Consider the following 42,872-nt stretch of genomic DNA (forward strand, 5'->3'; position numbering starts at 1 on the left):
CAACCACCGACGCCGCCACTCCGCACTCGGCTACCTCAGCCCCGCCAACTACGAACAAACCCTGCAACCGACTACGCTGCACCAGATCGCGGCATAACCCGGTGTCCACATCCCGGGGGGAACCTCAGCTCCGGCTCAGGACGACGTCCTGGGCCGGAGCAGCAGTGGCCAGCTCGCCACGGTGACGCTGACCGCGGCGGAACAGGCTCGGCTCGCCGCCGCCGCCGAACAGCTTCGGCAGCACGCCAGCGGCTACGCCGACATCCAGGCCACCCGGCCACAGATCCTGGGGTACGCGCTGACCGACTCACCGGTCGGCCAGCTCGCCTGGATCCTGAACAAGGTCCGGGACTGGACCGACCAGGCCCATGCCGTGCCGGACGAGGCGATCGACCGCGACATGCTGCTGACCGACGTGTCGCTCTACTGGCTGACCGGCACCGCAGCCAGCTCGGCCCAGCTCTACTACGAGGCACGCGCCCAGCCGCCCCGGCCGGCGGCCTCCTCCGGGGTTGCCGACCGGGATCGCGGTCTTCCCGCCCGACCCGGTGCTCCGCCGCCTCGCCGAACGGGAACACCGCCTCGTGCACTGGGCGGAGTACGACCGCGGGGGCCACTTCGCCGCGCTGGAGGTCCCCGACGTTCTCGTCACCGACATCCGGACCTTCTTCCGCCCACTGCGCCGGCCTGGGCGGCCGGGCAGTGGCGCCCGCTACTGACCGCTGTCCTCAACCATGCTCCACGTTCTAGCGCGGGCGCGTCGTGGCGGGCTGGCGGGTCGAGTGCGGGAAACCGCCCGAGGGGTTCCCCGCACCCGACCCGGGCAAGCGGTCAGACTCTGGCCTCCTGCTCGACCCTGGCCGGTGCGGCCGGGATCGGCTTCGGTGTCCGGCGTCCGGGCATCCACCAGTTGGCCTTGCCGCACAGTTCCATCACCGCGGGGACGAGGACCATCCGGACGATGGTGGCGTCGATGAGTACCGCGACGGCCATGCCGAGGCCTCCCTGCTTGACCGCGATGTCGGGGCCGAGCAGGGAGGTGGTGAAGACGGCGATCATGATGGCGGCCGCCGCGGTGATGACCTTGGCGGTCCGTGCCAGCCCCTGGGCGACGGCGGTGCGGGTGTCGCCGGTCCGCGCGTACTCCTCACGGACCCGTGAGGTGAGGAAGACCTGGTAGTCCATGGACAGGCCGAACAGCACCGGGAACATCATCATCGGCACCCAGGTCGTGACCGGCATGGCGGCGGGGAACCCGAGGGCCGGGCCGAGCCATCCCCACTGGACGACCGCGACGATCACGCCGTAGGCGGCGCCGATCGACAACAGGTTCATCACGGCGGCCTGCAGGGCGATCGTGACCGACCGGACCAGCGCGATCAGCAGCACCATGGAGATCGCGATGACGACAGCGATCATCAGGGGCAGGCGCGAGCTCGACTCCTCGGCGAGGTCGATGGTGCTGGCGTTCGGTCCGCCGACGTGGACCCGGTAGCCGCCGGGTGCGGTGGGCAGCACGTCGTCGCGCAGGTCGTGCACCAGGTTCGCGGTCGCCTCCTCCTGGTACCCGGTCGTCGGGAAGGCGGTGAAGGTGACGGCCTGCCCGTCGCTGCTCACTCGAGGTGGCGTGGCGTAGGCGATGCCCTCGGCCCTGCTGACCGCCTCGACCACGGGACGCAGATCGGCGTCTGCGGAGTCGACCCGGGTGGCGAAGATCAGGGGGGCGCCGTAGCCGGGACCGAAGCCCTCGGAGAGGATCTCGTACGAGATGTAGCTGCTCCGGTCGCGGGGCTGGACGCTGGCGTCGGGCTGGCTCAGCCGCATCGACAGCGTGGGAGCGGCCAGCAGCAGCAGGCTCGCGCCGGCGAGGAGCGCGGCGACCAGCGGCCTGCGCTGCACCACGCCGGCCCAACGCTCGGCGAGCGTACGGCGCTCCGGGGACGTGGCGCCGACGGGCTGACCCCGGCGGGACGCGCGACGAGGCAGGCGCAGCGAGTTGATCCGGTGTCCGGTGAAGCCCAGGAAGGCGGGCAGCAGCGTCACCGCGGCGATCATCGTCACCAGCACGATCACCGACGTGGCGACGGCCACGCCGGTCATCAGCCGCTGCCCCATGACGACCAGGCCCAGCAACGCGACCACGACGGTCGTGCCGGCGAACAGCACCGCGCGACCGGCGGTGGAGATCGCCTTGACCGTGGCGCCCTCCGGGCTCTCGCCGTCCTGCAGGCCGTCCTTGTAGCGGGTCACGATGAACAGCGCGTAGTCGATGCCGACGCCGAGGCCGATCATCGCGCCGAAGGCCAGGGTGAAGTCCGGCGCGGGGACCAGGTGCCCGATCAGCTTCGTCAACGCGAGGCCGCTCACGATCGCCAGGAGGGCGGTCACGATCGGCAGACCCATGGCCACCAGTGATCCGAAGGCGATGAACAGGATCACCGCTGCCGCCAGGATGCCCACGCTCTCGGCCGGACCCTGCGGGGGTGTCTCGGCCTTTTCCGCCATGTACCCGCCCAGCCCGAGCGTGACGCTGTCGTCGGAGGCCGCCTTGACCAGGTCCACCAAGGGCTTGACCTCGGTCTTGGTCACGTCCTTGTCGCTCAGCGGGATGGTCGTACGGGCGATCCGACGATCCGCCGTCACCAGGTTCTCGCCCTGGTAGGGGGAGGTCACCGGCCCGGTGACGGGTGAGGCGTCCAGCTCGGCGATGACCTTCTCGATCTTCTGTCGGGCGGCCGGGTCGTCGATTCCCTTCCCTGCCTTGATCGCGAGGGTCAACCGGTCCCCCTGCTGCTCGGGGAAGTGCTTCTCGAGCAGCGCCTGCGCCTTGGCGGATTCGGAGTTCCCACCGCTGAAGTCGTTGTCGGGGGCGGCGCCGTACCCGAAGCCGACCGCCGCCATGGCGATCACGCCGACGATCCAGGTCAACAGGACCAGGCGACGGCGCCGGTAGCAGAACCGGGCCAGTCCCGCCAGAGCTCCATCCGTACGGGGAGCCTCGGATGTCATCATCTTCTCCTCGAATGGCCGAGCATTGCGCTCGATCGTGCGGCCGGTGTCTTCCCTACCGTTCGCCGCGAACCGTCCAGGTCGTTTTCATCGGCGCCGAAAATGCGCGTCAGCAGCGGCGCCTTGTCAGGTGGTGCGTTCTTCAGGGGAACGAGAACCGCCGCCTCGGTGAGGTCTTCCAGCACGCTGGTGATGACGGCCAGGTCGGCGGGGGAGAGGGACGGGGCGCGACGGGCCAGCCGATGCAACTCGGCGTCGATGATGGCCCGGCTGCGCCGGTGCACCAGGGCAAGGACGGTAAACGTGGGATCGTCCGCGCACCCGGCGGACTGGTGCACCGAGCGGGCCGGATCAGTGGCCATGGCCCGGGCCTCCGCCGTGCGAACCGGCGAACGGCGTGGTGACGCCGTCGTAGCGGAGTCGCAGCATCATGCCCTGATGCGCGTGGGGAAGGTTGTGGCAGTGGTTCATCCAGATTCCGGGATTCGTGGCCCGGAACGCGACCTCCCACGTCTCGCCTGGCCGGACGTCGAAGGTGTCCACCCACAGCGGACTGCCGGTGGACGGCGTCCCGTCCCTGGACAGGATCAGCACGGGATGACCGTGCAGATGCCAGGGATGCGTTTCCAGGCTTCGGTTGACGACGGTGAACCGGACGATGTCGCCTTCGGTGACGAGCTGGTCCGGGACGGCGGGGTGGCCCCGGCCGTTGACGGTCTGCGCGTACGCCGGCCGGCCGTCGACCATGGCCACGCCTCGGTCGAGAACCATGGTGAAGTGCCGGTCGGCGTCGCGGATGTCGAAGGGCGGGGCCGCCGGAGCGCCGTACCGCAACAGGTCGAGCTCCGGCAGGTCGGACGTGTCCTCGATCCGCGCCGCACCCGCGGCGTCGCCGTCCGGGTGCAGGCGCAGTCCACCGTCACGATCGTCGTCGACGACGAGTGCCACCGACGTGTCCGGCATGACGAACACCAGGTCGTACCGCCCGCCGGCGGGCAGGTGCAGCCCCACGTCGCTGACCTCGCCGGGCTGGTGGAGGTCCCGACCGTCGACGGCCGCCACCCGGAACGGGGCACCGGCGAGGACGATCCGGCGCGGCTCCGAGTCCGTGTTGATCAACCGCAACCGCACGGGCGTACCGGGTGCCGCGGGGTGGTCGGTCCTGCCGTCCCGGCCGGCGATCGTGACGGTGCCGTCGAGGGTGTGCACGGGCAGGGTCAGGTCCACCTGCTCCGCCGCCGGCTCCTCGCCGGCCCGCCGTCCGTCGCGCGGCGTCACGACGAGCGCGCCGTACAGCCCCTTGCGGACGCCGACATGGGATGCGTAGTGGGTGTGGTACCAGTAGGTGCCCACCTGTTCGGCGCGGAACCGGTAGACGAAGTCCGCACCGGGTGCCACGGCCAGCTGGGTCACCCCCGGCACGCCGTCCTCGCCGCACGGCACGTCGTAGCCGTGCCAGTGCACGGTCACGCCGTCAGAGATGTCGGCGTTGCGCAGCCGCACCTCGATCAGGTCACCCTGGGTCGCGGTGATCGCCGGACCCGGGACCTCGCCGTTGTAGGTCCACGCGTCGACCTCCCGTCCGGACGGCAGCCGTACGGTCGCCTTCTTCGCGGTGAGCACGTGCCGCCGCACGGCACCACCCGGTGCCGGCGAGCCGGCACCCCGCAGGTCGGCCACCGACACGGCCGCACCGGACGAGCGTCCGCGACCCCCTCCCAGGGTCACCGGTTCGGCGGGGAGGAACGACAGCCCGGCGCCGGCGCCGGTGGCGGTCACCACGACCGCGCCACCCGTCCAGCCGATGAACCGGCGGCGCGAGATCGGCGCCTGCGTGACGCCGGCGTCAGCGGTGCTCCCGGCGGGAGCCGTGACCGCTCGCGCGGTCAGCAGTGCGCCGGCGCCCACGAGCGAGATCGTGATCAAGGCAGTGCTCCAGGTGAGCGGGTACCCGGCCAGGAGGGTCACGACGAGGCCGGCCAGCGCCGCGTATGCCGCGGTGAGCAGCGCGACCACCCCGCTCGCCGACCGGCCGTCGGCCCGCCCGCGTCCCGCCGCGAACAGGTGCCGGCCGGCGAGCAGCACGGCGGCGGTCCCGGCGACCCCCAGCATCGGCAGCCCGAGCAGCACCTTCTCCTGGACGAACCACCAGCCCCGGCCGGCCAGTACCGCCACGGTGCCCACCCGGACCAGCGTCACGATCACCCCCGCGATCAGGGCGGCGAGCGCCAACCGGGTACGCCGGACCGCCAGGGTGACGCCGGCCGCGAACCACGTGGCGACGCTGAGCAGCGCGACGAGGTGATCCAGGATGATCCACAGACCCGTGGTCATGGCACCTGTCGCGCCGGTGCGGCTGGCCCGGACAGCAGCTGCCTGGCCTGACGGACGATCCTCCCGGTCACGGCCAGGATGGCGAGACCGTTGACCGCGTGCAGACCGAAGACCAGCTCGCCGGCGGTCGCGCTGCCGCCGCTGCCGTCGAACGCGGCGGCGATCGCCCGGATCACGAACTGGACGACCGCGAGCCCGGCGACCAGGCCGCTCATCCCGACGAGCCGTCCGGGCATCCGGGCAACCGCGGCGACGACGGTCACCAGGACCGCGATCAGGACAACTCCGCCGCCCAGCGCCCGGTGCGGCTGGAAGGCCTCGTCGGTGGGCGCCGTGTCGAAGGCGCCACTGGCCGCCAGGAAGAACTGTGCGACGACGGCCAGCATCAGCAGGGCCGCCAGGCCAGCGAACGCTCTACGCATGGCGCGCTCCTCGAGGTGGGTGAAGGTGATCGTTCATGGCGGCGATCATCACGCCGGGCAGGCTGCCGTGGCCTCGGACAGCGGATGGCGGCAGCTACGCAATCCGGCGTAGCCGGGTTCGAAGCTCGCTACGCCCGTCGGCGTAGCGGGTCGCGCGTCTCAGCCGAGCGCTGTCCGTGGGCGAGGTCCGTAGGATCACGGCATGCAACGCCGTGCCGTGTCGTTTCCCCCGCGTCTGGTGGCGCAGGACGTGGCGCTCGCGCTCTTCGTCACCGTGATGCAGGTGCAGGGCACGGTCGCCAAGGTCGCTATGGAGGGGGCACCCCGCCCGCTCACCGACTTCGGTCACCTCGGATATGTGCTGCTGACGGTGAGTGGCCTGGCCGTGGCCCTCCGCCGCCGGTGGCCGGTTCCGGTGTTCGTCACCACCGCAGTCGCCAGCCTGGCCTACTACAGCGTCGACTTCCCGGACGGGCCGGGCTGGCTCGGGCTCTTCGTCGCCCTGTACACCCTCACCGCGTGCGGTGACGGGCGCCGGTCAGTGATGATCGCCGGCGCGGGTATCGCGGTGCTCGCCACCTGGTGGCTGGTCGCCGCGGCCGACATCGAGCCGCGCGCCGCCATCGGCTGGGTGTTCTTCCGGATCGGTGCGTCGGTCATGAGCGCCGCCCTCGGTGAGTCCGTGCGGTCCCGGCGGGTCATCGCCGCCGAGGCTCAGCAGCGTGCTGAGCTGGCTGAACGAACGCGCGAGGAGGAAGCGCGGGCGCGGGTCGACGCCGAACGGCTCCGGATCGCCCGCGAGGTCCACGACACCGTCGCGCACGCCATCGCGATCATCAACGTCCAGTCCGGTGTCAGCGCGCACGTGCTCGACAAGAGGCCGGATGTGGCCCGCGAGGCGCTGCACACCATCGAGCAGACCAGTTCCCGGGCGCTGCGGGAGATGCGGGCGATCCTCGGGGTGCTCCGGGACGACAACGACGGACGCCTGCCATACCCCGGGCTCGAGCAGATCGACGAACTCACCGCCAAGGCACGCGACGCCGGACTCGACATCAAACTCGAGCAGAGTTCGGCCGCCGCACCGCTGCCGAGCGCGGTGGGAAGTGCCGCCTACCGGATCCTGCAGGAATCGATCACCAACGTGATCCGCCACGTCGGCCCGACCCGGGTGACGGTAGCGCTGAACCCCGGGGTCGACGCCCTGGAGATCCGGGTGACCGATGAGGGCCGCCGTGCCGCCCATGGCCCCGCGATGCCGCACCTACCGGCTCAGCATCCGACCACCACCGGCAGTTCGGACAAGCCCGGCCGCGGGATCCTCGGTATGCGGGAGCGCTGTCAGCTGCTGGGTGGGGAACTCGACGCCAAGCCGACCCCGGGCGGCGGGTTCGAGGTCACCGCCCGGCTGCCCCTCGCGCCGACCGGGGCGCGTCTGTGAACGCCGCCGGGTCACCGTCGACCGACGCTCCCATCAAGGTGCTGCTGGCCGACGACGAGGGCCTCGTGCGGTCCGGGTTCAAGGTCCTGCTCGATCTCGAGGACGACATCATGGTGGTGGGAGAGGCCACCAACGGCACCGAAGCCGTCGAGCGGGCGCGCGCCACCCGTCCGGACGTCGTCCTCATGGACATCCGCATGCCGAAGCTGGACGGCATCCAGGCCACCACCCAGATCACCGCGACGCACGGGTTGGAGCAGGTCCGGGTCCTCATCCTCACCACCTACGACACCGACGAGTACGTCTTCGAGGCACTGCAGGCCGGTGCCAGCGGCTTCTTGCTCAAGGACGCCGGACCGGCCGAACTCCTGCACGCCATCCGGGTGGTCGCCGCCGGAGAAGCGTTGCTCGCGCCGCGGATCACCCGACGTCTCATCGGCCAGTTCACCGCGCGACGTACCGCCGCCCGGGCCGCGGAGGACCGGCTCGCGGTGCTGACCCAGCGCGAGCGCGAGGTGCTGGCCCTGGTGGGGCAGGGGCTGAGCAACAACGAGATCGGCGCCGAGTTGTTCCTCAGCCCGGCCACCGCGCGCACCCACGTCAGCCACGCGATGGCCAAACTGGGTGCGCGCGACCGCGCGCAACTGGTCGTCATCGCCTACCAAACCGGACTGGTCACCCCGGAGAAGGCATGACCGCGTAGCGACCAGGTTCCGGCCCGCCGCGGTGGCCGTCGTTTCTGTACAAGACAGCGGCGATGCCCGCTCCCTATCCTGGGCGCCGGCGTTCCGACGATGAGGAGAAAGACGCATGCGTGAGCTGGTCTACACCGGGTTCATGTCACTCGATGGCGTGGTGGACTCGCCCGGCGGCGGGCCGGGAGAGGAGCACCGCAGCGGTGGCTGGGTGTTCAAGGACGTCGAGGTCCTGCCCGAGGCGTTCGCCCTCAAGGGAGAGGAACTGGCCGAGACCAGCGCGCTGCTGTTCGGCCGCCGCAGCTACGAGGTGTTCGCGCCGGTGTGGCGTGACTCGGAGGACCACGCCGCCTACAAGGACCTGCCCAAGTACGTCGTGTCCAGCACGCTGCCCGAGAGCGCACTCGTCGAGGGCTGGGGCCCGACGACGATCCTGCGCTCCACCGACGACGTTCTCGACCTCAAGAAGAGCGAGGGCGGCGCGATCTTCATCCACGGCAGCGCCGAGCTGGCCCGGCGCCTGTCGGACGCACGCCTGATCGACCGTTATCACCTGCTCGTCTTCCCCGCGCTGCTCGGCGCCGGGAAGAGCCTGTTCAGCAGCGCGGACAACGAGAAGCAGGTGCTGCGCCTGCGGGACTCCGCCGCCTACCCGAACGGCGTGCTGAAGCTGATCTACGAGGTCGCCGGCTGAGCCAGGTCCAGGGCGATGGCGCCGCCGGCACCTTCCCGCAGTTGCCGCGCCGTGCGTCCCACGTACCGTTGCAACGCTCGGGCCAGGTGCGGCTCGTCGTAGTACGCGAGCCGGCCGACGACGTCGGCGGCCGCGAGGCCGCCGGCCAGCAGCATGGCGGCCTCGCGGGCGCGTTCGATCTGTCGTACGGCGCCCTGGGTCAGCCCGGTCGCGGCCCGGAACCGGCGTTCGACGGTGCGTGCCGACACCGGGGGACGCCCGCCGACGCGTAGCTCGGTGACGAGCGGATCGCGGACCACGGCTCCGGCGCGGACGAGGCGGCCGACCAGCGCCTCGACATCGTCGGGGCCGGGGGTCTCCCAGCGCGTTCCGTCCAACCGGAACGTCCGGCGCCCGGCGTCGGGCAGTTCGGCGCCCGCGTCGACCAGGGCCGGCGTCGGCACCGACCGCAACGACGTGCCCAGCGAGAACTCGATGCCGACGAACGTCGCGCCCGGCGGCACGGGCGCGACGCTGGCGCCGGTCTCGGGGCCGGAGACAGCCGCGTACGCCCGGCCCTCCTGTTTCCAGAACACCAGGCCCCAGTTCGCCGTCGCGACGGACGTCATCTGCGTCACCTGCTCGCTCGTGCAGGTCCACACGGTGTCGATCCAGGGCGAGTCGGACGCGCGCGTCGTGAACCGCAGTCCCACCCGAGCAGAGTAACGGCAGCGGCCGTCGCCGTCAGCGGAGGCCCGCTCGGGACCGCGGCCGCGATCGGTCGACGAAGGATGACTCGGGGTCGCGCAGGGTTCGGAACATCAGCCAACTCAGTAGCGGCATGAGGATGAGCGGCGTCAATCCGATCCGCAGCGAGGTGGCGTCGGCCAGGCGGCCCAGGATGGGGCTGGCGAGTCCTCCGACGCTGACGGTGAGGCCCAGGGTGATCCCGCTTGCGGTGCCGACCTTCGTCGGCAGGTAGTCCTGCGCGAGGGTCACCTGCAGGGAGAAGGGGATGTAGAGGCCGACCGAGGTCAACGCCACGAAGAAGTAGATAGCGGGTCCGGGCACCAGCACCACCCCGGCGATCGCGACGACGGTGACCGCGTAGGACCGGCGGGACACCGCCACCCGGCCCCATCGGGTCGCTGCGGAACCACCCAGGACGGAGCCGACGACGCCACCGAGGTAGAGCACGAACAATGCCGCTGTGCCGGCCGCCGCACCGCCGTTCACGCGCTGCTGGGCGTAGAGGGACACGAACGTGCTGAGGCCGACGAAGGCGATCGACCGGAACACCACGGCCACGGTCAGCCGCGTGAACGAGGCGCTGTCGTCGTGCCCGACCGCCGCCGGTTCACCGCTGTCGGTGCCCCGGCGCTGGGCAAGAGCGCGGAGCACGGGCAACGCCATCGCGCTGCCGGCGAGGGCCGGCACGATCATCAGCGGCGTCCAGCTCACACCACCGACAGCCGTGACCGCGGCGACCATGAGCGGGGCCAGTGCGAAGCCGATGTTGCCGCCGGTGGCGAAGTAGGCCATGGAGCGGTGGCTGCCTGCGCTGACCGCACGAGCGATGCGCGCGGACTCGGGATGGTAGGCGGCCACGCCGATGCCGGAGAGCGCCACGAACAGCAGGGTGAGGCTGTAGTTGCCGCTCACTCCGCTCAGCGCGATGCCGACCCCGCCCAGCAGGGTGCTGACCGGCAGCAACCACGGCAGCGCCCAACGGTCGGTGAGCGCGCCGAATGCCGGCTGCGCGACCGAGGACAGCAGGGACGCGGCGAGCACGATCCCAGATGCCGCCGCGTAGGTGTAGGCGCGCTCGGCGACGAACAGCGGCACCAGAGCCGCGACGCTGCCCTGGTAGATGTCGACGCAGGCATGGCCGACCGAGAGCAGAGCGACCAGCGTTCTCCTTCGCACCCCTCGATGGTTCCCGCCGGCGCCCTGTCTGGCTTCCGATAAACTGCCATCTAATGACGGAAATACGCCACGATCCGGTTGCCCCCACCCGCACCCAGCGGCTCGCGGCCGGAGGCGAGATCGACGCCCACCGGCACGATGACCACCAGATCGTCTACGCCGGACGCGGGGTGCTGGCCGTGACGACCAGCGAGGGGTCGTGGATCGCGCCGGCCACCCGCGCGATCTGGGTGCCAGCGGGCACGGTGCACGCCCACCGCGCCTACGGCGACCTCGACCTGCACCTGGTCGGATTGCCTGCTGAGGACAATCCGCTCGGTGTGGACACCCCGACGGTGCTGTCCGTCAGCCCCCTGCTGCGCGAACTGATCGTCGCCTACACCCTCGGCGCGGACGACGACAGCCCCGAGCGAGCCCGTCTGCGCGCCGTGCTGCTCGACCAGGTATGGGCTGCCCCCCAGCAGCGGCTACACGTTCCGGCACCCACCACGCCGCTGCTGCAGACCCTGTGCGCCATGTTGCGGACCGACCCGGGCGACGACCGCACGCTCGCTGAGCTCGGTCGCGCGGTCGGCGCCAGCGACCGCACCCTGTCCCGGCTGTTCCGCAGCGACCTCGGGATGACCTTCCCGCAATGGCGCACCCAGCTGCGCCTGCACCACGCTCTCGTCCTTCTGGCCGGCGGAACACCAGTGACTGCCGTGGCGCATCGGTGTGGCTGGTCGTCGGCCAGCACGTTCATCGACGTGTTCCGACGCACCTTCGGGCACACCCCCGGCTCCCACCCCGCCGGCTGACGTGCCCCAGCTCGACCAAGGTGCCCGCGTACTGGTGATGGTCAGTCGGTCCCCACCTGTTCATCGATCGGTCGACCACTCTGGACGGTGACGGGCCGTTCGAGGATGGTGCGCAGGACAACGGTGGAGTTCGTGTGTGAGATGGCGGGGATGGCCCGGCTGCGGTCCAGTGCGTCGGCGAGTTCGCCGGTGGTACCGACTCGTCCTGGCCGACCCGAACGGCCCGAACATCGAGGGCTACCTTGCCCAGGAGTACCGCGATGACGTCTGCCCTGGCCCCGCAGGACTACCTGGCCCGGTTCGTCGACGCCTGGGCCGGTCGCGGCGTCGACGGCTCGCGGCGCGGCGAGCGCGGCATCGACCTCTGGCGGTTTCGAGACGGCAAGATTCTGCCTCAAGGACGCCTACCGCAAGACTCGCCACTGGCGACCCGCCGACCGCCGGAGCTGCACCGGGTCGGGTTACCAGAGCGTCACGGCGATCGCCGGTCCGAACGCGACGCTGAGCAGGTAGGCGAGGTTGAACAGACCCAGGGCTTCGGCCCGGTGGGAGGCGGGCACGACGCCGGTGGCGTGCAGGGCGAGGACACCCTGACCGGTCGCGGCCGCCAGGGAGGCGAGCGCCATCGCCAGGAGCAGCAGCGGTACGGCGGTGGTGACCGCCGCCAGCAGCGGTGCGGCGGCACCCGCGACGAGCAGCGCCGCGGCCACCACCCGGCGCGGCGCCCGCCCGGACGCCGCGACCAGAAACGCCGAGCAGAACCCGCCGAACAGATACGGCGCCAGCAGCACGACTCCGCTGCGGGTGCCGTCCCATCCCGCGTGCTCCCGCAGCAACTCCGGCGCGGCGTAGAGCAGGGCGAAGTTCACCACGCCCAACCCGAAGGCCAGCGCGGACGCCGCGAGGAACCGGCCGTTACCTGCTACCGCGGCGGGCAGGAAGCCGTCCGGGCGGACCCTCATCCGGGCCACGAGCAGCAACAGCAGCGCGAGGGCGGCCGGACCGGCCACCAGCGGCCGGTGCGGAACGACAACGGCCGCGGTGACCAGCATGGCCACCACGACCATGCCGAGGGGATCGAACGACGCCGGCGCCGCGTCCGGCGGTGTGGCGCCGCGGCGAGCCGCGGGTACGGCGAGCGCCGCCAGCAGCGGCAACGCCAGCGCCGCCTGCCACGAGATCATGTCGGCAACCAGTGCTCCGGTCAGCGGACCGGTGGCGCCGACGACCGCCAGCGAGGCGGCGGCCACCCCCATCCGGCGAGGCGAGTCGGCCAGTTTCATCGCCGTCACGGTGAGGCCGGCAGACCCCAGTGCCTGCACCGCCGCACCGGCCACCAATGCCGGCAAGCTCGGGATCAGCACGAGGAGCAGCGTTCCCGCGGCCAACAGCGCGGTCGCGACGGTCAGGATCGCCCGTACCCCGCGGCGGGCCAGCAGCGCCGCCAACAGCGGAGTCCCCAACGCGATTCCCCACCCGAAGGCGGTCACGCCGGCGGCCGCCGCCTGTTCGCCGGTACCGAGCACCTCCGCGAGGTCGTCGAGGACCAGGGCCGGCGCTGCGATCCCGTACGACAGTGGACCGGCCAGCAGAGCGAGCCAGGGCGTGGCCACCCGGTCCGGTCCGGGCTGGCTGCGGTGGTGAGCGACCGCGCTGCGGTGTAGGTGATCCATCTCGATCCTCCAGTGTCGGGCTGGATCCACCATGCCGAGGTTTCTTACCGCTGGCTGACGGGTCGCTGACGTGCCCCCGGCGGCACGCTTGTCGGCCAGCCCGTCCGGACGGGCACGGCTGGTCCAGATGGCAGGCAGCTCTGGGGACGGTCGGCGAAGCTGTCCGGGGCGGTACCGCTGACTTGGCTAGGGTGAAGCGGTGCGGTTCGGGGTGCTGGGCGAAATCGCCGTGTGGACATCGGGCGGCGACCCCGTCGCCGTGCCTGGCCTGAAGGTTCGTGCCCTGCTGGCTGACCTGCTGGTCCATGAAGGGCACCCGGTGACCGCCGACCGGCTGATCGAGGATCTCTGGGGTGCTGAGCCGCCGGGTAACGCGCTCGGGGCACTACAGGCCAAGGTGTCGCAGTTGCGCCGCGCGTTGGAGACGGGCGAGGCGGGCGGCCGCGCGCTGGTCGAGTCCGGTGACGCCGGCTACCGGCTGCGGACGTCGTCGGAATCGGTCGACGCCGGTCGCTTCACCGCCCTGCTGGCGCGTTCCCGGGCGCAGCGGGAGCCGGCGCGGCGGGCGGCGACGCTGACCGAAGCCCTGTCCCTGTGGCGCGGTTCCCCGTACGCCGACTTCAGCGACGAGCGGTTCGTCCGCCAGGCCGCCCAACGGCTCGACGACCAGTACCTGGCCGCGCTGGAGGAGCTGGCCGAGGCCCGGCTCGAACTCGGTGAGCACCACCTGCTCGCCGGTGAGCTGGCCGACCTGGTCACCCGCCACCCGTGGCGCGAGCGACTACGGGCCGCACACCTGCGCGCCCTGTACGGCTCGGGACGCCAGCGTGACGCCCTGGCCGCCTACGAGCAGTTCCGTCGGCAACTGCGCGACGAACTCGGCGTCGATCCGGGCCAGGAGCTGGCCGAGCTGCATCGGGCGATCCTGCGCCAGGATCCGGCGCTACAGCCGCCGGCGCCGCCGTCAAGCCGGGTCCGCACCAACCTGCCGGCACCGCTGTCACCCGGCCCGCACGGCGGACTGATCGGGCGCGACGAGGCCGTCGAGGCGGTACGGAAGCGGCTAGCGAACGAGCGGCTGGTGACCCTGACCGGCCTGGGCGGGGTGGGTAAGACCAGCCTGGCGATCGAGGCCGCTCGTCTGCTGACCGACACGTTCGCCGCCGGGGTGTGGCTCGTCGAGCTGGCCGGCCAGCCACCCTGCGCCGACCTGGCGACCTGCACCGAGGTCGTCGACCTGGTGGCGGCCACTCTGGAGATCCGGGACGACGGTCCGCCCGGCCTGCCCGCTGATCGCCCTCGCGAGCCGATCGACCGGCTGGTCGCCGCGCTGCGGGACCGGCAGATGCTGGTGCTGCTCGACAACTGCGAACATGTGGTGGCGCCGATCGCTCAGCTGGCCGAGAAACTCCTCGGTGCCGCGGCCGACCTGCGCATCCTGGCGACGAGCCGCGAACCGCTCGGGATCCCCGGCGAGGTGGTCTTTCCGGTGCCGCCGCTGGCCCTGCCGGAACCCGGGGCCCCCGCCGAGGAGGTCGCCGAGGCCCCGGCGGTCCGGCTCTTCGTAGCCCGCGCCCAGGCCATCGAGCCCGGATTCACCGTCGATCACGGCAACACGCACACCATCGCCACCATCTGCCGGCGTCTCGACGGGGTACCGCTGGCGCTGGAACTGGCCGCGTCCCGGCTGCCGGTGCTGGACCCGACCGAGCTGGCCGCGCGGCTCGACGACCGCTTCCGACTGCTGTCATCCGGCCGGCGCACCGCGCCCCCACGTCAGCAGGGCCTGCGCGCCATGATCGACTGGAGCTGGGAGCTGCTGTCGGCTCCCGAGCGTGCGGTGCTGCGCCGGCTGGCGGTCTTCGCCGACGGCGCCACCCTGGCGAGCGCCGAGCAGGTGTGCCCGGGCGGCGAGGTGGCCTCGGGCGAGGTCCTCGACGTGCTGGCACGCCTGATCGACCGGTCGCTGGTCATGGTGCGGCACGCAGAGAGCCCGCGACGCTACCGACTGCCGGAGACAGTAGCCGCCTACGGTCTCGAACAGCTCGACAACGCCGGTGAACTGCCCGCGACCCGTCACCGTTACGCCAGCTGTTTCGCCCGTCTCGCCGAGCAGGCCGCCGGGCGCTTACGTGGTCACGATCAGAGTCAGGCGCTGCGCGAACTCGACGCCGAGAACGCGAACCTGCGCGCGGCACTCGACATCGCCGCCACCGATGGTCACGCCCGCGTTGGCTTGACGCTCGCCACCTCGTTGTCCTGGTACCGGCTGCTCAGGGGACGGTTCGGAGAGATGAGCCGGTCACTACGAACGGCGTTGGACATCGTCCCGACGAGCGAGGACGACGTCGCACCGGAGGCCCTGCGGCGGCATGCGGACATGTGGCTGACCGCGCTCGCCACCCGGGACGGGGATCCGACCGCTCCCCGGCAGCGGGTCCTGGCGCGGTACCAGGACGCCGACGGGCCGGACAAGGCGTTCGCGCAGTGGTTGTTCGCCTCCATGATGCTCGGCTCCGGCGATGCCGCCGAGGCCGCCGACCTGGTCAACGCGGCGCTGATGGCGTTCCGCGCCAACGGGGACCGGTGGGGCATCGCCGCCGCGTGCGCCACCAGAGCGGACCTCGCGCTCGTACTGCGCAGCGATCTGCCCGGCGCGCAGCGAGACTGCGAGGTCAGCCGGTCACTGTTCGGGCAACTGGGCGACCGATGGGGTCAGGTCCACCCGACAAGCCTGTTGGGAAGCCTGGCGGAGATCCGCGGCGACTACGATCGCGCCGAGGCGTACCACCGCGAGGCGCTGCGCATCGCCGAACACCTGCGGCTGTGGACGTCGGTGTCCCGGCAGCTGGCGAGCATCGGTCGGCTCGCCCTCCTGCGGGGCGACCATGACGAGGCAGTTGCCTGTCATGAGCGCGCGCTACAGGTGGCGCAGGAGCAGTCGAGCCCCTCCGCCGCCGCTTTCGCCGTCACCGGACTGGCGATGATCGCGCGCCGGCGGGGTGACCTCGACGCCGCCGAGACCCAGCAGCGGGATCTGCTGGACTGGAACCGCCGCGCCGGATACCTGCCGGGCTGCGCGCTCGCGCTGGCCGAGCTGGGGTTCATCGCCGAGCACCGTGGTGACCCCGTCCTCGCCGAGCGCCGCCATCGTGAGTCGTTCGACGCGGCACGAGCCACCGGAGATCACCGGGCAGTCGCCTTGGCCTTCGAGGGCCTGGCCGGTGCCGCCAGCCTCGGCGGCGATCATCGCCACGCCGCGCGGCTGCTCGGCGCGGCCCGGGCACTGCGGGAGGCAGCCGGAGCGCCGCTGCCCGCCGGCGAGCAGCAGGACGTGCAGCGCATCACCGCCCGCATCCGGGCGGCGGTCGGCAGCGAGGAACTCGCTGCCGAGATGAGCCGTGGCGCGCAGATCGACCTCGACGAACCGGCGCTCGGCGACGCCGGTAAGGGGCTGGTCAGCGAACGGTAAGCCGGCTCGGCAGGGTTGATCGCGAACCGAGCCGACCCAAGGAGGCAACCATGCAGGCGGACGCCAGGATCGCTGTCATCTACTACTCCGCCACCGGCACCGTGCACCGACTCGCGCAGGCATTCGTCGACGGCGCCGCCGACGCCGGCGCGGAGGTCCGGCTGCGCCGGGTGGCGGAGCTGGCGCCGGACCAGGTCGTCGATGCCAAGCCGCAGTGGCGAGCCCACCTCGACGCCACCGCCGACATCCCGCTGGCCACCCTGGACGACCTGCGGTGGGCCAACGGGTACGCCTTCGGCACGCCGACCCGTTTCGGCAACGTCTGCGCACAGTTGCGCCAGTTCCTCGACACCACGAGCGCCGCGTGGCAGGCGGAGGAACTGGCCGACAAGCCGGCGACCGGCTTCACCGCCACCTACGAAGAGCACGGCGGCCAGGAGGCGACCCTGCTCAGCCTCTACCAGACCTTCCACCACTGGGGGTCGATCATCCTGCCCACGGGCTACCTGAACTACGACATCGCGCACGCCGCCGGTGGGAACCCGTACGGCGTCAGCCAGGTGGAGAGCCGCGCCAGCCGGGATGCCGCGTACGCCAAGGCGGTCCTCGAAGCGGCCCGCTTCCAGGGCGCGCGCCTCGCCCGCACGGCGGCCGCCGTCGCTGCCGTGCGCGCGGACAGCCGGCGCGAATAGAGCCGGCGACGCGAGCAGTACGGGCCGAGAGAATGCGGGCCACGACACGGAGGCCGGTCGATGTGGCTCATTCCGGCTCGGGGCAAGGTGAGGATCTGTTCGGTTCCGACGGACGGTGCCGTTCGAAGGACATGGACGGGGAGACGATTCCGGCCCGAGGTCGTTGATGAACTTGCGGCGGCCGGGTGAGAGGCCCGGGGAACGAGGGCCTCCACCCGGCCGAGGGGGGCGTCATCCCGGAGGCAGGGGCTGCGTGGAGACGCGTCACGACCTCCGCGCCTGGCTGTCGAGCACCGGTCCCGCGCCCTGACGGTCAGGGGATCCCCGCCGTCATCGCCCCGGTTGGTCAGCGACGGATAAGGAACGGCAGTTGTCAATGAAGGAGATAGCCGAGCGGGTCGGCGAGTTGTTGGACCTCGCCGGCGTGGTCATCATCGCGGTCGGCGTCGTCATCGCGACCGTCGTCTTCGTCTACCGCTACCTGCGCGTCCGGGACCTGCTCGTTGTCTACCCCCAGTTTCGGCAGGGAGTCGGCCGGGCGATCCTGCTCGGGCTGGAGTTCCTGGTGGCCGGCGACATCATCCGTACGGTGGCCGTATCGCCGACGTTCCAGAGCGTCGGTGTCCTGGCGCTGATCGTCGCGGTGCGTACCTTCCTGAGCATCTCGCTGGAGGTCGAGTTGGAGGGTCGGTGGCCCTGGCAGGCCCGGGCGCGGACGGCTACGGGCAGGACGCCGGCCGCTGGCTCCGGGCGGGCTCAGGCCTCCGTCGAGTGACCTGCTCCTCCTCGCGGAGGGCGGCGCTCCGTTTGACCGCTCCGGCGTCCGGGTACCGCCGCATCTTGACCTTGCACGCGTGCATCCCGCGTATCCAGGCGGGTGCACCTGAGGAGAGCAGGGAAGTATCCCCAGGTGCCGAGAATGTCCCCGCCGAACCTGACGCCCGGGCGCCGCCGGGGACTCGTGGCGGTCATCCGTCGGTATCCGCTGGTCCACCTGGCGATCGGCCTGGTCGGCAATGTCCTCTTCCTCGTCGGCAGCGTGCTGTTCGTGCTGGACATCGCGCACACCGCGAAGTACTTCTTCCTGTCCGGCAGCTTCGCCATGGTTCTCGGGGCGCTGGGCGAGGTGGTCAGGGCCCTCGGCCGGCGGATCCTCCGGCAGCACGGCGTCGACCCGTCGACCGCCGAACTGTCGAACCAGCCCAGCGAGATCACGAGCTGAGGCTGCCGGCTGTACCGGGCCGCTCACCGCCCGGGGTCGGCCGTGCGGGGGGTGCGCTGGGAGCCCACCGCACCGCCTTCGCTCGAAGGCGGCATCGCTCCCAGCGCCACCAACCGGCTGTTCCGTTCGGTCACACCGGATACCGGACCGTTCCGGATGTCAGCGGACGGCTCCGCCGCGGGCCCGGCAGGTGTCCCGGACGTGCCAGAAGTCGCGCAGGTAGTCGTCGTGCATGCCGCGCCCCATGATCCGCAGCAGGGTCTCGTCGGCCTGCCGCAGCGCCGAGACGGCGTAGTTGTGACTGCCGGTGAAGACCCGGGGGACGATGTCGTCGTCGTACGCGCCGTCGATCAGCATGTACTTGTTGTGGGTCCGGACGTCCAGCCCCGGGCCGACGTTGAAGTTGCACCTGGTGAGCTGGATGTTGCTGCCCAGCGCGTTGAGCACCGCGGTGTTGGCCTCGGTGTAGACGACGTCGACCCAGCAGCCGGCGTTGCGCAGCGCGGTGAGTCGCTTGGCCACCTCGGGTCGGGTGAACGAGTAGATGTTGACCCGGATGTCGGTCTGCCGGCGGGTGCCCGCGTCGTCGTAGCCGCACGAGGTCACCGCGTTCAGGATGCTGACCACGGTGTCGGTGGCCGGGTCGGAGACCGGCTGGCCGGACCGTTCCCGGCGCGGGAAGAAGTGCGCCTTGTAGGTGCTGCCGGTGGGCGTCACCCAGTAGTAGTCGTTGTCGCCGGTCGAGCTGTACCGGTGGGAGCGCAGATCCGCGAAGTACGTCCGGTAGGCGTTGTACGTGGTGGCGTCGCTGAACGTGACCCCGTTGTTGTACGCCTCGGTCGCGTCCCACCAGGTCAGGTTCGCCGAGCCCTGGAACACCACGTTGGACACGATCGCCCCGGTGTCGAGTACCACCTTCGAGGCGGTCAGAAACTTGTTGTGGTTGTAGGCGGTGACCGTCGAGTCGGTGTAGTGGATCGCCCGGGTGCCGATGCAGCCGCGGTCCTGGCTGGGAAACCGGTCCGCGCAGTGCACGATGTACGAGCCAGCGGTGTCGGTCGAGCCGAGGACCGGTTGCAGCCGTTGGAACGGGCGCCCGGTGGCCGAGGACTGGTCGACGATGATCTTCACCCGGACGCCCCGTTGGTGCGCCCGGATCAGGCGGCCGGGGAGGTCCGGGGTGGTGACCGAATCCGTCACGTCCGAGAACGAGAAGTGGAACCACGACATCTGGATCTCTTCGCCCGCCGGCACCCGGTCGATGATCCGGGCCAGCTGCATGAAGATCGCGTTCTGCTCGCCGGCCGAGCCGAGCGGCCGGCTGAACACCGGCTTGTTCAGCACCGGGTCGGGCTCGGCGGCGCTGGCCGACGTGGGGAGCAGGGCGGGGACGCCGGCGGTGGCGAGGACGGTCATGAAGACCAGTACCGACCGGGTCGCGAGTCGTGGCAAAAATCTACGAATAGACATGTGCCGATGATGTCACCGGCGTGGAGGCCGCACCAGGACCTGTGTCGAAGCCGGTCAGAGCCACTCGTCGATCGCTCACCGCCACGGTGACCACGAGGTCTCCGGCTTCAGGTCCCGCATGGTCGCTGAATCCTCTACCGGAGACCTCGCCCAGACCCCTGCGCCGCACGGTCTGCCGACACCCACTCAACGAGGCTCAAGCTGCTCCAGCGCCAAGATCGGAACCCATCCGACGGCACCGTCATCGGCTCGACACCACAACCAGCCGCTGTCGACGTCAACGTCCACCACTTCCACGACTGACCCCTCGTCCGCCGAGAGCTCGGTCGTGTCGTAGTCGTGTACCACCTCGGCGGCACCCGCTTCATCTAGACGCCGGAAGTAGCGCTCCGGCACCCAACCGCCAACCCCGGCGGCATCCACCGCCCAGATGAAAGCCGGCCACGTTCTATCGTCGTTCTTCCCCAAGGTCACCACGTCGCCGACCTTCACCCTCAACGCGGGACGATCCGGCGCCCGATGATCCTGCACCAGACGCACCCTCTGGCCTGCCGACCACTCCGCCATGCCGGCACCCTCCTTCCTGATCTGCCAGCGCCGCGACCATACCGTCAGGCTGTGACAGCAAGGGTGACCAGCAAATCTGGCGATCTCACTTCTACACACGCTGGCGCCGCCGCTTGGTCCTGGCCCCGCCGTTGCTCGCCACCACCGCCGTCGCCGTGCTGCTCGGCATCGCCGTCGCGGACGCCCGGCACGCGGCCGGACGCCCACCGGAGGCCTCGTCCCCGGCCGTCTAGGTCCAACGCGCGCATCGGCCAGGCTCGAGGATCCGACGACCGTACGGCACGCGATCGGCGTCGCAGGCTCGCGCCGAGTTCGACATGGCGGTAGACACCGACCAGGTCCGCCGGACCCGGTGACCGGAGGGTGTCGAGACCCCGCCGGGCCGCGGCGCCGACCTGGTCGAGGCCGGCGCCGCAGTGCTTCAGCGCAGCTTGCCGAAGAACTCCCGGACGTCGCCGACCAGCAGGTCGGGGGCCTCCATGGCGGCGAAGTGGCCGCCCCGGTCGAACTCGGACCAGTGGACGACGTTGTGCTCGAGCTCGACGGTGCGTCGGATCGACACATCGAGGGGGAACACCGCGACTCCGGTCGGCACCGGCGACCGCTCACTGGCGCCCCACGCACCGGCGTGCGCGGTCTCGTAGTAGCTGTTGGCGGACGACCCGGCGGTGCCGGTCAGCCAGTACAGCATCACGTTGGTGAGCAGCAGATCCCGGTCCACCGCGTCCTCGGGCAGCTCGGCGGCCGGATCGGTCCACTCCTTGAACTTCTCCACGATCCAGGCCAGCTGCCCGACCGGAGAGTCGTGCAGCCCGTGCGCCAGGGTCTGCGGCCGGCTGATCTGGATCATCACGTAGCCGGACTGCTCGGTGTGCAGGTACTCCAGGTGCGCCAGCCGCGCCCGCTCGGTCTCGGTCAGGTCGCCCACCTCGTCCGGGTCGACCTCGGTGAACGCGGACAGGCCGTTCGCGTGCACGCCGACGACCTTGTCGGGGTTGAGCCGGCCGAGCCCGGGGGCGACCACCGCACCGGTGTCCCCGCCCTGCGCGCCGTAGCGGTCGTAGCCGAGCCGGTCCATCAGCTCGGCGAACGCCCTGGTCACCCGGTTGGTGTCCCAGCCGGCCTCGGCGGTCGGCCCGGAGAACCCGCTGCCGGGAATGGACGGGATCACCAGGTGGAACGCGTTCGCCGGGTCGCCGCCGTGCGCCCTGGGGTCGGTCAGCGGGCCGATGACATCAAGGAACTCCACGATCGATCCGGGCCAGCCGTGGATCAGGATCAGCGGCAGCGCGTCCGGCTCGGGTGAGCGGACGTGCAGGAAGTGGATGTTCTGGCCGTCGATCTCGGTGGTGAACTGGGGATACGCGTTCAGCTTCCGCTCGTGGGCGCGCCAGTCGTAATCATCACGCCAGTACCCGGCCAGCCCCTTGAGGTAGCTCACCGGCACTCCACGGCTCCAGCCGACGTCGGGCAGGTCCGCGGTCCACCGGGTCCGGGCGAGCCGGTCCCGCAGGTCGTCCAGGTCGGCCTGGGGAACGTCGATGGTGAAGGGCCGGATCGCGCTGTTGTTCTGCATACCCGAAACCCTAGGAGCCGGCTAGGTCAGGTTCAGTCCTAGGCAAGTGGCAGACTTCAACCCATGTGGGAGACCTCGGCACGGTTGCTGCGACTGCTCTCGCTCCTACAGACCCGACGTGACTGGTCGGGCGCCGAGTTGGCCGAGCGACTGGACGTCAGTCCGCGTACCGTGCGCCGCGACGTCGACCGGCTGCGCGGCCTCGGCTACCCCGTGCTGGCCACCGCGGGCACCGCCGGCTACCGGCTGGGTGCCGGCGCGGACCTGCCGCCGCTGCTGCTCGACGACGACGAAGCCGTCGCGGTCGCGATGGGCCTGCGGACGGCCGCCGGGGGTTCGATCACCGGCATCGAGGAGACCTCGGTGCGCGCCCTGGCCAAGCTCGAACAGGTACTGCCGTCCCGGCTGCGCCACCGGATCAACGCTCTGCACTCGGTGACGGTGCCAATGGCCAACACCGGCCCCACCGTCGACCCGAGCACCCTCACCGCCATTGCCGCCGCCTGCCGCGACTCGCTGTGCCTGCGCTTCGACTACCGCACCCACGACGGAACCAGCAGCATCCGCACCACCGAACCGCACCGGCTGGTGCACGCGGGTCGCCGCTGGTACCTCGTCGGCTGGGACGTCGACCGCCGGGACTGGCGTACCTACCGGGTGGACCGTCTCGACCCGCGCACGCCGACCGGCCCCCGGTTCACCCCGCGCACCCCACCGGACCCCGATCTCGGCGGCTACACCTCACGGGGGGTCTCCACGTCCGCCTACCGCTACCAGGCCCGCATCACCCTGCACGTCAGCGCGGAGACCGCGGCGGAGCGGATCGCGCCCACCACCGGGACACTGGAGCCGATCGACGAGCACAGCTGCACCCTGCGGGCCGGGTCCAACTCGCTGGACGAGCTGGCCATCTACGTGGCGACGAAGGGGTTCGATTTCCAGGTGCACGAGCCCCCGGAGCTCGTCGAGCACGTCAGGACGCTGGCGGCCCGGCTCGCCGGCGCGGCCGAGCAGGTGTCCGGTGCGGACAGCCGGGGGACGGAGGCCGGCTCCGGGTCGCGGTGACGCGGGGCCGACCTGCGGGGCGGGCTGGGTCCGCTCCGGCTGACCCGGGATCCGGGCTGGCCTGCCGGCGGCGACGGCCGTCGCGCGGTTACCCTGCGGCGGTGGTGGTCGGTGCGGACGGGGAGCGGTTGGCGGCGTCGCTGGGGGACCGGCTCGATGCCGTCACCTTCACCGACCTGACCACCGACCAGGTCACCGCCCGGCTGATCGAGGCGGTGGCCGGCTGGGCGGCGGAGCAGGGTTGGCGGGTCTACCGGCGGGCGCCCAGCGTGCTGCCGCTGCCGCCGCCGATGTCCGCCCAGCGGTCGGTGCTCGACGTGGCCTGTGCGCGCCCGGACGGGGCACCGGTCGTCATCGAGATCGATCACGGGACGCGCCGCCGGACCTGGGAGAAGCTGCTTGCCGAAGCCGACGCGGGGCGGATCCCGCTCTGGGTGCGCTGGGGCGCCGGCCGGTTCACCGCGCCACCGGCGCCGATCCGGATGGTTACCTGCCAGGTGGACGGGCGGCCGGACCCGACCGGCCGGGGACGGCTGCACAGCCGCTCACCGCGAGTGGAGAAGCTGCCGCCGGCGCACTCGACCATGCGGGTCGAGGAGGCCGTCGAGTTGCCGCTGCCGCCGTCCGCACCGCCGGCTGCCGAAGCCTGAGCGGAGCCGCGCCAACCGGGATGTCCACGGGCCCTGTTTTCGTTAACACATCGCCGATCGGGCCTGGGTGCCGCCGGCTGTCCGGTCCGCGCGACGCACTATTCGCGCTTACCCGTCCAATACCGACGGAGCCGCAGCGCCGTGCGTTACGGAGCTGTTGCCGGGGAGTATCTTGACGAGCCTGGATGTGAGCGTTAACACTAAGCCGTGACGGTTCGGAGGTGGTCATGAGCAGTGCCGACGGGGCCGGCGAGCGGTACGTGGTCGGGGTCGACTACGGCACGCTCTCCGGGCGGGCCCTGGTGGTCCGGGTACGCGACGGGGCCGAGGTCGGCACCGCGGTGCACGAGTACCGCCACGGCGTGATCGAGTCCGCGCTCCCCGGCGGGGGGCCGGCGCTGCCTCCCGACTGGGCGCTGCAGGACCCGGAGGACTACCGGGACGTTCTGCGCCACGCCGTCCCCGCCGCGCTGTCCGCCGCCGGCGTACGCCCTGACCAGGTCATCGGGATCGGTACGGACTTCACCGCCTGCACCGTCCTGCCGACCCTCGCCGACGGCACCCCGCTGTGCGAGATCCCGGAGCTGCGCCACCGGCCGCACGCCTGGGTCAAGCTGTGGAAGCACCACGCCGCCCAGCCGCACGCCGACCGGATCAACGCGCTGGCCCACGAGCGGCGCGAGCCGTGGATCGGCCGCTACGGCGGCAAGATCTCCGCCGAGTGGCAGTTCGCCAAGGGGCTGCAACTCCTCGTGGAGGACCCGGACATCTACCGGCGCGCCGAGCGCTTCATCGAGGCGGCCGACTGGATCGTGTGGCAGCTGTGCGGCACCGAGACCCGTAACGTCTGCACCGCCGGCTACAAGGGCATCCGCCAGGACGGCCGGTACCCGTCGAGCGACTACCTGAGCGCCCTCGACCCGGGTTTCGCCGACATCGTGACCAAGCTGGACGGTCCGCTGCTGCCGCTGGGCGTCCGCGCCGGCACCCTCACCGCCCGGGCGGCGGCCTGGACCGGGCTGCCGGAGGGTATCGCGGTCGCGGTCGGCAACGTCGACGCGCACGTCACCGCCGCCGCCGCCCGGGCCCTGACGCCCGGCCGGCTGGTGGCCATCATGGGTACGTCCACCTGCCACGTCCTCAATGGCGACCGGCCCGCTGAGGTGCCCGGCATGTGCGGCGTCGTCGACGGCGGCATCAGCCCCGGCGCCTGGGGCTACGAGGCCGGGCAGAGCGGCGTCGGCGACATCTTCGGTTGGTTCGTCAAGCACGCCGCTCCGGCCGGCGCGGACTCGCACGAACGGCTGACCGAACTGGCCGCCGCCCAGCCGGTCGGGGCGCACGGCCTGCTGGCGCTCGACTGGTGGAACGGCAACCGCTCGCTGCTGGTCAACCACGACCTGAGCGGCCTGATTGTCGGGCTGACGCTGGCCACCCGGCCACCGGACGTCTACCGGGCGCTGCTGGAGTCCACCGCGTACGGCACGCGGATGATCATCGAGGCGTTCGTCGCCGCCGGGGTGCCGGTCACCGACCTCGTCGTGGCCGGCGGTCTCACCTCGAACCGGCTGTTGATGCAGATCTACGCCGACGTCACCAACCGTCCGCTGAGCATCATCGGCTCCGCCCAGGGGCCGGCGCTCGGCTCGGCCATCCACGCGGCGGTCGCGGCCGGGGCGTACCCGTCGATCCACGAGGCGTCGGCGGCGATGGGCCGGGTGCACGAGGGCGTCTACCGGCCGGACCCGGACAACGTGCGCGCCTACGACGCTCTCTTCGCCGAGTACCGCGCGCTGCACGACCACTTCGGCCGCGGCGGCAACGACGTCATGCTCCGCCTGCGGGCGATCCGGAACGCGGCCCTCGACGGGTCCGTGCCGCAGGCCGACCCGGTTCTGGAGGTGGCCGGATGAACACCGACCTGACCCGACAGGTCTCCGCGCTGCGGGAGACCGTCGCCGGCCTGCACCGCGAACTCACCCGGTACGACCTCGTGGCGTGGACCGCCGGCAACGTGTCGGCCCGGGTCCCCGGCCGGGAGCTGATGGTCATCAAGCCCAGCGGCGTCGACTACGACGACCTCACCGCGGAGGCCATGGTCGTCTGTGACCTCAACGGCAACGTCGTCGACGGCGCCGGCGCCCCGTCCAGCGACACCGCCGCCCACGCGTACGTCTACCGCGCGATGCCGGAGGTCGGCGGCGTCGTGCACACCCACAGCGGCTACGCCACCGCCTGGGCGGCCCGGGGCGAGGCGATCCCGTGCTGGCTGACCGCCCAGGCCGACGAGTTCGGCGGGGAGATCCCGGTCGGGCCGTTCGCGCTGATCGGCGGGGACGACATCGGCAAGGGGATCGTCAGCACCCTGTCCGGGCACCGCTCACCCGCGGTGCTCATGCGCAACCACGGGGTCTTCACGATCGGCAAGGACGCCCGCGCGGCGGTGAAGGCCGCGGTGATGTGCGAGGACGTCGCCCGCACCGCGCACCTGGCCCGCGCCCTCGGGCAGCCGCTGCCGATAGCGCAGGCCGACATCGACGCGCTCCACGACCGCTACCAGAACGTCTACGGCCAACGCCCGGCGACGGGCTGAGCGGCCGCCGCACCTCCGGGCCGGCGCCGCTCATCCGCCGCTCCTGTCGCACCCACCTCCACCACAGCCGGCCGCACACCGTCGAGGCCGCGATCCGGCTGACCCAACCCCCGAGGAGAACCGATGAGAACCACGGGAACAGCACGCGCCATCATCGCGACCGTCGCCACGGTGCTGCTCGCGGGCAGCCTGGCGGCCTGCGGCAACAGTGACACCGGCGGCGGTTCCGGCGCCGACGACAAGATCGTCCTGGGCTTCTCCCAGGTCGGCGCGGAAAGTGGCTGGCGGACGGCGAACACCACCTCGATCAAGGAAGCCGCCGCCGAGGCGGGGATCGAGCTGAAGTTCGACGACGCCCAGCAGAAGCAGGAGAACCAGATCAAGGCGATCCGAAACTTCATCCAGCAGAAGGTCGACGTGATCGCCTTCTCGCCGGTGGTGGAGTCCGGCTGGGACACCGTCCTCAAGGAGGCCAAGGACGCGGGCATCCCGGTGATCCTCACCGACCGTGCCGTGGACTCGCCGGACAAGACGCTCTACAAGACGTTCCTCGGGTCGGACTTCGTCAAGGAGGGCCGCCTGTCCGGCGAGTGGCTGGTGGCGAACACCAAGGACGCCACCGGGCCGGTGAACATCGTCGAGCTGCAGGGCACGACCGGGTCCGCTCCGGCCAACGACCGTAAGAAGGGCTTCGCCGAGGCCATCGGCGCCAACCCGAACCTCAAGATCATCGCTTCCCAATCGGGTGACTTCACCCGGGCCGGCGGCAAGCAGGTGATGGAGCAGTTCCTCAAGGCCAACCCGGACATCGACGTGCTCTTCGCGCACAACGACGACATGGGCCTGGGCGCCCTGGAGGCGATCACCGCGGCGGGCAAGACGCCCGGCAAGGACATCGTCATCATCACCGTCGACGCGGTGAAGGACGGCATGCAGGCCCTCGCGGACGGCAAGTTCAACTTCATCGCGGAGTGCAGCCCGCTGCTCGGGCCACAGCTGATGGACCTGGTGAAGAAGGTCCACGCCGGCGAGGCGGTGCCGCCCCGGATCGAGACCGAGGAGACCACCTTCACCCAGGAGCAGGCCAAGGAGGCGCTGCCCAACCGCAAGTACTGACCGACGCGGGGGTCGCCGTCCGACCGGCGGCGACCCCGCCTCGTCGCTCGACTCCGTACCGACACCATCCAGAAGAGGTCTGATGGGATGACGGGTAGCCCTCCGGTCCTGACCATGACCGGGATCAGCAAGACCTTCCCGGGAGTCCGGGCGCTCGACGACGTCGACTTCCGGCTGTTTCCCGGCGAGGTCCACGCCCTGATGGGCGAGAACGGCGCCGGCAAGTCGACCCTGATCAAGGTGTTGACCGGCGTCTACGACATCGACGAGGGCGCGATCACCCTCGCCGGTGAGCAGGTCGCCTTCGCCGGCCCGATGCAGGCGGCCGCCGCCGGCGTCAGCACCGTCTACCAGGAGGTCAATCTCTGCACCAACCTGTCGGTGGCGGAGAACATCTTCATCGGCCGGGAGCCGCGTCGCCTGGGCGCCGTCCGGTGGGGGGAGATGCGCCGGCGGGCGCGGGAGCTCCTGGCCCGGCTCGACCTCGACCTCGACGTCACCGCGCAGCTCGGCACGTACTCGTTGGCCGTGCAGCAGATGGTCGCCATCGCCCGGGCGATCGACGTGCGGGCCCGGGTGCTGATCCTCGACGAGCCGACCTCCAGCCTGGACGCCGGCGAGGTGGCGCAGCTGTTCCGGATCATGCGCCAGCTCCGTGACCAGGGCATCGCGATCCTGTTCGTCACGCACTTCCTCGACCAGGTCTACGCGGTCGCCGACCGGATCACGGTCCTGCGCAACGGCGCCCTGGTGGGGGAGTACCGGACCGGCGAGCTGCCGCAGTTCAGCCTCGTCGAGAAGATGATCGGCAAGGAGCTCGACGTCCTGGAGCGCCTCGACGAGCAGCAGAAGCGCACGGCCGCCAACCGGTCCGGCGCGGCACCGCTGGTGGACGTCGCGGAGCTGGGCCGCAAGGGTGCGGTCGCCCCGTTCAGCCTGCGCATCCACGCCGGCGAGGTGGTCGGCCTGGCCGGCCTGCTCGGCTCCGGCCGCACCGAGGTGGCACGGCTGCTCTTCGGCGCTGATCGCGCCGACCACGGGCAGGTCACGCTGGACGGCGGGCGGGTGTCGTTGCGGAGCCCGGTCCAGGCGATCGACCGCGGGGTGGGCTTCTGTTCGGAGGACCGCCGGGCGGAGGGCGTCATCCCCGAGCTGTCCGTCCGCGAGAACATGATCCTCGCGATGCAGGCGGCCCGCGGCTGGCTGCGACCGGTTCCCCGGCGGCGGCAGGACGAGCTGGTGGAGAAGTACATCAGAGCGCTCAGCATCCGGCCGGCCAACCCCGACCTGCCGGTGCGCAACCTCTCCGGTGGCAACCAGCAGAAGGTGCTCCTGGCCCGCTGGCTCATCACGGAGCCGCGCCTGCTGATCCTCGACGAACCCACCCGCGGCATCGACGTCGGGGCGAAGGCCGAGATCCAGAAGCTGGTGCTGGAACTCTCCGACGGCGGCATGGCGGTGCTGTTCATCTCCGCCGAACTGGAGGAGGTGCTGCGGCTCAGCCACCGGGTCGCCGTCATGCGCGACCGGACAATGGTGGCCCAGCTCGACAACGACGACACCCTCGATGCCGACCGCGTCATGCAGACCATCGCCCGTGGGGCCGGCGGTGCGGAGGTGGACCGATGAACACCGTCGCCGACCGCCTCCGCCCGCTGACCGGCCACCGCCTGTTCTGGCCCGCGCTCGTGCTGGTGGTCATGATCGCCGCGAACGCGATCCACCGTCCCGGCTTCCTGGCCATCGAGATCAAGAACGGGCACCTCTACGGCACCCCGATCGACATCCTGCGGCTGAGCGCGCCGCTGATCCTGGTCGCGCTGGGCATGACCCTGGTCATCGCGACCGGCGGAATCGACCTGTCCGTCGGCTCGCTCTGCGCCATCAGCGGCGCCATCGCCTGTCTCCACATCAGCGAGGCGCCCGACCAGAACAGCGTCGCCACCGTGTCCACGGCGCTCGCGCTGGCCGTCGGCGCCGCGCTCGTGCTCGGCGCCTGGAACGGCGTACTGGTCGCCGTCATCGGCATCCAGCCCATCATCGCCACGCTGATCCTGATGGTGGCGGGTCGGGGCCTGGCCCAGCTCATCACCGAGGGCCAGATCATCACCATCAACTCGGGCCCGTACCGGGCGATCGGGCTCGGGCACGTCCTGACCCTGCCGCTGGCGATCGTCATCGCCCTCGCGGCGGCCCTGCTGGTCGCCGCGTTCACCCGGCGCACGGCCCTCGGCCTGATCGTCGAGTCGGTCGGTGGCAACGCCGAGGCCAGCCGACTGGCCGGCATCCGCTCCAGCCGCACCATCTTCCTGGTCTACGTCGTCAGCGCCGGCTGCGCCGCCGTCGCCGGCTTCATGATGACCGCCAACGTCTCCAGCGCCGACGGCAACGCGGCCGGCCTCTGGGTGGAACTCGACGCGATCCTCGCGGTGGTCATCGGCGGCACGTCGCTGGCCGGCGGCCGGTTCTCGCTCAGCGGCACCATCCTCGGCGCGCTGATCATCCAGACCCTCACCACCACGGTGTACGCCATGAACATCTCGCCGCAGACGTCCCTGCTGTTCAAGGCGGTCGTCGTCATCGCCGTCTGCCTCATCCAGTCGCCGGCCTTCCGGGCCACGCTCACCCGGCGCCGGCGCGGCGGCCCGCCACGGCCGGCGCCGCGGCGGCGCGAGAAGGAGCAGGTGCCGGCATGAGCAGCACCTCGTTGACCACCGGTCGCGCCTGGCGGCCCACGCTGTCCCGCCGGCACGTACCGGTCCTGGCCACCCTCGCCCTGCTGCTGGTCATGTATGGCGTCGGGGTGTCCCAATACCGGGCGTTCTCCAACATCCAGGTCGTCTTCAACGTCTTCATCGACAACGGCTTCCTCCTCGTGGTCGCGGTCGGCATGACCTTCGTGATCCTCACCGGCGGCATCGACCTGTCGGTCGGCTCGGTGGTCGCGATGACCGCGATGGTGTCGGCCGCCCTGCTCCGGGACGGCCGGCCCGCGGCCCTGGTACTCGTCATCGCCCTGCTGATCGGGCCGGTGCTCGGGTTCCTGATGGGCTGCGCGATCCACTTCTTCGACATCCAGCCGTTCATCGTGACCCTCGCCGGGATGTTCTTCGCCCGGGGCATGTGCACGTTCATCAGCGACGCGTCCATCCCCATCACCGACGGCTTCTGGACGGCGGCGTCGCAGGAGCGCATCGGTGACCCACGGGGGAACTTCGTGTCGGTCAGCGTGCTCATCGCGTTCGCGGTCGTCCTCGTCGCCGCGTACGTGCTGGCGTACACCCGCTTCGGCCGCACCGTGTACGCGATCGGCGGCAACCCCCAGTCGGCGCTGCTGATGGGCCTGCCGGTGGGCCGTACCCGGATCGCCGTCTACACGGTCAGCGGGCTCTGCTCGGCGATCGGCGGCATCCTGCTGTCGTTCTACACGCTCTCCGGCGCCCCGCTGATCGCCGTCGGCATGGAGCTGGACGTGATCGCGGCCGTCGTCATCGGCGGCACCGTGCTCACCGGCGGGTCCGGCTACGTCTTCGGCACCGTCCTGGGCGTGCTGGTGCTGGGCGTCATCCAGACCCTGATCACCTTCGACGGGAGCCTCAACTCCTGGTGGACCCGGATCGTGATCGGTGGTCTGCTCTTCGCCTTCATCCTCCTGCAGCGCCTCATCGGCATCCGCTTCAAGTGACCGCCCCTCTCGCGGAAGGCAACTCCATGGCAACGCATCCCGAACCCGAGGTCTGGTTCCTCACCGGCAGCCAGGGCCTGTACGGCGAGGACACCCTCCGACAGGTCGCCGAGCAGTCCCGGCAGATCGCCGCGCAACTCGACGCCTCGCCGGGCATCCCGGTCCGGGTGGTCTGGAAGCCGGTCCTGACCTCCAGCACCGACATCCTCAAGGCCTGTCGGGACGCGGCCGTGCAGGGAGCGGTCGGGGTGATCGCCTGGATGCACACCTTCTCGCCGGCCAAGATGTGGATCGCCGGCCTGGACGCGCTGCAGACACCGCTGCTGCACCTGCACACCCAGGCCAACGTCCTGCTGCCGTGGGACGAGATCGACATGGACTTCATGAACCTGAACCAGGCGGCGCACGGCGACCGCGAGTTCGGCTTCATCCAGACCCGGCTGGGCGTCGCCCGCAAGACCGTCGCCGGCCACGTGAGCGATCCGCGGGTGATCGCGCGGGTCGGCGCCTGGTCCCGCGCGGCACTGGGCTGGTCGGCGATGCGCGCACTGCGGCTGGCCCGCTTCGGGGACAACATGCGCGACGTGGCCGTGACCGAGGGCGACAAGGTCGAGGCCGAGTTGCGCTTCGGCGTGTCGGTCAACACCTACGGCGTCAACGACCTCGTCGCGGTCGTCGACCAGGTGGCGGAGGCGGAGATCGACGACCTGGTCAAGGAGTACGACGACACGTTCCGGGTCGACCCGCAGCTGCGCCCGGGTGGGCCGCGCCACGACTCCCTGCGCTACGCCGCACGGTTGGAACTGGGGCTGCGCGTCTTCCTCGACGAGGGCGGCTTCCGTGCCTTCACCACCAACTTCGAGGACCTCGGCGGGCTACGCCAACTGCCCGGAATCGCCGTGCAGCGGCTGATGAGCGACGGCTACGGCTTCGGCGGTGAGGGCGACTGGAAGACCTCCGTGCTGGTGCACACCCTCAAGGCGATGGCGGTCGGGGTCGAGGGCGGGACGTCGTTCATGGAGGACTACACCTACGACCTCACTCCGGGCGAGGAACTGGTGCTCGGTGCCCACATGCTCGAGGTGTGCCCGACCATCGCCGCCGACACCCCGAGCGTCGAGATCCACCCGCTGAGCATCGGTGGCCGGGAGGATCCGGTCCGGTTGGTGTTCGACGCCGCACCGGGGCCAGCGGTGGTGCTGGGCCTGGCGGACATGGGGGAGCGCTTCCGCCTGGTCGCCAACGAGGTCGACGTGGTGACACCACCGCACCCGCTGCGCCGGCTGCCGGTGGCCCGGGCGGTCTGGCGGCCCCGCCCGCACCTCGCCGGCTCGGCGGAGGCCTGGATCACCGCCGGCGCCCCGCACCACACCGTGCTGTCGCAGGCCGTCGGCGTGGAGGAGCTGCACGACCTCGCCGAGATGACCCGCACCGAACTGGTCGTCATCGACGCTGACACCGACCCGCGGCGCTTCGCCGACGAGATCCGCTGGAGCCAGGCGTACCACCGGCTCGCCCGGGGGTTCTGAGCCCCCGTTCCGCTGGGGCCGGCCCGTGCCGGCCCCAGGCGCCGCGCTGCGACGTCGTCGGGACGTCGGGAAGTGGCAGCCAAAGCCCGGCCATAGACCATCTTGACTATCGTCGTGTTATCGCTCACAGTCTATGTGCGGACGGTCGTCCATCTTGGCTAGCCGGGCCCGAGATGGCCTCCTGTGATCGCGGGGAATCGAGCGCCTCATTGGGCAGAGGCATGCTTGTTATCGATCACAGCGCGAGGGCGTGACGAGTCCGGGTCATCCGGGTGTCCCGGATGACGGCCAGCGGATCCGTTTCCAGTTCCTGATCTCGAAGGAGAATCATGGTTGCCATCGGTGGGCCCAGCCGGGCCGTGCCACCTCGCCGTAGATGGTCGTCCCGGCTCGCCGCCGCCACCGCGGCGGTGATGGTGGGCGGCATGCTCGTGGCGGTGGCCGCGTCGCCGGCGTCGGCGGCGACGGTGGACACCAACGCGTGGTACGTGTTGGTGAACCGCAACAGCGGTAAGGCGTTGGATGTGTACAACCTGGCCACGAACGACGGGGCGCGGATCACGCAGTGGTCGCGCAACGACGGGAACTGGCAGCAGTGGCAGTTCGTGGATTCCGGTGGTGGCTACTACCGGTTGAAGTCGCGGCACTCCGGCAAGGTGCTGGACGTGTACAACTTCTCCACGGCCAACGGTGCCAGCATCGTGCAGTGGTCGGATCACAACGGCACCAACCAGCAGTTCCGGTTGGCGGACTCGGCCGGTGGTCAGGTGCGGTTGATCAACCGGAACTCGAACAAGGCGCTGGAGGTGCAGGGCGCCTCGACCGCCGACGGGGCGAACGTGGTGCAGTACGACGACTGGGGCGGGGCCAACCAGCAGTGGCAACTCGTACGCGTCGGAGACTCCGGCAACCCCGGTGCCGGCCTGCCGTCGTCGATCCGGTGGAACTCCAGCGGGGTCCTCGCCGGTCCGAAGCCGGACGCGGCCCACCCGGACGTCCGGGCGATCAAGGACTACACGGTGGTGCGCCACAACAACGCGTGGCAGGTGTACGCGACCACGGCCAGCCCTTCGCAGGGTTGGAACCTGGTGCACTTCTCGTTCCCGGACTGGCCGCAGGCGAACGCCGCGACGCACACCTATCTCGACACCGCCACCCCGATCGGGCGCGGCTACCGGGCGGCGCCGCACATCTTCTACTTCGCCCCGCACAACCTGTGGTACATGGTCTACCAGACCGGACTGCCGACGTACTCGACCAGCACCGATCCGAGCAACCCGCGGTCCTGGACGACGCCCCGCAACTTCATGAGCAGCGAGCCGGCGATCGTCACCCAGAACAAGGGCAACGGGGCCTGGCTCGACTTCTGGATGATCTGCGACACCGCCAACTGCTACCTGTTCTCCAGCGACGACAACGGCAACATCTACCGGTCCCAGACGACGCTGGCGAACTTCCCGAACGGGTTCGGCAACACGCAGTTCGCGCTGCGTGACTCGAACGCGTTCAACCTGTTCGAGGGCACCGCTGTGTACAAGGTGGCGGGCAGCAACCAGTACCTGCTGCTCCAGGAGGCGATCGGTTCCAACGGCCGCCGCTGGTACCGGTCGTTCACGTCCGGCAGCCTCAACGGCTCCTGGACGCCGCACCTGGCCACCGAGCCCAACCCGTTCGCGCACCGCAACAATGTGACGTTCTCCGGGACCGCGTGGACGCAGGACTTCAGCCACGGTGAGCTGATCCGGTCCGGCAACGACCAGACCGTGCCGGTCGACCCCTGCCGGCTGCAGTTCCTCTACCAGGGGCAGGACCCGAGCGCCGGCGGCGAGTACATCTCGCTGCCCTGGCGGATGGGTCTGCTGACGCAGACCAACTCGACCTGCTGATGGCACCGGCGCCCCCGCTTTCCGGGTGGGGGCGCCGGCCCCGCCTGACGGCCCGGCCGACCCGGTCTGGCGGTCGATGGTCCCCGGTCGTCCCGGCTCGGCGCCACCGGTGGTCGGTCAACGGCGGGCGGCGCCCACTGACCGCCGCCGGGCGCTCTCCTTGGCATTTTCCGCTGCTTCGGAAAGGCACCGTAAATCGGCCCCCGTGCCGCGCCGACAGCGCGACGAAAATGGTACCCGTCAATTCTCCGGCCTTCGGAAACGGACACACTTCCGGTGGTTCGGCCGCACCGGGGCCGGCGGGACCGCTGGCGTAGACTGTCGGCGATCAATTATCGGCCGCTCGGAAGAACCGCCGTGGCGGCTGCGTGAGCGATTCGCGCCACCCGGCCGGTTTCGGCCGATGCCGGCCCTGGGGCGGTCGCCACAGGCACGTGGGGAGAGTGAGGTGGCCGTGCGCGGTCCTGCGATGACGGACGTGGCTCGCCTCGCCGGCGTCTCCCACCAGACGGTGTCCCGGGTCCTCAACGGCCACCCGAACGTGCGCGAACAGACCCGGCTGCGGGTCCAGGCGGCGATCGCCGAACTCGGCTACCGGCCGAACCGCGCCGCCCGCGCGCTGGTCACCGGCCGATCCCAGGTGATCGGCGTGGTGGCACAGAACACCACCCTCTACGGCCCGGCCTCGCTGCTGGCCGCCCTCGAACAGGCCGCTGCCGAGGTCGGCTTCGCGGTCAGCGTCGGCAGCGTGCGCGACCTCGATCACCGGTCGATCTCGGCCGCGGTCGAGCGGCACCTGGCGCACCGGGTCGCCGGCATCGTGGTGATCGCCCCCGTCGAGTCGGCCGGGGAGGCCCTCGAACGGCTGCCCCACGACGTGCCCCTGGTGACCGTCGACGGCGATCCCCGGAGGCCGGTTCCCCTGGTGACGGTCGATCAGGTCGCCGGTGCCCGAGCCGCCACGCAGCACCTCCTCGACGCCGGGCACCGGACGGTCTGGCACGTGTCCGGGCCGTCGGACTGGTTCGACAGCGCCGGGCGGATCGAAGGATGGCAGGCGGCCCTGCAGATGGCCGGCGCCGAAGTGCCGCCCCTGGTGCCGGCGGACTGGTCCGCGGCGGCCGGGTACCGGTGCGGGCAGATGCTGGCCCGGATGCCGGAGGTCACCGCGGTCTTCACCGCCAACGACCACCTGGCTCTCGGTGTGCTGCGGGCCCTGCACGAGCACGGCCGGCGGGTGCCGGACGACATCAGCGTGGTCGGCTTCGACGACGTACCCGAGGCGGCCTACTTCATCCCGCCGCTGACGACGGTGCGGCCCGATTTCGCCGCGGTCGGTCGGGCGAGCCTGGAGCTGCTGCTGGCCCAGCTCGAGTCGGACGTCGTCGGCCCGCTGAGGCAGACCATCGCACCGACCCTCATTCCGCGCAGCAGCGTCGGCGCCCCGCCGCGTCGCTGAGCCGGCGGTCCGCGTCAGCAGGTCAGGTCCGCCAGGCACGAGGCCCCACGCGGGTGATCCACCGTCCGGCCGCCGAGCGGTGCCGCGGGTCCGGTGTGGACATTACGGTCTGCGGTCCTGAGGATGCGGTCGGCGCCGGGCGACAGCGCCGACCGACCGATCTGGACGGTGGTGTTGTTATGCCACGGCACTGTGCTACGGTAGCTGCATGCACATGCAGTCATCGACCCCCGGAGTCACCCCTGCGGGTGGCGTGAGTTCGGCCTGGTCGCAGGTCGCGGCCTTCGCCTCCGCGGTCGATGCGAGTCTGGGCAGGTGGCTCACGGACGCCTACCGGGTTGGCCTGACGGAGTACCGCGCGCTGGTGTACCTCAGTCAGGCCGCCGACAAGGAGTTGCGGGTCAACGACCTCGCCCAACGGGTCGGTCTGAACCAGAGCTCCGTCACGCGGCTGGTGAGCCGGCTGGAGGCGAAGGGCCTGACGCGCCGCGACATCTGCCTGGACGACGGGCGCGGGGTGTACGCGGTCATCACCGAGCAGGGTGAGGCTCTGCTCAAGCAGGTGCGGGGTCCCTACGAGCAGCGGGTGCGGGAACTTCTCGGCAACGTCGGAGTGCACTTCCCGCAGTTGGACGCGCGGCAGCTGGGCCAAGCCCTGGGCGACATCGGTCGCCTGCTCGCTTCCTAGTGGGTCGGTTGGGTGTTGTCGCAGCCCGGTCAGGTCCCGAAATATGCATGTACATGCAGCAGATACGACGAAAGGATCATCGTGAGCTGGCTCTATCTGGGAATCGCCGTCATCTTCGAGGTCGCGGTCGGCCTCTTCGCCAGCAAGGCGCAGGGCTTCACGCGCCTGTGGTGGACCATCGCCACCCTGGCCAGCGGCGCGATCGCGACCTTCTTCCTCAGCCTCGCACTGCTGACCTTCGACGTCGGTGTCGGCTACGCGATCTGGACCAGCGTGGCCGGCGTGGGCATCGTGGTCGTCGGCGCGCTCTTCCTCTCGCAGCGCCTCAACTGGAAGAAGGCGCTCGGCATCCTCATCGTCATCGGCGGCGTCGTCGGGCTGCAGCTCAGCGGCGCCGCGTGACCCGCACCCATCCACACCACACACGAAGGACTGATTCGATGACCGTGACGACAACCATGAACGACTCGAAGAAGGCCGGCCCCTGGCTCGTGCTCCTCCTCGCCGGCGCATTCGAGGTCGGCTACGCGCTCAGTGTCGGCGGGAGCCAGGGGTTCAGCGTCCTCGGCTGGTCGATCTCCGCTGTCGTCTTCTTCCTCCTGACGTTGTTCTGCCTCAGCGTGGCACTCAAGAGCATCGACGTCGGAATCGGCTACGCAGTCTGGGCCGGCATCGGTGCCGTCGGGGCGGCGCTGTTGGGCCCGGTGTTCTTCGCCGAGTCGCTCACCCCGGTTCGCGCGCTCTGGCTGGCGGTGATCATCGGCGGGGTCGTCTGGCTGAAGCTCGCCGACAGCCCGAAGCTCGATGCGCGGCAGCCCGCGGCCCAGGTTGGCGCCATGCAGTGAGCGGATGGCGAAACGGAGGGTCTGTGCCGAATTCGGTCAGAGCCATTCGTCGACCGTGGTGAGCTATCGCGTTGACCGCGGTGGAAGGGCCCCATCCAGATTTCCCGTCTGGAGGGGTCCTTCCGGTCGTCAGCCTTGAGCCGCGGTCAGGTCGGCACTCACGGAGCGGTTGGCGGTTCGGCCTGGTACGCCCGATGCAGCAGCGCCAGGAAGGACGGCGCTTCCGGCAGCGGCACCGAGGCGATCCGATGCACCGCCACACCCGGCGTCCATGAGTTCATGACCGCAGCCCCGGCCAGCGCCGGCAGGTCGGCAAGGGTGACCTCCCGGACGCGCTGGGGGACACCGAGGCGATCCAACTGCCGGCGGACGATGGCCATCGTGGTCCCGCCCAGCATCTCGGCCGCGGGCCACACCACCGTGGCGCCGTCCCAGAAGGCCAGGTTCCAGATCGACCCTTCGCTGAGTCGACCCCGGCGGTCAACGAAAGCGACGTCGTCGAAGCCCTGTCCAACGGCCTGACGGAGGAAATACGTCTTCCCCACCTCGCCGACATGCTTCACGGCCGGCAGGACCCGTTCGTACTCGACCGTCGCCAGCGTCAGCGGGCCCGGCGGCCCGGACGCGGCCGGCCCGGTGCGGACCAGCACTTCCGGCTCCGCATCAGGCCGGGCCGCGGTGAACTCGCCCGCCGGCGAGTACACCGTGGCGAGCAGCGAGAGGTCATCAGGACCGGCCTTCAGCGCCGTCCGCAGGTAGGAGCGGACCCGATCATCAGGCAGAGCCTGACCGAACATCTCCATCGAGGCGAGCCGTAGCCGGTCCAGATGAAGGTCGAGGCCCCGGACCCGGCCTCCGCGTACCTGCATGGCGGTGAAGTGGGCATAGCCCGCGAAGGCGAGCGGCGTCAACTCCTCGGCGGTCGCCGCACGGCCGTTACGTTGAACAACGAAGGAGGTCATATCGCAAACGTAGGATCTGACACCGATGTGAGGTTCAAGCGCGGATGAGGGAGGTCACACGGGAATGAAGATCGGGGAACTGGCTCGCGAGACCGGCGTCAGCCCGCGACTCCTGCGCTACTACGAGGAGCAGGGACTGCTCACCTCGTACCGCGTCGGAGGTGGGCACCGGCGGTACACCGATGACGCCCCGGTTGTGGTCGGCCACATCAGGGCGTTGCTCGCTGCTGGCCTGCCCACCAGCGTCATCCGCGAGGTGCTGCCCTGCGTCGAGGGCCCGGGCCCGGAACTGGAGCACTGCGCGGCACCGACGCTGTGGGAACAGCTTCGTGGCCTCGACGACAAGATCTCGACGCTCCAGAACGCCCGGTCCGCTCTCGCCGTGCTCCTCGCCACCACCGCCCGCACGGCCGGCGCACGATCAACCTCCAGATGACGCGACGATCATGGCTTCCGTGACGTGATCCACCACGTGGACTCCTCGGCACCGATGAGTTTCGGAGGGCTGATCGGTCTGCCCTCGTGACAGCCGACCGTTCAGGAGAGTTTCGATGACCTCGATCCAACCCGTCGTCAGCACGCCCGACCTGCCCCGCCTGCGCAGCTTCTACGAGACGGTGCTCGGCGCCACGCAGACGCTGCGCGTACCCGAGGAGGGGCCGGAGTTCTACGTCGAGCTGCGGATCGGCAACACCGCGCTCGGCCTGGTGCAGCGGGACGACACTCAGATCGGCGCACCGGTACGGATCATCCTCAGCGCCGACGTCCCGGACGTCGACGCGCTGCTGCCCACGGTCGAGTCGGCCGGCGGCAGCGTGCCGGGCCAGCCCAACGACATGCCGTGGGGCCAGCGGGTCGCGCACGTGCTCGACCCCGACGGCAACATGCTCAACCTGACCAGGTGGCTGTAGCCGTCAGGCCTGCGAGTTCACCGACCCGATCGACGACGTGCCCGGAACCGGCCGCCGGCTACCTGGCGGGCTGCCGGCGCACCATCTCGGCGATCCAGACGGGCGCGAACGGAGACGTGCAGCCCGGGGAGGTCGGGTAGTCCTTGAGCACCTCCAGGCGCTCGCCGATGTCGATCGCGCGGGCGCGGTGCTCGGCGTGCTCGATGCCGATCTGGGCCAGGCAGTGGTTCATCGCCCATTGCAGGCGATCGGGGGCGTCTCGCATCTCCGTTTCGATGACGTCGAGCAGACCTGGGAGGTCGAGGCCCTCGGGCTTCTTCGCCACGCGTTCGGTGGTCAGCGCCCAGCCGGCACTCGCGACCACCGGATCCGGATCGGTGAACCAGGCCAGGCGCAGCTCTTCGGCGTGCGGGTTCTTCTTCACCACGTAGTTCACGAGCCAGTCGTGCACCTTGGGTGTGCGCGCCTCGCGCACCATGACGTCCAACTCGTCACGCGCGAACGCCTTCGGCCGGCAGATCAGGATCGCCAGCAGGCGCGCCGCGGTGTCACCGGTCGCCCAGAGCTGCCGCGCGAGTTCCTGCTGCGTCTTGAGCCGCTTAGCGAGGGCGCGCAACCTGCCGAGGTTCACACCGTGGTCGTCACCGTGCTTCTCGTTCACTTCGCGTGCCTTCGGGTCCTCGAGCGCGGCCAGCTCGGCCATCACCTCGGTCACCGTCGTCCCGTCCAGCGTCGTCCCGGCCACCTCAGCCTCCTGGTCCATCAGGCGCAGGATGCAGCCTACGTCGCGGGTCGACCTCCTGTCGTGCACGCCGGGCCGGCGTTGGGCGCCGACCGTCGCGGCGCCCGCGAACCGCGGCCAGGCCACCACCGGGCACGGTGCGAATCCAGGTCGCGGCCGTGCCGAGCGGGATCGTACGGTGAGCGGCGTGTCCGACGACGGCTTCCCGAACGATGTCAGTGGCCACTTCGAGATCCACATCACCGTGCACGAGTGGAGCGCCGGCGAGCTGGCGGGCTTCGCCGAGGAGCACGGCCTGAAGTACACCCACGTGGTCCTGGACCGGGGCGAGAAGCCGTCACAGCCCATGCTCACCCTGACGGGCTCCGGCCCGCTGCACCGCCAGCGCGACACCGCCGACCAGTGGGCGGCTCGGCTGCGGGCCGCTGGTCTCGGCGTCGCCCGGGTCAAGGTCGAGGCCGCGCCGTGGTGCGACGGTGTGCCGGTGACCGACGGGGACGCCGCGGCCGAGCCGCCCGGACGGTACTTCGAGCATCACGTCAAACTGCTGTTGCCCGCCGGTGCCTCAGCGCTGGCGGCGGCATCGACGGTGGCGGAGCGGCACGACGCCCGGCTGTCCCGCAACGCCCGGCGGGCGCGGGATGACGGGCGGCAGGAGCGGTTCGTCACCCAACGGTGCCATCGGTTGGGCCGCGCGACCGCCCGGGCTCGTCTCGATGACCTCGTCGCGGCGCTGCGGAGCGCCGGCCTGGAGATCGTCACCGTCGAGCAGGAGTACGTCGTCTTCGACGACCGCATCGAGCTCGACGCGGGCTGGCTCGCCCCGACCGGACCGAACCGATCGCACTGACCAGGGAGGAAACGATGCCCACGGCGTCCGCCGGTGCGGCCGGCTACCCGCCCACGTACCAGCCGTTGCCGCCCCGGCCCAAGCTACGGCAGCGGGCCGTGTTCGATCCCGCGCTGAAGCAGTACGTGAACGCCTACCGAGCGGGCGAGCCGGTGTTCGCCGACCCCGGCACCGGCCAACGCTGGCGTGCTGCCCGCCGCGCCGCCATGTGCCACCTGATCGACGTCATCGCCGACACGCCCTGGGCCCAGCAGCTGGTCCTGCGAGGCAGTGTGACGATGTCCGCGTGGTTCGGCGCCGCCGCGCGGGAGCCCGGCGACGTCGACTTCGTCGTGACTCCCTTCTCGATGAGCATCCGCAGCGACGAAGCCCAGGCGATGCTGGCCGGCGTCCTGTCCGCGCTGCGGGCCCGGCCGGGCGCCGGCCTCGACCCTGATCTGGTGGAGACGTCCGACATCTGGACCTACGAACGGGCCGACGGACGGCGCCTGGTCATCCCGTTCACCACCGACGACGGGCTGACCGGATTCGTGCAGGCCGACTTCGTCTTCAACGAACACCTCGACCTCGAACCCGTCACGATCCGGTTGGACGGCGTGTACCGCCCCGTGTGGGCAGCCGGCCCGGCGCAGTCGCTGGCCTGGAAGCTGATGTGGCTCGCGACGGACATGTACCCCCAGGGCAAGGATCTCTACGACGCCACGCTGCTCGCCGAGCACACCACCGTGGACCTGCGACTCGTGCGGGACCTGCTCCGGCCGGAACTCGGCCGCGAGGCCGACGACTTCACCGCCGCATCGGTCCTCGACTGGGACGTCGACTGGGACAACTTCACCGGGGAGTACCCGGGCGTGCCCGGCAACGCCGCCGCCTGGAAACGCCGACTGGCCCTCGCGCTCGAGCGAGGGTTCACGGAGTGAGCGCTCATCTTCCCGGGGCCTCAGGGCTGCGGGAGTGGATGGTTGCCGATCAGCGGTTGTCCGGGTCTGACGTCGGTGAAGAGGATCTCTCCAACCGTTCGCGTAGTCGCCGCGATTCCCGGCCCCGGTAGGCCCGCAGGACGCTCTCCAGGGTGTCGCGGACGTCCGGGTCGGGATGGTCGGCCAGGTACGCCAGCTCCTCGGCGCCGCCGCGTCGGCCCCTGCCCAACTCGCCGAGCACGTCGATGATGTCGTCGGCGGTGGTGGCCGCCCTCAGCCGCGCCATCAGCTCGCTCTTCGGCCGGGGCGGCTCATCGTAGGGGAACCGGCGGCGCAACCTGGCTGCCTTGTACCCACCGCGGGGAAGGCAGGCCGGGCACGGGCAGGGCCGGCGACCGTGGGCTGCCGGCAGGTATCGCCAACCGACGCCCTGCGGGACGTCACGGATCCGTCGTATCTCGGCGGTGGTGATCGCGCGGGGCACGAACACCTCGTAGCCGCGCGGATCGTCGAGCTCGCGTACGGCGGCCACGGCCTGGGCGGCGGTGGCCTGGCGTGGTGGAGCACCGTAGTGGCCGACGGTCACCGGCTCGTCGTCGGGCAGTCGTAGCTGAACCGCCGCCAGCACGCCCGGGTGCCAGCGTCGCAGCTCACGCACCCACTGGTAGGTGAGAGCGAACGATGGCAGCACCGGCATGCAGTACACGCCCCGTCGACCGGTGGGCCCGTGGCTGCGCGCGGCGACTCCCGAGCGCTGGATGCGTCGCGCCGACTTCGCCCCGGTGATGTGCACGAACTCCGCCATCGCGGGGATGGTAGCCGGCCGGGCGGAGGAAAGGACGACGAGTTTTTCGGCGACAGCGGGCCGCGGCTAATACTCCAGCCGGGGATCGTGATCACGGCTCGATGAGGGCTTGTCGGGCGTAGTGGCTGGTCATGGCTCTGGCTTGGTGGCGGCGTCGGCGGATGGACCAGAGCAGCGGGTCGTAGCGTCGGCGGGTG

The 42,872-nt window shown here is 70.9% G+C and carries 41 protein-coding genes; 27 read left to right on the forward strand and 14 right to left on the reverse strand.

Features of this window, described 5'->3' with window-relative positions:
- The first annotated feature begins 512 nt into the window (after positions 1-512).
- Complete coding sequence (locus DLJ47_RS11105) at positions 513-719, forward strand: hypothetical protein (protein ID WP_109899957.1); 207 nt, start codon at positions 513-515, stop codon at positions 717-719.
- Positions 720-831: 112 nt separating this feature from the next.
- On the opposite strand, the gene DLJ47_RS11110 is transcribed toward DLJ47_RS11105, so the two are convergent.
- From DLJ47_RS11110 to DLJ47_RS11125, 4 genes are read right to left on the reverse strand one after another with little or no spacing between them, the layout of a single operon-like run.
- Positions 832-3,009 carry an MMPL family transporter gene (locus DLJ47_RS11110; RefSeq protein ID WP_199235784.1) on the reverse strand — a complete coding sequence of 726 codons (2,178 nt, stop codon included), beginning with the start codon at positions 3,007-3,009 and terminating at the stop codon, positions 832-834.
- Positions 3,009-3,371 carry a hypothetical protein gene (locus DLJ47_RS11115; protein ID WP_146228072.1) on the reverse strand — a complete coding sequence of 121 codons (363 nt, stop codon included), beginning with the start codon at positions 3,369-3,371 and terminating at the stop codon, positions 3,009-3,011. Before DLJ47_RS11115 ends, DLJ47_RS11110 begins: the two co-directional genes overlap by 1 nt.
- A complete protein-coding gene (locus DLJ47_RS11120; RefSeq protein WP_109899960.1) occupies positions 3,361-5,343 on the reverse strand; it encodes a multicopper oxidase family protein in 1,983 nt (660 codons plus the stop codon). Before DLJ47_RS11120 ends, DLJ47_RS11115 begins: the two co-directional genes overlap by 11 nt.
- Positions 5,340-5,765, reverse strand: a complete 426-nt coding sequence (locus DLJ47_RS11125) for a DUF6220 domain-containing protein (protein WP_109899961.1) — start codon at positions 5,763-5,765, stop codon at positions 5,340-5,342. Before DLJ47_RS11125 ends, DLJ47_RS11120 begins: the two co-directional genes overlap by 4 nt.
- 202 nt (positions 5,766-5,967) lie before the next feature.
- Between DLJ47_RS11125 and DLJ47_RS11130 the strand changes: the two genes are divergently transcribed.
- The 3 genes from DLJ47_RS11130 (at position 5,968) to DLJ47_RS11140 (ending at position 8,595) form a co-directional block, all read left to right on the forward strand.
- Positions 5,968-7,206, forward strand: coding sequence for a sensor histidine kinase (locus tag DLJ47_RS11130; protein WP_109899962.1), 1,239 nt, complete (start codon positions 5,968-5,970; stop codon positions 7,204-7,206).
- Entirely contained in the window at positions 7,203-7,901 is a 699-nt protein-coding gene (locus DLJ47_RS11135) for a response regulator transcription factor (RefSeq protein ID WP_109899963.1), read from the forward strand. The genes DLJ47_RS11130 and DLJ47_RS11135 overlap by 4 nt, the downstream gene beginning before the upstream one ends.
- Positions 7,902-8,016: 115 nt before the next feature.
- Positions 8,017-8,595, forward strand: coding sequence for a dihydrofolate reductase family protein (locus DLJ47_RS11140; RefSeq protein WP_109899964.1), 579 nt, complete (start codon positions 8,017-8,019; stop codon positions 8,593-8,595).
- Here DLJ47_RS11140 and DLJ47_RS11145 read toward each other — a convergent pair.
- Positions 8,577-9,287: a helix-turn-helix domain-containing protein gene (locus DLJ47_RS11145; RefSeq protein ID WP_109899965.1), complete on the reverse strand. Its 711-nt coding sequence runs from the start codon at positions 9,285-9,287 to the stop codon at positions 8,577-8,579. The two genes, DLJ47_RS11140 and DLJ47_RS11145, sit on opposite strands and share 19 nt — an antisense overlap.
- A gap of 31 nt (positions 9,288-9,318) precedes the next feature.
- On the reverse strand, positions 9,319-10,500 hold the full coding sequence (locus DLJ47_RS11150; RefSeq protein WP_109899966.1) for an MFS transporter: 1,182 nt from the start codon (positions 10,498-10,500) through the stop codon (positions 9,319-9,321).
- A 53-nt stretch (positions 10,501-10,553) separates the two neighbouring features.
- On the opposite strand from DLJ47_RS11150, the gene DLJ47_RS11155 reads away from it, so the two are divergent.
- Complete coding sequence (locus DLJ47_RS11155) at positions 10,554-11,297, forward strand: AraC family transcriptional regulator (protein WP_109899967.1); 744 nt, start codon at positions 10,554-10,556, stop codon at positions 11,295-11,297.
- A 461-nt stretch (positions 11,298-11,758) separates the two neighbouring features.
- On the opposite strand, the gene DLJ47_RS11160 is transcribed toward DLJ47_RS11155, so the two are convergent.
- Positions 11,759-12,970, reverse strand: a complete 1,212-nt coding sequence (locus DLJ47_RS11160) for an MFS transporter (protein ID WP_109899968.1) — start codon at positions 12,968-12,970, stop codon at positions 11,759-11,761.
- A gap of 199 nt (positions 12,971-13,169) precedes the next feature.
- On the opposite strand from DLJ47_RS11160, the gene DLJ47_RS11165 reads away from it, so the two are divergent.
- The 4 genes from DLJ47_RS11165 to DLJ47_RS11180 all read left to right on the forward strand — a co-directional run bounded on the left by DLJ47_RS11165 (position 13,170) and on the right by DLJ47_RS11180 (position 18,356).
- Complete coding sequence (locus DLJ47_RS11165; protein WP_233257776.1) at positions 13,170-16,442, forward strand: BTAD domain-containing putative transcriptional regulator; 3,273 nt, start codon at positions 13,170-13,172, stop codon at positions 16,440-16,442.
- 50 nt (positions 16,443-16,492) lie between these two features.
- Positions 16,493-17,134 (forward strand): NAD(P)H:quinone oxidoreductase, encoded by a 642-nt coding sequence (wrbA, locus tag DLJ47_RS11170; protein ID WP_109899969.1) that lies wholly within the window; start codon positions 16,493-16,495, stop codon positions 17,132-17,134.
- A 376-nt stretch (positions 17,135-17,510) separates the two neighbouring features.
- The gene (locus DLJ47_RS11175; RefSeq protein WP_233257777.1) at positions 17,511-17,909 is read left to right on the forward strand and encodes a DUF1622 domain-containing protein; all 399 of its coding nucleotides are present in this window, start codon (positions 17,511-17,513) and stop codon (positions 17,907-17,909) included.
- A 144-nt stretch (positions 17,910-18,053) separates the two neighbouring features.
- A complete protein-coding gene (locus DLJ47_RS11180) occupies positions 18,054-18,356 on the forward strand; it encodes a YrhK family protein (RefSeq protein ID WP_109899971.1) in 303 nt (100 codons plus the stop codon).
- 159 nt (positions 18,357-18,515) lie between these two features.
- On the opposite strand, the gene DLJ47_RS11185 is transcribed toward DLJ47_RS11180, so the two are convergent.
- The 3 genes from DLJ47_RS11185 to DLJ47_RS11195 all read right to left on the reverse strand — a co-directional run bounded on the left by DLJ47_RS11185 (position 18,516) and on the right by DLJ47_RS11195 (position 21,969).
- On the reverse strand, positions 18,516-19,826 hold the full coding sequence (locus DLJ47_RS11185) for a phospholipase D-like domain-containing protein (RefSeq protein ID WP_233257778.1): 1,311 nt from the start codon (positions 19,824-19,826) through the stop codon (positions 18,516-18,518).
- Between the two features lie 186 nt (positions 19,827-20,012).
- A complete protein-coding gene (locus DLJ47_RS11190) occupies positions 20,013-20,393 on the reverse strand; it encodes an SH3 domain-containing protein (protein ID WP_109899973.1) in 381 nt (126 codons plus the stop codon).
- Positions 20,394-20,814: 421 nt separating this feature from the next.
- Complete coding sequence (locus DLJ47_RS11195; protein WP_109899974.1) at positions 20,815-21,969, reverse strand: epoxide hydrolase family protein; 1,155 nt, start codon at positions 21,967-21,969, stop codon at positions 20,815-20,817.
- A 63-nt stretch (positions 21,970-22,032) separates the two neighbouring features.
- Here DLJ47_RS11195 and DLJ47_RS11200 point away from each other — a divergent pair, with 63 nt between their 5' ends.
- From DLJ47_RS11200 to araA, 9 genes are all read left to right on the forward strand, one after another.
- Positions 22,033-23,034: a helix-turn-helix transcriptional regulator gene (locus DLJ47_RS11200; protein ID WP_109899975.1), complete on the forward strand. Its 1,002-nt coding sequence runs from the start codon at positions 22,033-22,035 to the stop codon at positions 23,032-23,034.
- 101 nt (positions 23,035-23,135) lie between these two features.
- Positions 23,136-23,684 (forward strand): hypothetical protein, encoded by a 549-nt coding sequence (locus DLJ47_RS11205; RefSeq protein WP_109899976.1) that lies wholly within the window; start codon positions 23,136-23,138, stop codon positions 23,682-23,684.
- Positions 23,685-23,911: 227 nt separating this feature from the next.
- Complete coding sequence (gene araB, locus DLJ47_RS11210; protein WP_109899977.1) at positions 23,912-25,597, forward strand: ribulokinase; 1,686 nt, start codon at positions 23,912-23,914, stop codon at positions 25,595-25,597.
- Positions 25,594-26,277 (forward strand): L-ribulose-5-phosphate 4-epimerase, encoded by a 684-nt coding sequence (locus DLJ47_RS11215; RefSeq protein WP_199235785.1) that lies wholly within the window; start codon positions 25,594-25,596, stop codon positions 26,275-26,277. Before araB ends, DLJ47_RS11215 begins: the two co-directional genes overlap by 4 nt.
- A gap of 123 nt (positions 26,278-26,400) precedes the next feature.
- The gene (locus tag DLJ47_RS11220) at positions 26,401-27,393 is read left to right on the forward strand and encodes an ABC transporter substrate-binding protein (protein ID WP_109899978.1); all 993 of its coding nucleotides are present in this window, start codon (positions 26,401-26,403) and stop codon (positions 27,391-27,393) included.
- Positions 27,394-27,480: 87 nt separating this feature from the next.
- Entirely contained in the window at positions 27,481-29,022 is a 1,542-nt protein-coding gene (locus tag DLJ47_RS11225; protein ID WP_109899979.1) for a sugar ABC transporter ATP-binding protein, read from the forward strand.
- The gene (locus DLJ47_RS11230) at positions 29,019-30,089 is read left to right on the forward strand and encodes an ABC transporter permease (RefSeq protein ID WP_109899980.1); all 1,071 of its coding nucleotides are present in this window, start codon (positions 29,019-29,021) and stop codon (positions 30,087-30,089) included. Before DLJ47_RS11225 ends, DLJ47_RS11230 begins: the two co-directional genes overlap by 4 nt.
- Positions 30,086-31,078 carry a galactofuranose ABC transporter, permease protein YjfF gene (yjfF, locus tag DLJ47_RS11235; protein ID WP_109899981.1) on the forward strand — a complete coding sequence of 331 codons (993 nt, stop codon included), beginning with the start codon at positions 30,086-30,088 and terminating at the stop codon, positions 31,076-31,078. Before DLJ47_RS11230 ends, yjfF begins: the two co-directional genes overlap by 4 nt.
- A gap of 26 nt (positions 31,079-31,104) precedes the next feature.
- Positions 31,105-32,607, forward strand: a complete 1,503-nt coding sequence (gene araA, locus DLJ47_RS11240) for an L-arabinose isomerase (protein ID WP_109899982.1) — start codon at positions 31,105-31,107, stop codon at positions 32,605-32,607.
- Between the two features lie 235 nt (positions 32,608-32,842).
- On the opposite strand, the gene DLJ47_RS36770 is transcribed toward araA, so the two are convergent.
- Positions 32,843-33,082, reverse strand: a complete 240-nt coding sequence (locus DLJ47_RS36770; protein WP_233257782.1) for a hypothetical protein — start codon at positions 33,080-33,082, stop codon at positions 32,843-32,845.
- On the opposite strand from DLJ47_RS36770, the gene DLJ47_RS11245 reads away from it, so the two are divergent.
- The 5 genes from DLJ47_RS11245 (at position 33,075) to DLJ47_RS11265 (ending at position 37,485) form a co-directional block, all read left to right on the forward strand.
- Positions 33,075-34,493 carry a non-reducing end alpha-L-arabinofuranosidase family hydrolase gene (locus DLJ47_RS11245; protein ID WP_342447632.1) on the forward strand — a complete coding sequence of 473 codons (1,419 nt, stop codon included), beginning with the start codon at positions 33,075-33,077 and terminating at the stop codon, positions 34,491-34,493. The genes DLJ47_RS36770 and DLJ47_RS11245 overlap by 8 nt on opposite strands.
- Positions 34,494-34,962: 469 nt before the next feature.
- Positions 34,963-35,952, forward strand: coding sequence for a LacI family DNA-binding transcriptional regulator (locus tag DLJ47_RS11250; protein ID WP_199235786.1), 990 nt, complete (start codon positions 34,963-34,965; stop codon positions 35,950-35,952).
- A gap of 208 nt (positions 35,953-36,160) precedes the next feature.
- On the forward strand, positions 36,161-36,640 hold the full coding sequence (locus tag DLJ47_RS11255; protein WP_109899984.1) for a MarR family winged helix-turn-helix transcriptional regulator: 480 nt from the start codon (positions 36,161-36,163) through the stop codon (positions 36,638-36,640).
- Positions 36,641-36,721: 81 nt separating this feature from the next.
- Positions 36,722-37,042, forward strand: a complete 321-nt coding sequence (locus DLJ47_RS11260; RefSeq protein WP_109899985.1) for a DMT family transporter — start codon at positions 36,722-36,724, stop codon at positions 37,040-37,042.
- A gap of 38 nt (positions 37,043-37,080) precedes the next feature.
- Entirely contained in the window at positions 37,081-37,485 is a 405-nt protein-coding gene (locus tag DLJ47_RS11265) for a DMT family transporter (protein ID WP_109899986.1), read from the forward strand.
- Between the two features lie 158 nt (positions 37,486-37,643).
- On the opposite strand, the gene DLJ47_RS11270 is transcribed toward DLJ47_RS11265, so the two are convergent.
- On the reverse strand, positions 37,644-38,447 hold the full coding sequence (locus tag DLJ47_RS11270; protein WP_199235787.1) for an aminotransferase class IV family protein: 804 nt from the start codon (positions 38,445-38,447) through the stop codon (positions 37,644-37,646).
- Positions 38,448-38,511: 64 nt separating this feature from the next.
- Between DLJ47_RS11270 and DLJ47_RS11275 the strand changes: the two genes are divergently transcribed.
- Complete coding sequence (locus DLJ47_RS11275) at positions 38,512-38,883, forward strand: MerR family transcriptional regulator (protein WP_109899987.1); 372 nt, start codon at positions 38,512-38,514, stop codon at positions 38,881-38,883.
- Positions 38,884-38,998: 115 nt separating this feature from the next.
- Positions 38,999-39,358 (forward strand): VOC family protein, encoded by a 360-nt coding sequence (locus tag DLJ47_RS11280; protein ID WP_109899988.1) that lies wholly within the window; start codon positions 38,999-39,001, stop codon positions 39,356-39,358.
- 58 nt (positions 39,359-39,416) lie between these two features.
- On the opposite strand, the gene DLJ47_RS11285 is transcribed toward DLJ47_RS11280, so the two are convergent.
- Positions 39,417-40,121, reverse strand: coding sequence for a DNA alkylation repair protein (locus DLJ47_RS11285; RefSeq protein WP_199235788.1), 705 nt, complete (start codon positions 40,119-40,121; stop codon positions 39,417-39,419).
- A 166-nt stretch (positions 40,122-40,287) separates the two neighbouring features.
- Between DLJ47_RS11285 and DLJ47_RS36775 the strand changes: the two genes are divergently transcribed.
- Both DLJ47_RS36775 and DLJ47_RS36780 read left to right on the forward strand, forming a co-directional pair.
- Positions 40,288-40,950, forward strand: a complete 663-nt coding sequence (locus DLJ47_RS36775; protein WP_233257779.1) for a hypothetical protein — start codon at positions 40,288-40,290, stop codon at positions 40,948-40,950.
- Positions 40,951-40,964: 14 nt separating this feature from the next.
- Positions 40,965-41,870, forward strand: a complete 906-nt coding sequence (locus tag DLJ47_RS36780) for a nucleotidyl transferase AbiEii/AbiGii toxin family protein (protein WP_233257780.1) — start codon at positions 40,965-40,967, stop codon at positions 41,868-41,870.
- Between the two features lie 49 nt (positions 41,871-41,919).
- Here the strand turns inward: DLJ47_RS36780 and DLJ47_RS11295 are convergent, their stop codons facing one another.
- A complete protein-coding gene (locus DLJ47_RS11295; RefSeq protein ID WP_146228073.1) occupies positions 41,920-42,675 on the reverse strand; it encodes a HEAT repeat domain-containing protein in 756 nt (251 codons plus the stop codon).
- Positions 42,676-42,872 lie beyond the last annotated feature (197 nt).

It is taken from the genome of Micromonospora sp. S4605 (genome assembly GCF_003176715.1).
Taxonomy (GTDB): Bacteria; Actinomycetota; Actinomycetes; order Mycobacteriales; family Micromonosporaceae; genus Micromonospora; species Micromonospora echinaurantiaca.

What these genes read in the sequence shown, in the direction of transcription:
- DLJ47_RS11110 (WP_199235784.1), bottom strand. Translation starts at nt 3,009, where the DNA reads ATGACATCCGAGGCTCCCCGTACGGATGGAGCTCTGGCGGGACTGGCC.
- DLJ47_RS11115 (WP_146228072.1), bottom strand. Translation starts at nt 3,371, where the DNA reads ATGGCCACTGATCCGGCCCGCTCGGTGCACCAGTCCGCCGGGTGCGCG.
- DLJ47_RS11120 (WP_109899960.1), bottom strand. Translation starts at nt 5,343, where the DNA reads ATGACCACGGGTCTGTGGATCATCCTGGATCACCTCGTCGCGCTGCTC.
- DLJ47_RS11125 (WP_109899961.1), bottom strand. Translation starts at nt 5,765, where the DNA reads ATGCGTAGAGCGTTCGCTGGCCTGGCGGCCCTGCTGATGCTGGCCGTC.
- DLJ47_RS11130 (WP_109899962.1), top strand. Translation starts at nt 5,968, where the DNA reads ATGCAACGCCGTGCCGTGTCGTTTCCCCCGCGTCTGGTGGCGCAGGAC.
- DLJ47_RS11140 (WP_109899964.1), top strand. Translation starts at nt 8,017, where the DNA reads ATGCGTGAGCTGGTCTACACCGGGTTCATGTCACTCGATGGCGTGGTG.
- DLJ47_RS11155 (WP_109899967.1), top strand. Translation starts at nt 10,554, where the DNA reads ATGACGGAAATACGCCACGATCCGGTTGCCCCCACCCGCACCCAGCGG.
- DLJ47_RS11160 (WP_109899968.1), bottom strand. Translation starts at nt 12,970, where the DNA reads ATGGATCACCTACACCGCAGCGCGGTCGCTCACCACCGCAGCCAGCCC.
- wrbA (WP_109899969.1), top strand. Translation starts at nt 16,493, where the DNA reads ATGCAGGCGGACGCCAGGATCGCTGTCATCTACTACTCCGCCACCGGC.
- DLJ47_RS11175 (WP_233257777.1), top strand. Translation starts at nt 17,511, where the DNA reads ATGAAGGAGATAGCCGAGCGGGTCGGCGAGTTGTTGGACCTCGCCGGC.
- DLJ47_RS11180 (WP_109899971.1), top strand. Translation starts at nt 18,054, where the DNA reads ATGTCCCCGCCGAACCTGACGCCCGGGCGCCGCCGGGGACTCGTGGCG.
- DLJ47_RS11185 (WP_233257778.1), bottom strand. Translation starts at nt 19,826, where the DNA reads ATGTCTATTCGTAGATTTTTGCCACGACTCGCGACCCGGTCGGTACTG.
- DLJ47_RS11190 (WP_109899973.1), bottom strand. Translation starts at nt 20,393, where the DNA reads ATGGCGGAGTGGTCGGCAGGCCAGAGGGTGCGTCTGGTGCAGGATCAT.
- DLJ47_RS11195 (WP_109899974.1), bottom strand. Translation starts at nt 21,969, where the DNA reads ATGCAGAACAACAGCGCGATCCGGCCCTTCACCATCGACGTTCCCCAG.
- DLJ47_RS11200 (WP_109899975.1), top strand. Translation starts at nt 22,033, where the DNA reads ATGTGGGAGACCTCGGCACGGTTGCTGCGACTGCTCTCGCTCCTACAG.
- araB (WP_109899977.1), top strand. Translation starts at nt 23,912, where the DNA reads ATGAGCAGTGCCGACGGGGCCGGCGAGCGGTACGTGGTCGGGGTCGAC.
- DLJ47_RS11215 (WP_199235785.1), top strand. Translation starts at nt 25,594, where the DNA reads ATGAACACCGACCTGACCCGACAGGTCTCCGCGCTGCGGGAGACCGTC.
- DLJ47_RS11220 (WP_109899978.1), top strand. Translation starts at nt 26,401, where the DNA reads ATGAGAACCACGGGAACAGCACGCGCCATCATCGCGACCGTCGCCACG.
- DLJ47_RS11225 (WP_109899979.1), top strand. Translation starts at nt 27,481, where the DNA reads ATGACGGGTAGCCCTCCGGTCCTGACCATGACCGGGATCAGCAAGACC.
- DLJ47_RS11230 (WP_109899980.1), top strand. Translation starts at nt 29,019, where the DNA reads ATGAACACCGTCGCCGACCGCCTCCGCCCGCTGACCGGCCACCGCCTG.
- yjfF (WP_109899981.1), top strand. Translation starts at nt 30,086, where the DNA reads ATGAGCAGCACCTCGTTGACCACCGGTCGCGCCTGGCGGCCCACGCTG.
- araA (WP_109899982.1), top strand. Translation starts at nt 31,105, where the DNA reads ATGGCAACGCATCCCGAACCCGAGGTCTGGTTCCTCACCGGCAGCCAG.
- DLJ47_RS11250 (WP_199235786.1), top strand. Translation starts at nt 34,963, where the DNA reads ATGACGGACGTGGCTCGCCTCGCCGGCGTCTCCCACCAGACGGTGTCC.
- DLJ47_RS11255 (WP_109899984.1), top strand. Translation starts at nt 36,161, where the DNA reads ATGCACATGCAGTCATCGACCCCCGGAGTCACCCCTGCGGGTGGCGTG.
- DLJ47_RS11265 (WP_109899986.1), top strand. Translation starts at nt 37,081, where the DNA reads ATGACCGTGACGACAACCATGAACGACTCGAAGAAGGCCGGCCCCTGG.
- DLJ47_RS11270 (WP_199235787.1), bottom strand. Translation starts at nt 38,447, where the DNA reads ATGACCTCCTTCGTTGTTCAACGTAACGGCCGTGCGGCGACCGCCGAG.
- DLJ47_RS11275 (WP_109899987.1), top strand. Translation starts at nt 38,512, where the DNA reads ATGAAGATCGGGGAACTGGCTCGCGAGACCGGCGTCAGCCCGCGACTC.
- DLJ47_RS11280 (WP_109899988.1), top strand. Translation starts at nt 38,999, where the DNA reads ATGACCTCGATCCAACCCGTCGTCAGCACGCCCGACCTGCCCCGCCTG.
- DLJ47_RS11285 (WP_199235788.1), bottom strand. Translation starts at nt 40,121, where the DNA reads ATGGACCAGGAGGCTGAGGTGGCCGGGACGACGCTGGACGGGACGACG.
- DLJ47_RS36780 (WP_233257780.1), top strand. Translation starts at nt 40,965, where the DNA reads ATGCCCACGGCGTCCGCCGGTGCGGCCGGCTACCCGCCCACGTACCAG.
- DLJ47_RS11295 (WP_146228073.1), bottom strand. Translation starts at nt 42,675, where the DNA reads ATGGCGGAGTTCGTGCACATCACCGGGGCGAAGTCGGCGCGACGCATC.